A 57671-nucleotide genomic window follows, 5' to 3' on the forward strand; every position below is an offset into this window, starting at 1 on the left:
TAGTTGCCGGACCATTAGTCGCAGCATTTGCTGCTGGTGGCGCAGGCGCCGCAGTTGGTGGTACTTTAGGTGCTGCAATTGGTGCGTTTATTCCTGAGCACGAAATTAAATATTATGAAGATGCCATTGAAAAGGGCTCTATATTAATTGGTGTTAAGTACGATAGTGACAACAAAAACGCTATTGAAGAAATACTTAACAATGCAGGCGCAAGTAACGTTTCTACGGCTTAACGCTAACTAATTAGTTTCAAAATTAATTAAAAGGTGAAACTTAGTTTCACCTTTTTTTTCGTTTTTAACGGCGGAGCAATCATAAATATTAACGTAATTTTTTGTCATTAAATAAACTCCATATATAAGTAAATTGTTTTTAAATATGCTTTGATTATAAAAAAGACTTATTTAGATAGGCGCTTTTTATTACATGTCGTAAGGCCCCCTAACAACACCAACTCTCGAAACTACCGCCTATATAATAGCTGCCTTTTAACTTGGCTTGTCTTTTTGGACTGGATCGTTGGTAATCTTCTTTTATGAGTTTTGTAAAGTTGCCATTCTGTTTGTAAATATGCCTTGGTTTTTGTTTAACTTTTGGGTGAAAGTCAGTTTTTTTAATTAATTAGCTATTTATTTAAAATTATTAAAAATTATAAATTTACTTTTTAATCAATAAATTAAAAATAAATCATACATAAATTCATGTTTACGCGCAGGGCTGGTATATACATTGAAACTACTTGTTTAATAGTCGCTTAATTTAGCGTTATTGTTTTATTAATTTGATACTAAACGAGGAGATGATGATGAATTGTTTGCAGTTTGATTCAAACGCTAAAAGATCTTTAACCCGCGTTTTAAAACCAACTTTTGCGATACTACTTACCGGTGTGTTACTACAAAATAGCGCACTGGCTAATGTAAAAGTTCAAATGCACCAAGTAACTAAGTCAGGCCAAGGGCAATCACTAGGTACTATTACACTAACAGAAAATGATAACGGTGTTGTTTTTTCACCAAGTTTAAAAGGTTTAACACCGGGGCAGCATGGTTTTCATGTTCATCAATTTGCTAGTTGTGAACCCAAGAAAAAAGGCGATAAGGTCGTGCCTGGTGGTGGCGCTGGTGGGCATTTCGATCCAAAAGCTAGCGAGCATCATGATTATCCTTGGGCTAACGGTCATTTAGGTGATTTACCGGCGTTGTATGTAAATGAAAGTGGCCAAGCTAAATCGCCTGTTTTAGCGCCAAGGCTCACGCTTGAACAACTTAAACAACACGCAGTGATGATTCACGCAGGAAGTGACAACTATGCAGATGAGCCAAAGCCATTAGGTGGCGGTGGTAGCCGTGTTGCTTGTGGCGTAATTGAGTAAATATAGGGAGAAAGCTATGCCATATAAAAACCGTGATGAATTACCTGAGTCGGTAAAAAGTAACTTACCTAAACATGCTCAAGACATATATCAAGAGGCGTTTAATAGTGCGTGGGATACCTACAAGGACCCAAGCGATAGAAAAAACGATGATGACCGCGAAACAACAGCGCACAAAGTAGCTTGGTCGGCGGTTAAAAATAGTTATAGCAAAAATGATAATGGAAATTGGGTAAAGTCGAGTAACTAAACTAACAACAAAGCTTAAGCATTTAAAAGCCGCCATAGCTGATATAGCGGCTTTTTATATAGACGTTTTATAGTTGCGCTGTTTATACAATACTTTGCAGTCTGTTTGAGTAAAAACTGATAAGCAAAACCATAAGTACTGCTTTAAACACGAATGTGAGTTTGGTTTAAATTTGCGTTATTATTTATTTGTATTAGCCAATCAGAGAACACTTTGAATTATTTAGCTCATCTTTATTTAGCGCAGCCCACAGCCGATTCTCACTTTGGGAACCTGTTGGGTGACTTTGGTGGAAAAAGACATGTAAAGCACTTACCAAACACAGTTAAGAATGGCCTCGATAACCATTATTTAGTTGATAAATTTACCGACTCTCACCGCGCAGTTAAACACGCTAAACAATACTTTTCACCCGAGCGTACACGCTTTGCTGGTGTGGCTATTGATGTGGTGTTTGATCACTTTTTAATTGTGCATTGGCAACGATTTAGCAAGCAACCTTTAAGTGATTTTAAGTACACCAGCTATCAGCTTTTAAATAACCGTATACCCGTTATGCCACCGCGAATGCAGCATGTTGTAACAAGTATGACTAAAAACGATTGGTTTAAAGAGTACGAAACCGTTGAGGGGGTAGGGCTTGCGCTCGATAACATAGCCAAACGCATTCGTTTTACGAACACTTTTGCGGGCGCGGCTGATGACATAGCACAGAATTACGATGAATTAGAAGCCGTGTTTCTAGCGTTCTTCCCGGAGCTAATTAAGCATGTAAGTGAGTTTGACCTTGAAAGCCCCTCAAAAAATGGCATAAAGCGCATTATTTAAAGTTTTCATCAATTGTTAATCTTTTGTGATAAGTTAAGGTGAAAAAAACGCTACTCTAATACAAATTAATTTTTGAGTGTTTTTAATGAATCGCAATTACTTGGTTATTGTGGGCTTTGCTGTTTTAGCGGCATTTCTATCTGGTTCTGTATTAGCTTTTGACTTCGACTTAAAATCGGTACGCACAACTATTTCAAATCCAAATACTAGCCATGTGTTAATATACGATGACTTGGCGCAGAGTAATCAAAAAATACTGTTTTCGTTAGATCCCATAAATAACCAGCGTGTGGGTGTGTTTTTTGATATTAACGACATTGAAATTGGCTACTCAGCCGATATTTTTGAAGATGATGTTGAAACAAAAACACTAGATATACTGCTCTCGTATAGAAAATTTAAAAATTCTAAAATCACATTTAACTATCAAACGCTTGAAGGGCTGCAAAGCACGGCTAGCAATTTAAGCGGCAATCAAACAGATCAAATTTTCTCGCAAAATACACGTTCAACCAAGTTTGAGCTATCTGGCCAACACAACTTTTATACCTTCAATAATAAAGAGTCTTTGTTTGAGCATTTTTTTCTTAATAGGCCAAAGCTAAGTAACAAATTTGATATGTCGTTAAGTATTGTTGGCGCGTGGTCTTTCAAGCATGTATCTCTTGAGAATAAAGATAATATTGTGTTTCAGGCTGATTTTTTAAATTCACCTGTGCCACAGGTCACTAAATTAATTTCTAATTCTTATGGGGCGAGTATTGGCTCGCTTTTATCATTTTCGTTACCGCATAATGTTCACGTATTTGCTGAATACAAAGTAGGTAAAGGGCATATTCAAAACACAAACCCTGGGCTGGGGTTAAAAGATTCGGGCGCCGAAAAAGTCGAGGCATTCGGTGGTGGAATTTCTTGGACTTCCGACAATAAAAAACTTATGGTCGTACTACGTGCGTGGGAGCAAACAGGCCGGCATATAGATACTTCTTTGGGTGATTTGTCAGTAATTAAGTTTTTTTAGTATTGATCACCGAAATAGTAAATTTACCAGGAATACTATGAGTAAGAATAACGCAGTACCTCAGGCTTATGTGAAGCAAGAGGAAGGTTACCGAATTAAAGCCTTAAGATTATACCCTTGGGTATGTGGGCGTTGTGCCCGTGAGTTTGAGTACTCTAATTTACGTGAGTTAACGGTGCATCATATAGATCATAACCACAGTAATAATCCAGAGGATGGCAGTAACTGGGAGTTATTGTGTATTTATTGCCACGACAATGAGCACAATAAATACCACGAACATATTATGTATGGCGGGTCGACTACAGAGCGAAAAGTTGAGGCTGCAACGCATTCTCCATTTGCCGATTTAAAAGCGATGCTTAATAAATCAAAGTAGCTACTATGATTTCAACTGTTTGGATAAAAACAAGGTTGTTACATCAGCTACTTTAATAAGTGACAGTTTATCTGCATGGCTCCATGAAATTTTTGAGCCAACACTTTCACAACAAATAACACCTAGTGGTTTGTTATCAATAAAGTAGATGTAATCAAGCAAGGAGTAAATGTTTGATGGTTCAAAATAAACCTTGGTTAAGTTTTTAGTGATTTCGTGGTTTCTCGCATCTGATGCGTCTAATACTTTATGCTCTAAAATATAGTCAAAGTATGCAGGAAAGTCTTCAGCTTTTAAAACTGCATTACTTACTATCTCATTTTTTTCATCAAGGCAAATTAAGCTATTAATGGCAGTATAGTCGTGATTAAACAACCATAGACTGACTCTGTCGGCATTTGAAATTAACTTTTTTAGCTCATTGCATATCTGTTTTAGCTTACGTTCACTCGTAATGTTTGGGTTACTAACTTTAACTGCTAAATTTTTGAGATTTGAGTTTTTTGGATTATAAACATTGAGCAAGCTATTTAAATGATCTTTATTAAATGGCTTCGTTAAATAGCCATCCATACCAATGTCTAAATAGTGTTCAATATCTGGTTTCATGGTGTTGGCTGTCATGGCAATAATTGGCGTTGTTTTACCTGTTTGTTGCTCTCTAATTATCTTAGTGGCTTGCACTCCATCCATCACTGGCATTTGAATGTCCATAAAAATTAAATCAACATGGTTGGCAAAAAAGTAATCAACGCATTCTTTGCCATTTTCGGTAAATATTACTTTTGCATTATGAGCTTGTAGCATTTTACTTACGACAACTTGATTTACTTTATTGTCTTCGGCAACCAAAATAGTGCACCCTTGTAAATCGGTTATTTCTTGATTTGGTTTTAATAATTCATCGAGTTCTGATGTTTCAAAGCTTTGTTGGTAAGTAAATACAGAACCTTTATCTTCTTTACTCGTGAAGTTTATTTTGCCATTCATTAAATCACTTAGCTTGGTGCAAATGGAGAGGCCAAGGCCCGTGCCTCCGTACTTTCTAGATGTAGATGAATCAGCCTGATGAAACTCTTGAAATAAATTTTGCTGTGCAGCTTTACTAATACCAATACCTGTATCGATTATTTCAAATACAATATTTTGCGTGTTTAAGAGGTTCTCCTTTACAGTGACTTTAAACTCTACCTGGCCTTGTTGTGTAAATTTAATCGCATTTGAGCATAAGTTATTTAAAATTTGAGAAACTCTGACAGGGTCGCCTTTTAGGGTTGTAGCGATATTTTTATCTATAGATGGAATAAATTTTATGCCTTTATCTGTGGCTTGTTTCATTAGTGGATTAATTACATTGTTAATGACTTCGCTCAGGTTAAAGTTAATATTCTCAATATTTAATTTACCCGCTTCAATTTTTGAAAAGTCTAAAATGTCATTTACAATATTTGAGAGTATATTCGCGGAGCTTAAAATACTCTTTAAGGCGTTATCTTTTTGTATATTTGAAGTCTCTGCTAGTCCAAACTCAGCTAAATTTAAAATGCCGTGCAGCGGAGTTCTTAGCTCATGCGACATATTTGCTAAAAATCGACCTTTTAGAGTGTTAGCTGTATCAGCTTCTTTTTTTAGTTCTTCAAGATTTTTATTATGTATTTGTTGTTGTTTTAATGCAGTCGCCAGCTTTCTGTTGTTTAACCTGAGCTCAAGTTGTGCGATAACTTCTTTGCCAAGTATTTTCAGTGCGTTAATTTGTGTTTGAGTTAGCTTTTTTGGTTGGTCGCTGATAACACATAATGTACCAATTGTGCTGCCACTAGGCGTAACTAGCGGTGTGCCCGCATAAAACCGAATGTTTGGATCGCTGGTTACTAGAGGGTTATCATAAAAACGTTCATCAAGTAGAGCGTTTTGTATTTCAAATACTTGGTCTTGCAGTATTGTATGAGAGCAAAATGCGATATCTCTTTCGGTGGAGTCTACATCGATACCATACTTTGATTTAAACCATTGCCTTTGTGGATCAACTAAGCTTATAAGTGATATGGGGGCTTCACAAATATCAGAAGCAAGTTGAGTTAAATCATCAAATACTTTTTCGGCTTCAGTATCTAATATTTCATACTCGTAAAGGGCCTTTAATCTAGATTCTTCGTCAGCTGGTATTTGTGCTTTTATCATAGTAATGCTCAATATTTATATAGATTCACTATAAGAGTAATTTAGTGATAATGACAACTTTAACATGTAGAACCGGCTAAAAAAAAGACATTGCATTTTGCTACTCTATTATTACTTTTTTGAAATGTTTTTTCTATTGTGACTAATATTGGTTTTTAAACTCGTATTTTAAAATCTGCTCTAAATACTTAAAAGTAACTTTGCTAAGCTTTTTAGTTGAGTAAGCTGTTATTAAAAAGGCCGAATCCCGTTTAATGGTTCGGCCTTTTAAAGCTTTAGGTTAATAACAATAAGAGTTATTTTTTCTTTTCGCTTGGTGCTGGTTGGCCATAATTAGGTGAACGAGGTCCATATAATAAGCCGTTGTAAACATCTGAAGAAAGTAAGCGTGTTGAAGTCATTGCTGCGATTTCAAAGCCTTTATCGGTTACCGTTTCAGCAATTTGATTGATTGCTGCAATAACAAGCATACCTACAAGGCCACCACCGCCATTACTTTGTTGTTCAGCTGAAGAGGCTCTTGCTTTACCTTGCCATAATTGCTCGCCAGTGCGTAAATCAACTAGTGAGGCTGACACAGTTACAGCTGTTTCGCTAGAAATTACAACATAGCTAGTACCGTATTCTTCAATAGTGATGTAAAGCGCAGAGTCTGCACCAAAAATTTCATGTAATTTATTCACCGGTACTTGGTGTACGTCGCTTGCAACAGTGAGGCCATTACCTTTAAAGGTTTGATCAACTAAAGCAACAGGAAAAACATAAAAACCGGACTCAGCTATAGGCGCGACCATTTGAGTCATCACACTGTATGGTGCAATTACTTCAGGTGTATTATTTAGCGGAGGTAAAATAATAACTGAGTGAGGGTCTGCTTGTTTAAATGCTGTGTAGTCATGTGCTGGTGGAGGTGAAACACAACCAGCGAGTAATGCGACTAATACGATCGCTGTGTATGATTTTAAATTAAGCATATTAAGCGCCTTTCGCAGATTTTAGAAGGAAGTCGATGTAATGAACTGATTCTGGGAAAAGTGATTTCTCAGTTTCGAAGTGAGTAGTGCCTAATGAAGGATTACCCGTTTCAAAGTACAGCATACCTAGGTGAGCATGTAAGCCAGGTGCAACATTCTTACTTTTGTTTGCGGCATCGGCAATAATTTGCTCAAGCATACTAATTTGCTCTTCGGCTGTTACGTCATCTGCTTTTAAATAGGCGTATACGGCAGTGCTATAGTCGCCGTAATAGTAAATAGGTTCTTTCGTTGAGTTACAACCCGTTAGGGCTATACAAACAAATGCTAAGGTAATTAGCTTTTTCATTATTTATTGCCCCATTGGCCAGCTTCAAGACCAGTAACTAACTTGTTAACGACTTCGCGAATAGCTAGGTCAAGTACTTTGCCATTTAATGTGGCATCGTATGAAGCTGTGCTACCAAAACCAATAACTTCACGTTCTGATAGGCTGTATTCACCAGCACCTTGCACTGAATAAATAACTTCTGATGTAGTAACATCAACAACATTAAGCGTTACTTTAGCATAAGCAATTTGCGATTTACCTTTACCCAATAAACCAAAAAGCTGGCGATCGCCAATGGCTTTACGGCCAAACTCTGTTACATCACCAGTTACAACAAATTTAGCACCGCTAAGAACTTGTTTTGTACCTGTTAACTTTGCCTCTTCCGCAAGGGCTGCCATATTGTCGCGATCAAGTACACTAAAGCGATTTGTTTGTTGTAAGTGGCTCATTAGTGTTGTTTTTGCTTGGCTACCTAAACGGTCTTGGCCTGATGCAAATATACCATTTTGAAAGCTCGAACGGTTTACAAACTGACCTACGACTAGTTTGCTTTTTGCACCTGAGTAGGTTGTGTTATAGCTAGCAACAGTTGGTGTTTCTATTACTTTTGATGATGTTGTAGCACACCCAGCTAAAGACGAAGCTGTAATTGCAGCGATTACAATTGTTTTAATGTGGCTTTGGTTAATTCGCATAAATTTTTGTCCATATAGATAATTGCAGAAGTTTTTATTGATAGGCGCTTGATTTTTATACTTATAAGTCAATTACTTATTTCAAGAGTCCATTCAACTTACTTTATAAACAAAAGTTGATGTAAATACAATGTTATTTATGTTTTATACAGATACACACAATGAAAAAGAATAAATTCTTTGTAATAACAATGCTAATTCATTAGTTTTTAAATTATTGAAAGCCTTTTTCTATAGTTGATATACAAGGAGATTTATTGCGCGCTGAGTTGTTAATTAGTAATTTTATTCAATTAACTGTAATTTTTAAAACCAATCGGCTGCAACTTGTAGTGGGGAAGGAGCGCCTTTTTTAGATACCTAAAACACTAAGGCTTGCTTTGTTGGCGATATTTTTTTAGCGCGAGGCAGGGTTAAGTCAGCTAATGATAATTGCTGCTTGGTCTGCATGTTATTTTGCTCGTAGCCAATAACAACAAAGTCGTGTTTTAACTTATGGCCTGCGTTTTCGCCGCTGTGTATTTGTGTTTCTATGCCAAAGCCTAACAGAGCTACATGGGCTATTAAGTTTTGGTCAGTATTATCTTCGATATTAACAGTATCGTATTCGAGATTAATTTTACTGTTGTTTGTAGTCGCTTTTAAATTACCTAAATAACGGGCTTTAGCTACAGGAATAGCTTGTTTATAAAACCAACCTTGCCACCCGTTGCCGTTAACCATAAATCCTGGAGTAGCTACAATCCTACTTTTACCGAGTGCCTTATACGTGCGTTGTCTTTTACTAAACACAGCAGAGGCAAACGGGTCTTTCCAACCCAAATAATCCCAATAAGTAACATGAAAATTAATAGGGATTAAATCAGTCCATAGTTTTTCATCATCTGTAAACGTTGAAATCCAGCGCTCTGCTGGTGGGCAGCTACTGCAACCTTGCGACGTGTAAAGCTCTAAAAAGGTAGTCGGATTAGCTGTACTGGAAATAGTTACTTGCTCAGCAGCTTGGCTTTGAAAGCAAAAAATTATTAACCCAACAAGTGAAATTAAAAATGGATGGGATAGAGCTTTAAAAGGCATGTTACTTCTCGCAAAGGCTGATATTGCATTCAGCCTAAATGATATTTACGAATGTAGTATCACGAAATACTCACAATTAAATCACGTTTTAACTGTGTATTTTACTTAGTTAAAACTTAATTTGAACACCCGCTCAAGTTGTGCTTTAATCGTTGCTCAATTATTGAGGAACTTTACATGATTAAATTTTATTTTCACCATACTCCTAACCCAATGAAGGTTGCACTCTTTTTAGAAGAAACAGGCTTACCGTTTGAACTTGTTCCTCTTGATACTTTAAAAGGTGAGCAACATACACCTGAATTTAAAGCAATTAATCCAAACGCTAAAGCGCCAGCAATTGTTGATGGTGAAACGCGTGTGTTCGATTCGAATGCTATTTTAATGTACCTTTCTGAAAAATATGGAAAGCTAGAAGGTAAGAGCGATGACCGCGCTGAAATGCTGTCGTGGTTAATGTTTATCGCATCTGGTTTAGGTCCGTATTCAGGGCAAAGTGTTCACTTTAGACATATGGCACCAGAAGGGCTTGATTACGCGGTTAACCGTTATTTACGTGAAGCGCAGCGCCACTACGAAGTACTTGATACACATCTTGAAGGTCGTGACTTTATTGTGGGTGATACATACACTATTGCTGATGTTTCTGCTTGGGGCTGGATCGATAAAGCACCGGTTGTATTAGGCGAAGAAGGTTTAGCACCGTATCCAAATCTTAAGCGTTGGTTTGAAAGCATTGATAGCCGCCCAGCGGTTGCACGTGCACGCGTAATTGGTACTGATGTAGCATTTAAAAAAGAGTTTGATGAAGACGCTAAAAAAGCGTTTTTCCCTTCAAATTATCCTAAAGTATAAAAAGTACTTAATACAAACAGCAGAGCCAGCTAGCTGATCTGCTGTTTAGTATTTTATGGATGTGTGAGCGCCTCTTTATTTTCATCTGCCACGAATAAATTAACTTCCTCTGTATGCTGGCTTACGCTATTTCTTTTTAGGGCGATGTATAGGTCTGAGTGAATGTATATGCCCTCTGTTCCTGACTTCATACCGGCAATTTCAAACCATGAGAGCAGCTGGCGTTTTCTGCCTGCAAGTTCAAGCCTTATATCGCGCTTTTTAAATATAAGTCGAGGTCGGCAATGATTGGTATTTTCTTTTATGTGATTAAAGTGATTGCTAAATTAACTGGCATGAGGTTGAACACATGGTTCATCCACAGTAATTTAAGCATAGATCCAAAGAAATAAAAAACGGGCCTTCATGAAGTTATAAGTATTCAAATACAAATTATTTAGGCTAACTTAAAGCCATATATCCTCAAACTTGACTCCGAGGGTATGCTATTAATTTAACACCTTGTTGATAGCTAGGCTTATCAACAAGGCGATACTGAATTATTACTTTTTAGTTGCTTCAAGGTTTGAAATATTTTTTGTATATTCTACACGGTGATTTATATGGACATTAATTATTGTAGTGCAGAGTTCGCAACAAAAATAATAAGGTTAGAATAATCGATGAATTTAAATAGGTACTAAAAGTATTAAAAAACAAAGGATAACCCCTCCACCTCTAATTTACACGTAAGCTTATTTACTTTGGGAGTTGAGTTATTACTCGTCAATCAAGTTGGTGTTAGTCTTGCAACTGCTTTTATGATGATAAAGTGAATTTATTAGTCGTATTTTCAATTATCAATAATTTTTATTAATTAGTGTTAGTAGTTTTACTAAACCACTATTTATTTAATGCGGAGATAATAGCCATGAAAGCGAATATAAGCAGTGGAGATAAAGCCACTAAAGTGGGTGGTATTTTTGACAGCGAACATAAAGCTAAAGCAACCTTTGATATTTTAAATAATGACGAGAATTTTGTAAAACAAAGCATAAGGCTAATTCCACCTCACGATCAACATTACGATGAAAAGGTTGAGCCTGAAGATAAAAAAATTGCTAAAACTATGTTGAAATCACACTTAGTATTTGCCGTAGTTGGTCTTGTTGTTGGTGTGATTATTGCCAGTATACTCTTTTTATTAGAGTTTGAATTTTTACAACAACACATCCTAGAAACATATGTTTCGATAGGTATTCTTTGTACTTTTGTTGGTTTACTAATTGCTGGAGCTTTTTCGTTAAGGCCAGATCACGATGATTTGATCAATAATATAAGAGAAGCAACTCGCTCGGGTCTGTGGGCGATTGTTGTACATACCGATTCCCACGAGAAAATGGAAAAAGCAAAAGATCTTATGCAGCCACACGCTGTATCAATATCGACGACTTTATAATGCTAATTGACATAATAATTTAACCAACAAGGTTGTATAGTAGTGTTGTTGGTTAAACCGTATTATAACTTAGCTGCTCTATTGATGTGATTTCAATATCAGAAGCCTGTTAAGAATTTAGTTATTTTAGCCCATTAAATAGCTTATGTAGTGAATTGAAAATAACTTACAGGGCAATCAGGGGGCTTAGCTGTTTAACTAATCATAAAATACAGTTACTCTTTTTTATTTTATTGCCGTTTATAATTTACAACACGGCTAATTCTTCCTAATTGGTATGAGCTTCAAATAAGGCAACTTCGTCGGTAGGCTGGCTTACACTATTTTTTTGTAGCGCAGCATATAGATCGGAGTGAATATATATACCTTCTTTTCCTGACTTCATTCCTGCAATATCAAACCACGAAAGTAACTGACGTTTTCTACCTGCAAGCTCAAGCCTTATATCACGCTTTTTAAATATAACGTCGAGATCTGCAAGCATGGCCATTACACTTAAATCTAAATGAGTAAAGCAGGGCACAGCGTCAATTATTACACATTGTGTATCGTCTTTTTGCCTTGCGTATTGCTCAAGTAATCTGCGTTTAAAGTAGCTGGCATTAAAGTAAGTTAAAGGTGAATTAAAGCGATAGATGAACACACCTTGCACTGCTTTTGCTTTATCTGTGGCGTCTAAACTTCTTACTACACCGTTAACATCTACGCCTAATATGTTGTCTGTTGGACGCATAACAGTGCGAATAAATTGAAATAACCCTAGTAATACAGCAAGTGTGATCCCTGGTATAACGCCAATAAATAACACAGCAAGTAAGGTGGCTGAGGCGAGATAAAATGCCTGTTTGTCTTTTCGTTTTAATTGCCAAACAGCTTTTAAATCGAGTAAATGGACAGAGGCAATAATAAGTACAATACCTAGCGCTGCGCTTGGAATAAATTCAAGTGGGGCTGTTAAAAATACAGCTATGAGCGCAATAATGGCCGCTGCAATTATTGATACTAACTGCGTTTTACCACCTGTTGCATCGTTAACAGCGGTGCGTGAGTCGGCGCCACTGACTGCAAAACCTTGCGAAAGAGCTGACGCTATATTGGCAATACCCAACGCTCTAAATTCTTTATCGGCGTCTATGTCGTAGCCATTTTTAGCAGCAAAGCTGCGGGCAGTTAGCATCATACTAACAAAGCTCACGATGGCTAAGTTAAGTGCGGGTACCACCAGCTCACGAATAATCCCTAAATCAAAAACAGGGGTATTAAAAACGGGAAGCCCGCCAGTTACGGTGCCAATGGTTTTTATATCAAATTGTTTTAAATCAAAAATCCATACCAAAAGCGCACCAAAGGTAATAGCAAACATAGATGCAGGCCACGTGGGCTTTATCCGTTTCATGGCAAAATAGACCGCCAGTGTAAACAAAGCCATTAATAAGGTGGGAACATGTGTTTTCGCTAGGTATGTGGGCACACCACCGAGGCGTTCAAGTAAGTAGCGCTCATCAAAAGTAAAACCAAATACTTTAGAAAATTGACCCACAATAATAGTGATAGCTACGCCGTTTAGTAAGCCCATTAAAATAGGTTTAGATAAAAAGTCAGCTAATACACCTAACTTAAATTTACTGGCTATAAAGCACCAAAAGCCGGTCATGGCGGTCATGGTGACAACAAGTTGCCAATGCTTAAAGCTGTCACCTGCAGCAAGAGGTGTTACTACAGCGGCAATAACGGCGCAGGTTGCGGCATCAGGGCCGACTATTAATTGTTTTGAAGTGCCGAAAAGTGCATATAGCATCATTGGCAGTATGCAAGAGTATAACCCTACGGCGGCGTTAACACCGGTTAGTTGTGCGTAAGCAATGGCAACAGGTAAAGCCACTGCAGCGACTGATAGCGCCGCCCTTACATCATCAGCAAACCATTGGCGTTCATAGTGCAGCAATGTATTTAAACCGGGCATAAAATTATATAAACGCGACAGCACCTTAGTTTTCCTGCTAATAGTTACAACGTTTTGATAGTAAATTTAATATTCAAATAAGTATAGCTAGGACGACGGTTATTTTAATAAATTGCAGGTGATTATTTATCAAGATATTAAATTTATAATTTGGCAAAAAAGTGAAAATTGAATTTTCCTGAGGTGTCTTTTAATCAGCTTATGTGCGTAGTATTAATGTACTGATATTGAGCACCTCAAGAAATCACTAAATCTAAAATCTAGTTTTAAATTTTTTAAGATTATTTAGCACCACATGCCGGATATAACTCAAGCACCTCTGTTACTACTTGTCCAAATAAGGCTTGTTCTTGCTGTGTTAAATCTATAGCAGGAATAAATGGCATTGTGTCTGTTAATTCCGAGGTAATGATTTGATAAAAGGTCATCGCTGTAAGGACATTCCCAGCATAGGATGCATGATTACCGTCGGCACTATGAAGGTTTATACTAGGCATTATTTCTAATACTCGATTCCACACGAAGCCAACTGGCGCTATGCAGCTAGGTTGTTTTTGACTGATTGCTAAATGGAGGTCGTAAACCTGCTTTGCTTCTGATGGATCCCCTTTTTGAGGATGCTCTGGAAATAAAATAGGTGTAATTTTATGCTCTTTTGCGTTCGAGATTAATCGCTCAGATGCGCTTGTAGGGTAGTCAGTCGAACCTGATTGTGAGTACTTTTGGCCTTGAAAAATTGCATGACTCCAGTTATCACTTTTTAATTTATCGACATTCGCATTTACTGCGACTATTTCATCTAAAAATCGTCCACTGACAGTCATTATTTTGACTGAAGTGCTAGGTAACTGGCTTGTAATAATTATTTCTAATAAGCCCCCTAACTGTGAACTATGGCTATTACCATAGATAATTATTTTGTAGTCACTTAAGGGACTGTTATTAATAACCGCTTTTGATTGTGGTATTTCAATGCTTTCAGCCTCTTTTGTTTTACTTCCCCCAGAGCCGCATGCTGTTAATAATAGTAATGATAATGTGATTGATATTGTTGTTATGTATTTTAGAAACATTGTTAATCCTTTTTTCGTACCAATTATAAGTACGGCTTTAGAATACTAGACATTTTATAACCAAGCTGCAAGGTTGCTGGTTTTTAGTGCAATGTATGGTGCTTAGTTTGTGCGCTAAAAGTGAAGTGCAGAAGGTTGATATTGTTTACGCGGTATCTAAATTTTAGTTTGGGGTATTATTCAATGATAATTTTATTGCTTTAAATAAATATTTAGTTATAAAAATTGTGCGATGTTTTAACACAAGTGCCACTTTTTTATAGACGTAAAAAAGCCTGCATAAAAGCAGGCTTTAGTTTTTAGGGAAAATTAAAATTTAGCGCGAATACCAAAGCTGTAACGGCGATCCGCTTCAGTGTACTTCCAAGCACCACCTAGTTCAGATAGGTAAATAGAAGGCTCACCCGTTAAGTTGGTCGCATTACCTACTAAGGTCACGTTTTCGTTAATATCCCAGCTTGCAGAGAAGTCTAACTGGCCTCTGTCGTCACGGTAGTTATTACCGTAAACAGTACCTTCTGCTGAAATACTGCCGTCTGAGTTAATATTTTCTACACGTTTCTCGTTTTCAGTATCTAAGAAACTGTCACGGTAGTTATAAGCTAGACGAGTAGAGAAACCTTCGTATTCCCAAAATACTTGTAAGTTATACGTATTTTTAGAAATATCTAATAACGGGTTACCGTTTGGTTGCTCGCTGTCTGCGTATGTGTAGTTTGCGTTAATGCCTAAGCCAGAAAATGCACCAGGTAGGTCTGTAAAGAACTGTTGATAACCAACTTCAAAGCCTTGTACTGAGCCGTTTTCACCGTTTACATTTTTAACAGTATCGATACCCGTTAGTCCTGCGTCACGTAAGCCTGCTACATGGTTAAAGCCATCAGCATCTACTGGGAAGTCAGTTGCATCCGAGTAAACTAGGTTATCTTGTGAAACACCTGCAACGTCAAGCTGACATACTTGGTTCCATTGAGTTACGTTTTGACCTGTTGAAGTGCTTGATGCAGCTACACAGCTACTTTCGTTACTTAAGAAAGATTCAACATCTTTATAAAATACTGCGAAAGAAATTACGTTACCTTGGTCAAAGTAATGCTCTACAGATAAGTCGTATTGCGTCGCACGATATGGTTCTAAATCAATAGAGCCTTGCGTTGCACCTGTAATGTCGTTATTAACATCAAATGCAGGGCTTAGTTCGCTAAAGTCAGCGCGGCGCATAACTTTTGCAGCAGCAAAGCGGAATAATGTTTCGTCTGAGTAGTTATACGTTACGTTTAAGCTTGGTAAAAAGTCGCTGTAGTCATTGTCGCCAGTTACTTTTTCGCCATTAAGAAATACGCTTGATTCTAAATCTGTAGCTACATAACGACCACCCACAATTGCAGTGATGTTATCAAAGTCTAAGTAGGCTGATATATACACGGCAGCAGTATCTTCAACTACGTTGCGGTATGCGCTTTCTTGGAACTCTTGGTTATCTGAAAGACTACCTGTTGACGCTAGGTTAGTACCTGCAAGTAACTGCTGAAGCTGAGCGTAAGTATTTGCAGGGTTAGATAAACCGTTGTAGCTTAAAAAGGTTAGTAGGTCGTTTTGTCCCGAATGACCTAATTGGTCAAATGAGTTGTCGTGGCTAACTGTTGTAAAGCTATTTGAAAAAGCAGCGTTGTAGTCATCAACCCATAAAGTGGCTAACGAACCGTCTGAGTCGTTAAATGCATTTTTATAAATGTCTTTAATTTCTACTTTGTATTGCTCATATTCGTAATCGCGGTTAGTAACACGTACACCCGCTTTTACTTTAGATACCCAGCTTAAGCTGCTGAGTGGCTCAAACATTTCAACATCAAAACGAATAGCTGTTTCGTCATTGTCTGTTCTTCTATCTTCACTTTTAAACGTACGAAGTGCTAAGTTTTGTGGGTCAGTAAATGCATTAGGATCTGAATGAATGATGCTTGGTAATTTATTACCGTCTTGAGAAAATGCACCATCATATAAATGATTTGTTAGCTGAGTTCCACCACTTGCTTCAAATGTTGATTTTTCGATTGGGCGAAGTGTAAATTCAGAATCAGGTCTTACGCTTTCTGATGATGCTACCGCAATTTCACCAGAGATTTTGATACTGTCAGTAAGGTTCCACTCTGCACCAAGTGCATTTGAAAACGAGTCAGTTTCACGAAAGTCACTGTATGTTTTAGGAATACCAAACTCGTTTGTTAACGTGTAATTATTTACGCCGTTAGCATCTTGAGTTGTATTTGCATCTGTTGATAGTGAACCTGCGACACCTAAAATAGAGTTACCAGCTTGTTCACCTGAGCGCTTTGTGCCGCTTAAATCAAGATACACCATGCCATTACCAGATTGTGGTGCCCATTGAAGAGATAAATTTACAGCAGTTCGTTTACGCTGCTCTACGTATTGTTCAACACTGTGCTCGTCTCTTACGATAGCGTTGCCACTAGGTGTATTACCTTCTTGGCCATTAATTTCGATATCTTGAGGTTTAACACGGCTAGATGTTTCATCTTGGCGAATTTCGCGATCTTGGAATGAAAACATAGCAATGGCACCAAAGGTACCCATTTCATCAAAGTCCCAGTTGTTACCAATTGAACCACTAAAAATAGGAGCTACATTTTCTGTTTTATCAGCGTATTCGCCATCTAATGAAACTGCGCCAGTTAGTTTATCTAACTCTAATGGGCGAACTGTCTTTAAACTAACTGTTCCGCCTAATGCACCCTCAATCATATCGGCAGTAGGAGACTTAACTACTTCTACTGTTTTTAAGAAGCTTGATGGGTAATCTTGCAAGCTAATGCCGTCACGAGAGTCACCAATAGTAGAGCGACCATTTAATTCAACACGGTTTTGAGGTAAGCCACGAATCGAAACACTGTCACCCACACCAAAATCGGTATTAATAGATACGCCAGTAATACGTTGCAACGCTTCTGCAATATTATTATCTGGTAACTTACCAATGTCTTCAGCAACAATTGCATCTACAATACGTCCGTCAGTACGCTTAAGCATAGCGGCGGCTTTCATACTGCCTAGCATGCCTTTTACTTCAATAACTTCAATGTCTGCAGCTGCCGTTTCTGAAGCTGCGGGAGCCTCTTGCGCTGCAATATTTGAAGAAGCCATTAATAAAAGGGCTGCGGCACTGATTGTTGTAGAGCTACTTCTTTTATGCTTATTAATTAATGTTGAAGTAATTTGATTGAGTTTCATGTATCTCTCCCGTTTGGGTACGACTTGCGTCATTGTGTGTGTGTTGTTACTTGGTTTGGTTAACCAATTTAACTGTTTCTTCCCTGTAGTGTGTCATACAGGTGGTATGGTTGAAATTAATCCAATTCAACTTTATTTACAACCTTTGTTTACCAAAATTTCACAATGTGTATTACAAAAACCTCTTTTATTTTGCTTATATTTAATAAATTTAATGGCTTATAGTGTGTTTTTATTTTTTGTATTTTGAATGAATTTTATTGAAGTATCTTTACCAAAGGCATTTTTATATATTATTTGTACTATTTAATACATTTTTTAGTACTATTTTGAAATTTTATGTCGTACTTTTATACGTGTTTAGTTTACTTTTTAAGTGATATTGAATTGGAAGAGCGACCATTAAAAGTTCTAAATGATTTATAAATTTGCGAAATAGTGGAGAGGTTAAAATAATTAAAAATCATTTTGGTAATACCAATTTTCTATTGTTTTTATATTGATTTTGTACTAGCTGGGGTGGGGGCGGTAAGCTAGGTAGCGATAAATAGATTTTTACGCAAAAAAAAGCCCAGCATAACAATGCTGGGCTTTCTTACTTTAGATGTATTAGCTTTGTAATTCGCCTGTAGATGATTCTAAATGTGCTCGTATGAACCACTGAAATTGCTCTAAATCGGCTAGTTGGCTGGTGATCATATCTTCAGAGACCGGATCTAGCTCAGAAAGAGTCTCAATTGCTTTGCGGTGATCGGCATTAACGCCATTATATACTTTATCAAGCGCAGCCAAATGTTCGGTTACTAGGCCTTTGCCTACTGAGTATTCGTCCCAAGTACGGCGATCTACAATTGATTTTGGTGTGCCAACAGGTACTGCACCAAGAGTCGCAATTCGCTCTGCAATTGTATCTGTCATTTCGCGCACACTGTCTACTTGTGGGTCTATCATTTCATGTACGCCAATAAAATTAGGTCCCACTACGTTCCAGTGAATATGCTTTAAAGTTAGTTGTAAGTCTATCAATGCAACCATGCGGTTATCGAGGGTAGCTATTGTTTTTTGGGCTGATTCGTCACTCATACCTGGCGCGGTAAATTTAGTTGTTTTGTTTGATTCGTTATTGTTACTCATAATTTCTCCTACATTAAGTAATGTGTTGCTCATATAATATGTTGCGTTATGAGCATGACTTAAACTTAATGAAGCAACTGTTATGCCGTAAGTTGCTTTATTTGAAAAGTGATTCAAAAACAATTGGTTATATTTTAAATTAAGGTTTCTAAGGCTGCAGAGGAGATTGGGTTTTTGAAAAGCCTGCATATATTTGTAAAATATGCAGACTTCGATTTAGTTACTCTTAGGTGTATTTAAACGTTGGCTATGTATTCGTGCGCTTTTAAAACATCGAGCGGCACTATTTCTAATGATTTTTTATTTGTAGCCTCAAGCACCACTGGTGGCGCAACGTTTGCTGAAATAGCATGAAGCCATCTTACTGCACACAAGCACCATTTATCACCGGCTTTTAAACCTTCGAAATCGTAAAGAGGGTTCGGGCTTATTAAATCGTTACCTTGTGATTTTGAAAATTGTAAAAATTCATCAGTCATAATTGCACACACACTGTGATTGCCAAGATCTGATTCTGGTACATAACAAAACCCTTCACGTGTGTAGCCACCATTACCGCAACATAGTTTTAAGCGTGTGCCGAGTACATTAAATTGATTCGCCATGAAATACCTTAATTTGTGGTGTTTAATAAATTTACTCTAACAGGAGTAACTCGCTTGAGATAGCTATAAAACTTAAAAGAGGGAAGGGCTACACAAACTTAAGCCCGCAGCAAATTGCGGGCTTAGTATTGTTTATTATTTAATACGCAGCGCCATACAATCGCTATGACCGTTTATGATCATGCTTTTATCAACACGCACGCCACCACCAGAGTATTTACCGGCGGCTGTAAAACTACATATTTGTACAAAGTAGTCGTCTACTTTAGGCAGTGCAAATAGTTGTTGGTATATTTGGTCTTGCTCTGCAAAGTGCCCCATTGTTTTTTCTATAACTTGCTGCTGCTCATCAATAAGTTGAATATTAGCGCCACAGCGTCCTACTATTGGTTTAACTACATAACCGGATTGTAATAACTCGTCGTTAAGCTCAAACGCGGTATTAAGTAAATATTTATGATTAGGGAATAAGCTCCACAGTATTGGCAAAATAGCCTTGTTACTTGGAATTAATGTCCACAGCGGTTCAAACACCATGACATTTTTACGCAGTAATACATCGACTAAGCGTGGCGTTTCACCAGCTTTGAATTGTGGTTCAAAGTTATCACCTAATGATTGGTCGGCTTCGCATTCTTCACGAATTTGATCAAGTGCGGTTTCCCACGACCAGGTTTTCCATACGTAACTCAGTTGTGCGCCATCAGTATCTACTATGTTGCCTGACTCATTCCAGCGAAGTGTGCTTAAGCCAATTACTAGCTTACATTCAAAGCCTGCGGCTTCAATAGCTTCTTTCATAAATAATGCGTGGTAATGTTCTTCTGGTTCATCATCTTGCAGAATATGAACAAGACCTTTTACCTCACTTTTACGCCATGCTTTTACGAGATCTTTAAATAAATTTTGGCCTGCATCTACACCTGTTTTAACACTAAAGTGTTTTGCCCACTTTCCCTGAACTTTGCCGCTTTCCATGTAACACGATGCCGAATCGCAATTGTATTCGTAAACTTTTAAACCTGCTGCTGTTAAGGCAAAGTCAAACCGGCTGGTAATTAATTGGTTTAAGCGGTTATCCCACGATTGGCGAATTTTATTAAGCACAACATCGGGTAAATTAAACTTTTTTAATAACTCAGGGTGCTGCAATACATAGTCGGTTGCATGCATAAATAAGCCATGCAGCTCATTTGTTGCATGCTCAATGCTTTGCTGCGCCGTTTGAGATATTGCAAAGTAATTATGTTGATCCTCATCTACTGATGTAAGTTTATGGCCTTGCATCATTTCTACGTAGGCAGCTTCATCGTCATTCGCAATATTTAACCATGACTTGTTTGCTTGGCCTGTATCTACTGCTTTATGGGCTTCTATAGTAAATAAGTCAGTGTTTAGCTCAAACGTTGGCTCAGCATATTCTGTTTCATCAGTTTGTGTCATCCAACCTAAAATAGTGGCGTCGCTGTAAGAGCACTCAATCCAATAGTCGCCATCTTTAGTTACTTTTGCTTTTAGTTCACGGCACCAGTTTTGATTTGTTGGCCATATTTGATGCCCTACATTTTGCTCAGCAAGACGTATTTTATCTTCATGCACTTCAACAATGACAGCAACATGACCTGTTTCTTCAAACTCGCCGCCTTCTTCCCATATAAGTAAACTACCTACTTGAGGGGGATGTTTAGCACCATTTTTAAACGCGTTTAGTGGCAATCTGTTTTGGCTATTTACATCGCGCACTGAACGCAGCTCAAAAATATCGTAAGCCATGGCTATGTCATCAAAAATATAACCATGATTGAGGTACATCCATCTACGGGCAAATTCAACGCATTGCCATTTATAGCCCATGTAAATACCGTCTAGGTAACTACGATAGGCGCTACGATTAGGATAAATGCTTTCATCAGCCGTATCATAATCAGATGAGTAAACAGCAACATTACCAGGTGCATAACCTAATAAAGTACCAAAATCACTAGCAGAAGATTTCATAAACAAAGATGTTCAAAATAAGGTGTGATAATTTGCTGACTATATGAGCCAAACTGCGTTATAGCAAGATATTACTGGGTATAATCTTTAATTAAATATTGGTGCTAAATAGGGCTTAAAATTATATTTTATTAATCCATAGTTTTAAAAGCAGTAGTTAAGAAATCCCTCCTTCAAAGTGTTTATACATGTAAAACTGAACCTATATTCGTACTTTAGTTAATTTTTTGTTAAACCATTGCGATTGGTATAGCAAAACTAGCTAAAATTAGTTAAAAGTTTTTAAAACAGGAAAAATAATGGAAGACATAATAAACAACATTGATATTAATCAATATTTACCCGCTGCAATTACGTGGGCAACCAACATATTACTAGCAATTGCAATTTTACTTGCAGGCTTATGGTTAGCGGGCAAAGTACGCAATTTAATTATTGGCTTGTGTCATAAATACACTCATCTTGACGATACGCTTTTTCGCTTTTTAGGCAGCATGGCTCGCTACATCATATTAGCGTTCGTTATTATTGCTGTGTTAAATCGCTTTGGTGTACAAACAGCCTCTATTATTGCTTTACTCGGTGCTGCGGGACTTGCTATAGGCTTGGCGTTACAAGGTGCAATGTCGAACCTTGCCGCAGGCGTTATGTTGCTAATATTTAGACCTTATAAAGTGAATGACTTTATTGAGGCTGCAGGGCGTTTTGGTAAAGTAACAGAAGTAGATATGTTTACTACTATTTTACAAACGTTCGATAACCAACAGGTTATTATACCAAATAGTCAAATTTGGGGCGCGCAAATTATAAACCATTCACATCATCCAATTCGTGGTGTGGATATGCATTTTGGTGTTGCTTACGGTGAAGATACAACGGCTGTACGTAAAGTTATAGATGGGGTACTTGCAGCGCACCCACATATACTAAAAGATCCAGCGCCTTTTGTTGAAGTAGAAACACTTAACAACAGCTCAGTAGACTTTTTAGTAAGGCCATTTTGTAAGGGCGAGCATTACTTCGATATTCTTTACACGGTGCCAGAGTTAATTAAAAAAGCACTTGATGAAAACAACATTGAAATACCTTTCCCACATCGTAAAGTTATTTTAGTTAACGAGAATAAAGATTAACTAAATTTAAAAATGCATAAACCTAAGAGCACTTTTAAGTGCTCTTTTTTTGTGTGAAAAAGTTACATACCTGTGTAACCTTTTCTTTTATAAATCATCTCAAATACTACATTGTTATCTGTACAGCCCTTTTTTACTAGGTTTGATGTCTGGTCTTTATTTTGCATTTGCATAGTCGCTTTTAGTTTTAAAGCTCATAAAAACTATCGACCCATTAAATCAAACTGTATGAAGGACTAAACATGGCTGAATCATTTAAATACTCAGGTAATAAAGGGCATGGCGGCGAATTGCATCAAAAAGCGTCGGATGAACACCCTACCATGACCACCGCGCAGGGCTGCCCTGTAAGTGACGATCAAAACTCATTACGTGCGGGCAAACGTGGCCCCGGATTATTAGAAGATCACATAATGCGCGAGAAGATCTTTCACTTTGATCATGAACGCATTCCTGAGCGTGTAGTGCACGCTAGAGGCTATGGTGCACACGGATATTTTGAAACTTACGACACGCTTGAAGATTTAACCTGTGCAGATATTTTTCAGCGAAAAGGTGAAAAAACGCCTGTGTTTACTCGCTTCTCTACGGTTGCAGGTAATAAAGGATCACCAGATTTAGCACGTGATGTACGCGGTTTTGCGGTAAAATTTTATACCCAAGAAGGAAACTGGGATTTAGTGGGTAACAATATACCGGTATTCTTTATTCAGGATGCAATGAAGTTTCCTGATTTAATTCATAGCGCTAAAGCCGAGCCTGATCGTGGTTTTCCGCAGGCGCAAACAGCACATGATAACTTTTGGGACTTTGTGAGTTTGTCACCTGAGTCAATGCACATGGTTATGTGGGCAATGTCTGATAGAGCTATTCCACGCTCTTTACGCTTTATGGAAGGTTTTGGTGTTCATACATTTAAATTTATTAATGCCAAAGGTGATGAAAAATTTGTTAAATTTCATTGGAAACCAAAAGGCGGAATGCAATCTGTAGTATGGAACGAAGCACTTAAACTAAACGGCGCGGACCCTGATTTTCATCGCAGAGACATGTGGGAATCTATTGGCAACGGCGACTTCCCTGAGTGGGAACTAGGTGTACAGGTGTTTGATCAGCAATTTGCTGATGAATTTGAATTTGATGTTTTTGATGCCACCAAGCTTATACCTGAAGAGCAAGTACCAGTGCAAATTGTTGGTCGTATGGTGCTTGACCGTGTTGTAGACAACTTTTTTGCAGAAACAGAGCAAGTAGCATTTTGTACTCAAAACATTGTACCGGGGCTCGACTTTACACCTGACCCGCTACTGCAAGGTCGTAACTTTTCATACTTAGATACTCAAACCAAGCGTTTAGGTGGCCCTAACTTTACGCATATTCCGGTCAATGCGCCTAAATGTCCAATGCGTCATTTTCAGCAAGATGGCCACATGGCAATGCACAATCCAAAAGGGCGTGTTAATTATGAGCCAAACTCATGGAGCGGCGACGAAAACAACCCGCGCGAATGCCCAGTACATGGCTTTAAAAGCTCAAGCGAACCTGAAGTAAATGGCGGTGATAAACTGCGTTATCGCTCAGAAACATTCAGCGATCATTACAGTCAAGCTCGTCAATTTTATTTAAGTCAAACAGAGGTAGAGCAGGCGCATATTCAATCTGCGTACGTGTTTGAGCTGTCTAAAGTTGAGCATTTGCCAATACGAGAACGTTTGGTATCGCACTTGTTAAATATTGACGAAACCCTCGCAAATAAAGTTGCCGAAGGACTTGGCTTGCAAGAAATGCCAGATCCGGCAGAAGCTGCTATGCCGACACGTAAAGACTTACCTGTATCTGATGCGTTAAGTATTTTGAAAAATGCGCCCAACACCTTCAAAGGCCGTAAATTAGGTATTTTAGTAAGTGATGGCTTTAATGCAGAAATTTTTGAATCGGTTACCAATGCACTTAAAAGTGAAGGTGCAAACTTTGAAATTATTGCCCCGCAAGTTGGCGGTGCTAAATGCAGTAAAGGTAAACACTTTAAAGCTGATCAGGTTATTAATGGTGGTCCATCGGTTTTATACGATGCGGTACTTGTACTCACCACCGAAGATGGAGCTAAAAAACTAGCTGCCGTAGCAGAAGCTAAAGACTTTGTAAGTGATGCGTACGCACATATGAAATTTATAGGCTTTACAAATGAGGCTAAGCCTTTATTTAAAGCGGCAGGCCTTGATGGAAAAGTAGATGATGGTTGGATAGATTTAGAGGCACATTCAGCCGATAAATTTATAAATACTTTGCGTAATTTAAGATATTGGGAGCGTTAGTAAGCTCAATAATTAAAAAACCACAGCATGTAATTGTTGTGGTTTTTTTTAGCTCACCTAGTTAAGGTATTAGTTCAAGCCAACAATAAATATTGGATATATTATGAAGCTTAATGGCGCTTGTCACTGTGGCAAAGTGGTATTTACGGTCAACTCAAAACACCCTTATCCTTACAATTTATGTTACTGCTCTATATGCCGTAAAACCGCAGGGAGCGGCGGGTTTGTTATTAATTTAAACGCGCAATACAGCACGCTTGAGGTTACAGGGCGTGAACACATAACTATTTATCATGCAAAAACAGGCGATAAAATAAGCCCTGCAGAGCGTCATTTTTGTAAGCATTGTAGTGCTAACTTATGGTTATACGATGCACGTTGGCCTGAGCAAGTTCATCCCTTTGCTGGTGCAATAGATAGTGAGTTACCCATACCGCCAGAGCGCACTCATTTAATGCTTGGTAGTAAAGCAAATTGGGTAAATGCGCCCATTAATGAAGGTGACAAGCAGTTTGAAGAATACCCTGATGAAAGTATTGCTGCTTGGCATAAGCGTTTAAACCTCGAAAAGTAACGCAATTTTTTGTATGAGCTAAGCTTAAATTTAGGGGCAATTAAACGCATATTTAGTTAATTAAATATTAAAAATCACAGCGTAAGTAAAGGAGAATATTATGGCAGTCTCAGCAATACCAAAAGGGTTTCATTCAGTTACACCTTATTTAATTATGAATGACGCACAAAAAGCGATAGATTTTTATTGTGATGCATTTAGTGCTGAACATGTAATGCAGATGCCTTTACCTGATGGTGGAATAGCCCATGCAGAAATAATAATTGGTGATTCGCATATTATGCTTTCAGATAATGGTTCTGAAGAGCATTTAAAAAACCCAAAAGAACTCGGTGGTACAGCGCTAAGCCTTATGCTTTATGTTGAAGATGTTGATACCGTGTTTAAAAAAGCAATTGAGCTTGGTGCAACAGAAATAAGACCCGTACATGATCAGTTTTATGGTGATAGGACCGGCACACTACAAGACCCATTTGGTCATATATGGATCATTGGTACACATAAAGAAGATGTTAGTGACGAAGAGTTAAATAATCGAATTGGGAATATAACAAATCAAGAGCAAGACGCATAACTCGCATGCTAATTAGATTTATGTACCTTTCTAATTACATTGATGGCTTTAATGGAAGGTTTGTGGCTTTTGCTTCAGCTTAACTAGGTTTTACCTTGTTATCGACACGGTTTTCTTATCTAAAAGTAGCTCACTTCGTAAAGCGAAGTGGTATAGATTACTAGTTAAATTTTAGGCATAAAAAAACCTCAGCCAATAATTAGCTGAGGTTCAAAAAGTGGTACCAGCGGCCGGACTCGAACCGGCACTCCTTTCGGAAGGGGATTTTGAATCCCCCATGTCTACCAATTTCATCACGCTGGCATAATTTTTCTTTAATCTTTTAAGCATAAAAAGATAAAGAAAAACCACTTAAAATAAAAAGGATACTTATATACCTCTTATTCTGTATCCGCATTATACAAACAAAAGAGGGGGCGGCAAGCCTTTTCTTTTATTTGCATAAACAACTGGTTGATAATTAATCGTTTATAGCAAGGAGACTCCATCGGTAAATTTTTTAAGTCTTTTTGGGCTGATATATAAAGCGAATATTTTGGGTTATGAGTGCTATTAAACTGTTATGCGATTGAATAAATAAGCAATTGAACTATTGATAATAGTGAATCGTATTATAATAATTATTCCTGCTTTATGCCGATTTTGCGCTTGGTTCAGGTATTATTTGTACAACAAGGTTTTTAAGACATTAATTATGACCCAATTAAGTGCCAAACAGAACATTCAATCGATTGTTAAAGCTATTAAGGCAGAAGAAGCATTACTTCGTCAAAAATACCCATTACTTGAACATCAAAATACCTTAGGGTTAATTATTTTATTGCTGTCGCTTAGCGCATTAATTGGTGTTGGTGTTTTATATTATTTAGCCCTAATACCTGCTTGGGTGTGTATAGTGCTTGCGGCTATTGCTGCGTCTATTTCCCATGAGTTAGAGCACGACCTTATACATAAACAATACTTTAGCAATCAGCCTTTCATGCATAACTTAATGATGTTAGCAGTATGGTTAATGCGGCCAAATACTATTAGCCCATGGTACCGACGTAAAATGCATTTACACCATCACAAAACCTCAGGCACACAACAAGACCTAGAAGAACGCTTGGTGGGAAACGGTATTAAAAATCCATTTTTACGTGCGCTAGTTATTGTAGATGGGTTATTAGGGCTAATTATTTCTACTAAACGTTTTAGAAAAGAAATTAATGGCTTTAGTTTTTCGAGTGTTTTTAATGCGGGATTTCCGATAGCGACTGCGTATTTTGCTGTTTTATATAGCGTTATTTTATTTCATATTGTTGATTTATTTATACCACTTTCGCTAAATTCACCTAGTTGGTTGTTAAGTACAATGGATGTGTTTGAATTTTTAATGGTTGTGCTCATTGTGCCTAATATTATTCGCTCAAGCTCGCTTAATTTTGTTACCTCAAGCATGCATTACTATGGCGGCGTTAATAACATGCTTGAACAAACTCATGTCCTAACGAGTCGTTTATTTATGCCGTTTCACTTATTTTGTTTTAACTTTGGTAAAACGCATACCATTCATCATTTTGTGCCAAATCAGCCGTTTTATTTACGCCAAATGCTAAGTAAAAAAATACTTAAAGTAATGGCGCAGCACAACGTGCGCTTTAATGATTTTGACAGCATTAAAAATGCGAATGCATATAAATAATTACCCCCAACATAAGGGGAGGTTCTGCATTGCTATTCTTATTTTATAGTTTGAATAGCGATTATGTGCCAAGCCCATTACCTGTAAATTTACTCTATCCATCGCAACGTTTATTAAGCCCAACTGTCCGCGCTTTGGTGGACTATTTAGTGCCATTTTTAAATCAACAAAAGCAAAAGTGGTAGGCTTAATTAGCGCTAAAACTTTAAACTAAAAATAGATAAAACCAGTGAAAAGTGAAGTGGCCCTTCATAGTTGAGCATCTAGCTTAAATGGGATTGATTATTGTAGAGCCTTCAGTAATAGTGGTTATAGAGCAAACTAATTATGTTCTCAATAATACATAAGGGCTCGTGCTCATCAATATTATAAAACCAATAAATATAATAAGGACAAACAGGATGAAAAAATCACTAATTTCAATAGCGTTGGGCTTTGCTGCCCTTAGTGCGTTTAATGCCAATGCAAACATTGATCAGCAAGTTAAAAAGATAGAGCAACAGGTTATTGATTGGCGACGTGATTTTCATCAAAACCCTGAGCTTGGAAATCGCGAAACCCGCACAGCAGGTATTGTCGCTAAGCACTTAAAGTCGCTGGGTATAGAAGTACAAACAGGGATTGCTTATACAGGTGTTGTGGGGCTATTAAAAGGTGCAAAGCCTGGCCCGACAGTAATGCTACGCGCAGATATGGACGCGCTGCCAGTTACTGAAAAAGCAGATGTTGATTTTAAATCAACTAAAACCACTAATTACCGTGGTGTAGATGTAGGCATAATGCATGCTTGTGGGCACGACACGCACGTGGCTATGCTAATGGGCGCTGCACAAGTGCTTGCAAACATGAAAGATGAGCTACACGGTAATATTATGTTTGTATTTCAGCCTGCAGAAGAAGGCGCACCAGAGGGGGAAGAGGGGGGCGCTGAGTTAATGCTTAAAGAAGGCATATTTAAACAATACAAACCAGAGGCTGCTTTTGGGTTACACATAACATCTAGTTTGCACAGCGGTAAAATTGGCTATAGAAGTGGCCCTGCAATGGCCAGTGCAGACCGGTTTGAAATAACAGTACATGGCAAGCAGGCACATGGCTCTGCACCGTGGACTGGGGTTGACCCCATTGCCGCAGCTGCGCAAATAGTAACAGGCGTAAATCATATTGTTAGTCGCCAAATCAACATTACCAAAGAGCCTGCTATTGTCTCGTTTGGTAAGATAGCGGGTGGGGTACGTAATAATATTATTCCTGAAGAAGTCGAAATGGTAGGTACAATTCGTAACTTTGATATGGATAACCGAGCACAAATATTTGAAAAAATAAAAACCACAGCCACGCACATTGCTAAATCGTCAGGTGCTACTGCAGATGTACATATTCACGAAGGTTATCCGGTAACGATTAATAACCCAAAGTTAACTGCGCAAATGTTACCTAGCCTTAAAAAAGCAGCAGGTAATGAAAACGTAGTTGAAATGGGAAAAATAACCGGCGCAGAAGACTTTTCGTTTTACGCATTAGAAGTGCCGAGTGTATTTGTATTTTTAGGCGGCACACCAAGTGAGCAAGATTTAAATACAGTGGCTAGTAATCACTCACCTTATTTTTATGCCGACGAATCATCGTTTAAAGTAGGCACTAAGGCGCTCAGCCTGTTAGCTGTTGATTATTTAAACGCACATAAAAGATAGCTTAAACACACCACGTTACGCTATTAGCTTAACGTGGTATTGCTGTTTTATTTAAAACATCGCATCATGTTTGTAGCACTTGCTCAATTTTGAAAAAATCACTCTCAAAAATTAAAAATCTAACCGAACATACAAATGAACCGGCGAGCAGTTTTTTTATATTTTAAAAATAATGAATCGATATTGCCGGTCTTATATCTCGATTCAATCTTCATAAGCATTAAGGATTTAAATAATGGAAATTACTGGAAGCTGTTACTGTGGTGAAATTAAATACCAAGCAAAGTCTCAAAATAACAACGCACTTGTTTGCCATTGTAGCGATTGCCAACGTATGTCGAGCGGCCCATTTAGAGCAGTCATAATTGCAGAGCCAAATTCGGTCGTGTTTACCCAAGGTGAGCCAAAAGAGTTTGTTAAAACAGCGCAAAGTGGTAACAAGCGTGCGCAAGGTTTTTGTGGCACATGTGGTACAACACTTTATGCAACTAACGAAGCTAAAGCTGACCGTGTATATGGCTTGCGTATTGGTGCGGTTGATCAGCGTGATCAGTTTACGCCAACAGCACAAATTTGGGCTAAATCAACATTGAGCTGGTTGAGCGGCTTACACGAAGTACCTGCGTTTGATACAACCCCACAAAACTAGTTAGTTGGGGTTATCAGTATTACTTTTTAGTAAGCGGTTTGAAATTTATTTAACCAAATGACTGTCTACTTATAAGTCAGTCATTTGGAGAATAATATGTGTAGTTCACCTAAAAGCAGCCGAGCAGTGAAAAAAACAGCCATTAGTTTTAATGATGAGCTTACTCAAGAGCAGCGCTTGCGTTTTGCTGCAAAAGCTAATTTAGCACAAGAGCGCCGTGAACAGCGCGAAGTAACGAATAAACGCTATGAGCAAAAGCACGCGAGTAGTAAACCTTCGTCTGGTTTATTTTCGTGGTTACAGCAGCTAGTTAGCTGATTTAGCTAAAGTGGTGTTTTTACCACTGCCCAAACCACATAAAGCACACAGTACTCCGGCAATAGCGCACAACCACAATGGCGCACTCCAACTTCCCGTAGTCGTGTGTAATGCACCAGCTAGCATAGGACCAATAGCCGCGAGCAAATAACCTACGCTTTGCGACATACCTGAAAGCGACGCTGCTTGTTGCGAATCGTCAGTTCGTAAACTAATAAACGACAGCCCCAATATAAAACATGCCCCAGAGCAAAAGCCCAGCATTAGGGTCCAAACAAAAGCAAAGCTAGGCATGTAAAGCAGCCCCAATGCACTGAGTGCACTCAACATGGCTAAAATAAAGCTAAGCGCGCTTTGATCTTTTAATTTGGCAAGTAACGGAATTAATATTAAACCCGGTAATGCAGTCGCTATTTGAAAAGCACCATGATAAGCACCTGCTTGGGTAGCTGAGTGACCAGTTTCGGTTAATATGCTTGGTAACCACGTAATAATTATATAATTTAAAAACGAGTTTAAGCCCAGCATTAGGGTAATTTGCCATGCTAGTAAATAACGCCATACACTTTTTGACGTGTCGGTGTGTTGAGCAATACTCGCGGGTTTTGTGTGCTTACTTAATTGCGACATCCATACAATAATACTCGCCAAAGTAATAAGAGCTGATGAGCCCAGCGCAAGTTGCCATCCTAATCCGTTTAACTGACTAAGCGGAAATACCAAAGTAGAAAACCCACCCGATACCACGCCCATAGTAAGCACGTAGGCTGAGGTCATTAACGCAACCTTTGCAGGGAAGTCGCGCTTAATTAAACTTGGTAATAATACGTTTGCGATGGCAATGCCCACACCAATAATAGCGGAGCCTACAAAAAGCATGGCTGAGGTATTTATTACCCGCGCTGCAACCCCTGCAAGTATAAATAACAAAGCCACAAACAAGGTGCGCTCTAACCCTTGCTTTTTAGCAAGAGTTGCCGCCATTGGCGATGCAACCGCAAAGGCTATGAGTGGCAGTGTTGTTAAAAAACCAGCTTGCGATGCGCTAAGCCCAAAGTGATTAATAATTTGTTCAAGCACAGGTGCAATACCTGTAAATGTGGCGCGTAAATTTGCGGCAATAAGTAATATGCCAAGCACAAGTAATATGCCAGCAAAGCGTGATTTAGGTGTGTTATTTAACAAAAGGGAAGACCATTAAAGCTAATACTTAATGGGCGCTAGTATAAAGGCTTAGTAAAAACTATAATTTAGAGATAATGACATTAAATAACTAAAAACAGACAAAACTATGTTTGATGCAATTGGTTGGGACGACATTAAAAATTTTGAAACTATGGCGCAGCCCATAATAGCCAAAATAGAGCATGCCCATGCAAGTCACGAAATACCACTACATACCCATCCAAAAGGGCAATTAATTTTAGCGCTACATGGTTATGTAACGTGTGAAGTATCGGCCAAAATGTGGATGGTGCCCACGCACAGTGCAATTTGGATCCCAGCACAAAAGGTGCATAGCAATAGGGCGTCTGATAACGCGCAGCTTTGTCATTTATTTATTGATAGTAGTAAAAACGGTATGCCGCTAAATACCTGTACGTTAGCTATTACGCCGTTGGTTAAAGAGCTAATGTGTGAGTTAGCTGGGCATAATCAGCACTATACTTTAAATAGTAAAACAGCGCGTTTAGCGCAGGTGTTATTTGATCAACTTATTGATATGCCCGTACAACCACTGGATTTTGTATTATCTAAAAACGAGGTAATTCAAACCATGAGCGATCAGCTTATAAACAAGCCAAACAACCGAAAAACACTACCACAATGGGCTAAGCAGTTTGCATTAACTGAGCGCACATTAGCGCGGTTAATTAAAAAAGAAACCGGTATGACATTTGGAAAATGGCGTACGCAATTGCATATAATTACAGCCTTAAAAGCGCTTTCTGATAAGCAAAGTGTGCAGCAGGTGTCGGAGTTATTAGGGTATGAGTCGGTGAGTGCATTTATTACTATGTTTAAAAAGGTAATGAAAAAGTCGCCCATGAAATACATGAGCGACTTAAATCAGCTTAGCCCTTAAATAAGCACTACCACGTGTAAGTTGCCGAAAGCATCGCGTTACGAGGCCTTCCCGGGAAGTATCTGTCACCGGTGAAACTGGTGTAATCGGCGCGCTCCGCATAAGCCTCATCAGTTAAGTTAATAATACGAGCAAGTAGCTCAAGATTACTAGTAACTTGCCACTGTGCGCGTAGGCTTAAAACATCATGCCCTTGGTATTTATTTAAGTTTTCTGGGTCGGTGTAGTAGTTACCAACGCGGTGCCACTGCAAAGCAAATTGCGCGTTGTTTAATGCCTGCCATGTTAAATCGAGATTAGCAATATTACGCGGCGCGGTATCTATGTCGTTGCCGTTTATATTTAAACCGTTAAGTATTTGGTTGTTAGTGTAAGTATGCTTTGCGTGAGTGCCAGCAAAGTTAAGCGCAAGCGACTTAGTGAGCTGGTAGTCAAGCTCAAGCTCAATACCACGATGGCGAGAGCTGCCATTATTTACCGTAAAAAAGTCACTATCGCGGTAAATCGTATTGTGTTTACTCATAGCGTAAACCGACACGCCATAACGTAGTTTTTCGTAAATTCCTTTAATACCCAGCTCTGCGTTATTTGCTATTTCGGCGCTTAAATTTGCAGTAGTTTGCTCGCGTTGTAATTGGTATAGTTCAGCCGCTTGTGGCGCTCTGTAACCGCGAGAAAAGTTTGCATAAAGCGTGTTATTTGTATTGTACTGATAACTAACCCCAAGCTTTGGCGATAGATTACTAAAACTATTTTTCCCACTCTCAGGGCGGCTGTATCGGCAGCCGCCAAAGCCGCATTCTGTGCCATCGTCTTTTGTTCTACCTGCTAGCATATTATTGGTGTAGTCGTACTGCATATGCTCGTAGCGCACACCTGCAGTAAGTAACCACTTATTTAATTGCCAATCAACCGATGCAAAAGGGGCATAAAGCGTGGCGTTTACATCGTAATCGTAATGCTTACCTTGGGGTACTGTAGCAACTAAAAATGCAGAACCTTGAGTGGGCTCGTTTTGGCTTTGAGTAAAATCGGCTTGCGTGTATTCGCCATCAAGCCCTAGGTTTATTTTTATATTACGTTGTAAATTATGTTGATAAAGCGATTGCACACCAAAGCCGGTTTGGCTGTTTGTTTCAAGCGGTGTGCCGGGTAAAAAGTGCTTAAAAAAGTCCATGCTTTGGTCGCGAAAATATAACGTAGTAGAGAGCACATCATCGTTATTTAATTGCCATGTTGCATTGCTCCATGCTCTAAATGCGCGTGCTTTTCTAAATGCGTCAGGGTCAAAGTTTTTTTGCGCGAGGTCTTCGTTTTTATAGCTTTCAAAGCCTGTAATAAATCCCGCAGTTTGCTGATCAAGATTTGTATAAGTAAGGCCTGAGGTAAGTAATAAATTATTATTTGAATAGCGATGGCGAATATTTACTTTTTGTTGCTCTACGCTTTCGTCGTCGCGGTAACCTCTATCGTCGGTAACACTTGCGTTAATGCCGATACCGCTGTTGCCGTAATCTTGCCCTGCGCGTAATTTGTAGCGAGTATAACCGTACGAGCCATAATCTAAACCAACTAAGCCACCGCCTTGTGTGGTGTCGGGCGTTATTACATTAATAACACCATGCACAGCGTTTGAGCCATAAAGTGCAGAGCCTGGGCCTTTTAGTACTTCAATTCGCTGCGCCATTTCGCTGTGCGCTTCAAATAACTCGTTTATGTTACAAAACCCAGCGGCTCTCAGTGGTATACCATCTTCTAAGGTTAATATGCCACCACAAGCGCCAGCGCCCGAAAGTACGGGGGAGCGTAGTGCGGGTAAATATTCTTGGCCATTTCCGCGTTGAATATTAGCTCCTGCTACACGTTGCAGGGCTTCTTCAATATGGGTAGGCGCTATGCTATTTAGCTGCGCTTCGCTGAGTGTACTTATTGATAAAGGGAGTGGGGTAGATAGTGCTTCAATACGTGATGCCGTAGTTGTTATGGTTTCTATTGCATCATTATTTTGATTATCGGCAAACGCAGTGTGGCTAAAGGGTAATATCAGCGGCAAAAAATAAGGTTTCATACATTCCTTGAAAGTAATCTATATTGCATTGCCTCTATAATATGCGGTTTTAATATGCATTTAAACTTGTTGCGTTAAAGCGTACGTAACCTATAAATCCGATACGTAATTGATAAAACAAAACAAGCCACAGCAGGAAATACCAAAGCCAGCACTAAGTAATGCTTAAATAAAACGTAGCCGGTTATACCGCCTAGTAAAAAGCCTGCAATAATGAGTAAAAACATAACGCCTTTACGGGTATCAAATTGCTCACCTTTAAGCGCTTTACCTAGCATTAAACCAAGGTCAGTAAAAATACCGGTTAAATGTGTCGTACGTATAACAGCACCACTGTAATTAGTTGCTAGCGCATTTTGTAACCCACACGCAGCAGACGTTAAAACAATGCCATAAACGAATGTGTTTTTGAGTAAATAAGCACTCGCAAGTAGCAGCAATCCTTCAATAAAAAGCAAAGTGTCGTAATGACGACCAAGTTTTAATGAGCCACCAGAGAGCAAAAAGCCCGACAGTGCCGAACCCAACATAAAGCTAATAATTATTGAAAGTAGCAATAAAGCAGCACTGGGATTAGTTATTGCTTTAATACCAAGTAAAGTAACAGAGCCAGATACATGCGAAATAGCCTGGTGCTCAAATCCCAATAAGCCTACAGCGTTTACTATGCCCGCTATAAATGCGAGCGTAAACGCGCCATATTCAACCCACTTTGGTAGTTTTGTAAACATTGGTTATCTCTTAACGTGTACAGTGTTAATTATTGAGTTTGTGCTTTAAAGCGCTTTATTTGCTCATCAACTAATTTTGTATCTATTACGCCACGCTTAAAAGCAATGTAAGTAGGAAACGTAAACTCATTGAACTGCCTAGCGTATACGTTTTGATATTCCTTTGAGTACCACAAACCTGCTTGATAGTTAGTTATTGCGTATTCAACGCGATTTTTTTCTAGCAGCTCAAAAGTGTCTTTAGTTGAAAGTGAGCGAAGCAGATTATTCTCATCAAGTTTATACTTTTTAGCAATAACCTCAGGCACAGCAACACCGCGTAGCATCGCTATTGGGGTATTTGATAAATCGTCAGTGAGTAGTTTATCTTTGTTTAAAGCAAATAAACCATACTTAGTAGTATGCAAGGGCACGCTTGTAAAATCTAAATACTTTGCTCGTTCCTCTGTATTGGCCAAAGAGAAATAGCAGTCGTAGTAGCCCAGCGCCATTTCTTTTTTAACGCGCGCCCATGGTAGATGAATTACGTCAATTTTAAGATTCAAATTACGCTCAATAAAGGTTAAGTATTCAATATCTAAACCTGTGAACGTATCGCTTTTCTCATCAAATATAGTAAAAGGCGGGTAGTGAGTTGTTACGCAGCGCAAAGTCTTACTTGGCGCTGCAAGTAATAATGAAGGTAAAGTTAAAGCTAAAAACAGAAATATTGCGCGCATAAATAAAAATTCGATATCTTTTAAAATACATAAATTGAACGCCAATTATACAGTTACTGAGCTTAATTGCATTGATCTAAGTATTTTTACCTAGCGTATAAGTTAAATTTTGTGAGATATACCATGTTTAACGCAGAGCAGCAGTCACGCATTATCGAAATGGCGTGGGAAGATAGAACCCCTTTTGAGGCAATAGAGCAGTTATACGGATTAAAATACCCGCAGCTGGTGGTATTTATGCGCGAACATATTTCAAAAGGCAGTTTTAAAGTGTGGCGTAAACGCCATGCTGGTCGTAAAACAAAACACTTAAAATTACGCGATCCCGCTATTATGCGAAGCCACTGTAAAACACAATATAAACAACGTTAAATAAGTGTAAGTTGTTTCATATGATGTTCAGCCGTGTTTGTTAACCTTTAGCTATTAATTACGCTAGAGATTATTTATGAGAGCACTAACATACACAGCACTAATAGCATTGGCTTTATGTTCAATAAGCGCAGTTGCGAAACCGCATAAAGATAAGCATGGTCATAAACACGGCCATAATAAGCATCATTCACATAAACACAACGACAATGACTACCTTTCTAAAAAAGAGGCAAACCAGTTAATTCGCGCAGGTTGGACGCCACCAGGGCTAAGTAAAAGCTACCACCGAGGCGACTATTTAGATCGTGATTTATACAAACGAGGTAGAGTGATTGAACGCTCTAGAGATAATGGTACAGTGAGTATTGAAATAGACCGTACAGTTATCCATATGGTGCACGACACCCGAGAAATACTTTCAATTTTAAGTCGCTAAATTAACTTTATAAGGATATTAAAATGCTTATTGCGCTGGCTATAATTATTGGCTTTTTTTTACTGGTTACCTTGTTGCCTATGTCGTACAGCCAGCATTACTTAGTGCGTAGCTGCGACTTTGTGCGCTTACAGGTATTTTATATTGCCAGTTTTGTAGCCGTTACATCGTTGTTTTTATTATGGCAAAGTAGCGCAATAGGTTATGTATTTATAGCCTTAACCTCATTATTTATAATGATTTTACAAGGTAAATGGATTTACCCGTATACGTGGCTTGCTAAAAAAGAAGTGCAAAGCGCACCAAAGCATATAGATCACAGCGTACGAATTATGTCGGCAAATGTACTGATGTCGAACCATAAAAGTGAGCAGCTAATTAGCCTTGTAGATGAGCACCAACCCGACCTACTTATTACACTTGAGAGTGATAGCTGGTGGGAAAATAAATTATCAGTCATTAAAAAAAATTACCCGTATTACATAGAATGCCCTAAAGACAATCGTTATGGCATGCACTTATACAGCAAGTTTAAAATACTCGATGCACAAATATGTGAGCTAATAGAAGAAGATATTCCCTCAATTCATATTTTGTTTGAAAACGATGAAGGCCTGCAAATGCAAGGTCACTTTATTCACCCCGCACCACCAAGCCCGACCGAAGAAGACTCATCGCGCCCGCGCGACTCTGAGCTAATAATGGTGGCTAAAGCACTTAAAAACCCAACACGACCTACCATAGTTGCCGGTGATTTAAACGACGTAGCATGGTCGCGTAGCACCCGTTTGTTTATGCAAATAAGTGGCTTTTTAGACCCTCGAAAAGGCCGTGGTTTTTATAACACCTTTCATGCAAGCTACTTTTTTATGCGTTGGCCGCTCGATCACTTATTTCACAGCGAAGGCTTTAAAGTAAAGCGTATTAAGCGCTTAGCTAAGTATGGCTCTGATCACTTTGCACTCCTTACTGAGCTTTCTTACGAAAACGCTAATCAGGAGTCACTAGAAGATAAACCCGATGAGCTTAAGCAAGAAGAAATTCAAGAGCTTGCTATGAATAAGGCAGATAAGCGAAAAGTGCCGAGGTTTGAGGAAAAGTTATAGCTATTAGGCAGTGTAGGTCGGATAAGCGAAGCGCCATCCGACACAGTAAAATACCTTGCCAGTTATAATCATTATTTATGTTGTCGAGTGGCAGGAGAGTGCCAATTGCAAACAGTGGTAACGCCTTACTAATAGGCGCATAAATGCTTGGCTAAAATTAGCGACGAAGGAGCGCAAGCCAAGTGTTTTGCGTCCTTTTGAGTAACTTGTTAGGTGTATGCTTGCCAAATTAACGTGCACAAAGTGAAAATTGAAAACGTTGCATAAATAAAAATACCAAACCAAAAACCACTTGGTGACTCACTACGTTTTACCGTAATTGATTTCACTTCTATTTCACCATTTTTTACAGCGTGAACACAATAAACAAGCAAGAATGGGCATAAGAATATAAAAACTATAGTAGCTACGAAATCACCGTACCCGTCGGTCTGTGGAGTAAAAACTAATCCCAGTAATGTTGCGAGGCAACCTAAGATAAAAATAATTTTCAAGAGTCTAGAAGTGTTCACTCTTAATACACCTAACGCCCCAATATGCCGACGAAACGAGCGCAGCGAGTTGAGGTCGGAATAATTGGTTTGTTATACGCGCTTTTCAACGTAGTGCATCCCCCACTTGTTTGCTGCTGCAAGCATAAAGCTGAAGTAAACAATTGAGAATACGCCACCAAGAAATGAGGCGCTACCTTGTTGAAAAAATATGGATTGAAAGACATTTATTAACAGATAGATTAGCGAAATAAACCAAACAGCTTTCATCGCGTTGTCGTAAACATTGTTTTTGAGAATGCCACTGTGTTGTTGAAAGCTAAAAAATAAACTCGCTAGCTTACAAGTTAGCCAAACCATGAAGAGTGAACCTATTGAAATAAATATCGCTGAGGAGACTTCCTGAGTAGCCGCACCAATAACAAGTGCAGCTATGCACCAAGCTAAAGGGAATTTAAACCCTAATTTTTCGGTAGCGATAAGGTAATTTGGTTTTTTAGGCAACATATCTATCCCTGAAACTCATAGCGTATAACGCTTTGCTAATGGGAAAATACTGCGTATTGGCCGGAACGGCCAGCAGTAATTTTCCCAGTGAGTTTACGAACGAAATTTAGCAACTTGCTATACCTTTACGATGAACTGCAAAAAACCAAAAAACGACAGCACCAATTGAACCTATGCTGCTACAAATTAATAGTTGAGTAAATAAATCTGATTGAGTGTCATTACCAAATGGCTTAAAGCCATAAATAAATACTGAAGCACAGATTAAAGCTGAAATAATGTACCAAGTTACATTTTTATAGTTGTAATGGCTCAACAACAAATGAATTGGTATGGCAAACAAAATTACCGAAATGGATGCAACAACCGTTGCGACGAAGGCTGCGGAAAGGGCTAATAGAAAACCGGAATACGCGCCTCCAGCAAAGCTAACTAAGAACAGAAGTAGTGAAATGAAAAAGACCACAACAATGGATGTTAGGCTAGCAATCAATATATGCTTCATTATTTCCTAGGTATAACGCTTACATAAGCGGAAAATTATAGTTGGCTATAATGTTTGAGGAACGAAAAACAGCCAACTGTAATTTTTCCGTTTAATGTTCTTGTTATATTACAACTTACGCCGATGTTTAAAATACTTAAATAGTTCGTAGCACAAAATAATTAGGTAACCACCTAAACAAATTTGACCAATTAAAACCATACCAGGACGACCACAAGCACCAGCTGGACCAATAATTCCGTAACTATCAAGATTGAATAAAATAAAAGGGAAATAACCAAAACCTAAGACTAAAAGTGCAGGAACCCATAATCTAGACCTCTGATGAGACAACCTAATTAGCAGTGAAATAACCGCAACTAAAAGGGAAAATAGAACTAATAAATCAAATAGATTATTGTGCTCCTCAATCAATCCTTTAGGCGGAAACATACAAGCTTGAGTAGTGAAAGATAAGACAGACAACGATAGAAAACTAAGAAACTTCACCACAACTCCTTTTGTAATATAACAATTTAATAGTGCGCTCATCGCGCATATTTCTGCCGACGTCACGCTCATTTTTCTGAATGATATAGTTTTAACAAATAGTTTAAGGTATTACTATTACTAAGTTTCTGAAACTTTAAAGAAAAGATAAATAGAACAATATGCGCTCAGCGCTCATTTTCATGAATATATGCGCAAAGAGCAGCCTTACCAATCAATTCACGACGATATTTGGCCAATCTCAATGACCGCTTATCGCTCATTGTTGCCTGTCAGGTTAAGTCTAGTGAAATAGATTGCATTGCATTGCATAGTTAAAGTTTTTATATTGTTCGGCAATATTTTATTTGGTGCTAATAAAGCACTGCGTGCAAAGGAAAGCATGTGAATTATAAAAAAATATACTACCCAGTTAAGGCGCTTGCTGTTTTATCTTTAGTTGCTGTTGCTATTAAGTACTGGATGCCAACTGAAATTGGCTTTGCGTTTATGCTGTTGCCTTATTTGCTTCTATATTTTTTAGCTAACGCTAAAAACTATAAAAATAAACGGCTCATTTTTATTAGAATTATAGCTGCATTACTTACTATTACTTTAGCGGCAGTACTTGTCTTTGGTATTGAACCTGACCCTCAAGCTGGGATTGGTATTATGTTTTTGCTGATAATGCAGCTAGCTGCAATTAGTGCCTCTGAATTTATTATATTATTCTTTTATGTTGATAATGATTAAAAAGCAAACTGCTCATTTACAGTTATTACTGTGTAGTTACTTTGCGGTTTGAACTTAGTAGAGACTAAGCTCTTCTTTAATCTAATTTTAAAGTTAAAAAACCTAAAAGCGGTTACCCACTTTTAGGTTTTCTAATGTATTAGTATTTAAAGCTAAATTAGCTATTGATCATAATACATTTGATATTCACAAATTCGCGCATACCAAAGCCGCCGTGCTCTCGGCCGTAGCCACTTTCCTTAACACCACCAAACGGTAGGTTAGGTTGTGCTAAACCGTAACCGTTAATGTTAATCATGCCGGTGTCGAAGTACTTTTTAGCAAGTTCAATGGCTTTTTTCTCATCTTTAGAGAAAATACCGCCGCCTAAACCGTAGCGAGAGTCGTTAGCGATGCGCATTGCATCGTCGTTGTCTTTGGCTTTAATAAGCGAAGCTACTGGGCCAAATAATTCGTCGTCATAGGCTGGCATACCAGGGGCTAAGTTATCTAGTAGAGTAGGTGGGTAGTAATAGCCTGTTTGCGAAGGTATTTCGCCGCCCGTTACTATGTTTGCACCTGCTTTAACTGATTCCATTACTTGGTCGTGAATGCCGTCGCGTAAATCTTCACGAGCCATTGGGCCTAAGTCTGTATCGTCAGCCATTGGGTCTCCCATTTTCATGGCTTCAAATTGCTCTTTAATTTGCGCTTTAAAGTCATCATATAGTGACTCTACAACAACAAAACGTTTAGCTGAAACACACGTTTCACCGTTATTGATCATGCGCCCGGTTACACAGGTTTTAACTGCAAGCTCTAGGTCTGCGTCATCAAGTACCAAGTAAGCGTCGTTACTACCAAGCTCTAACACTGTTTTCTTAACGTATTTACCTGCTTCTTCTGCTACTTTTTTACCTGTCGCATCACTACCGGTAAAGGTTACGCCGCTAATTGCTTTGTGCGAAATTAAAGAACTGGCTGTTTTGCCGTCGATAAGTAAATTGTTAAAGCAATACTCTGGGAAACCAGCTTGTTTAAATAGCTCTTCTATTTTTTCAGCCATGCCAAATACATTACCAGCATGCTTTAATACGGTTGTGTTACCCGCCATGATGTTAGCAGCACTGTAGCGAATTACCTGATAAAGCGGAAAGTTCCATGGTTGAATGCCTAATAGTACACCTGTTGGTTGGTAGCTGATAATTGCGCGGCCGCCGTCCATATCACGTTCTTCGTCAGCAAGTACTTGTGGGCCTTGTTCGGCTGTATAACGACAAATTCCTGCACATAGTTCAACTTCTTGAAAGCCTTGCTCGTAAACTTTACCCATTTCTTCGGTCATGAGTTTTGCAATAGCTTCTTTTTGATCTTCAAAGAGTGAGGCTAACTTATTAAGGTATTTTGCACGTTCAGTGAATGACGTTAATCGCCATTTTAAATATGTTTCGTGAGATTTTTCGATTACCTGTTCTGCTTCCTTTTGAGAAAGTAGTGTATAGGTTTCAATGGTTTGCTCAGTTGCGGGATTAATCGTTTTAACTGTGTTACTCATTTCTATCTCCTTACAAATTTAGTTATTTAAAAGGTGCAAGGCTAGAGCCAGTTTTTATAAAAAGTTGATTTTGTTTTTATCCATCTGATTTTATTAATTAAATTTATATTTTTGCTGAAGGAGGATTTTTTAAATATAAAAATTGAGGTGCTCGAGGTAGTAAAATATTCTGGGCGTTGCAAAATTTACAACACCCTCTGGGGCAAACACAGAGCTTTATATTAGCTCCTTTGCAATGCGCTTTAATAAGTAAGTTTCTCGTAAAATAGAAAGCCCTTGTTTTTCACTGTTAGCAATGGTGCGCTCGTTATGTGCAATTGCGTCGTTAATATCAACCCATTTGGCTGTCATGCCATTTTGCTGCTCGTAATGCTCTAACTGCGCTTTGCCAAACTTGTCGGCAATACTGCATACAAAGCAATACGATTTAATATGAATAATATCAAAATCGTCTTTATACCAAGGGCGATACTCTTCATAGAGTCCAAAAGCTTTAACTACACTTATTTGTTGTGCACCGGTTTCCTCGCTTAGTTCGCGAATTAAGCCTTGCTCAATACTTTCGCCGTCATCTACTCCACCGCCGGGCAGGCTGTAGTCTTCATAACGGTTTGTATACATTAAAAGTATTTTATTATTTTTAATTACAATAGCGCGAGCTGTTAAGCGTGTAAATTGAGTACCTTGGTCAATATTAATACCTGAATGTATTAAGGTTTTTAATTGCTGCATTTCGTCTCCTTTTTTAGGTTTTTAATAATAATAGTTGCTACCATTCTATAAATAGAAACGGTTTTAATTATTAATCATAATTTGTGATCGATTTTTTTCAGCATACGTAAATGTTAGGTTGGTAACATTAATAGCATTTAATCGCTTAAGTTTATTTTAAAAATTAGATTCTGGGCGCACCTTTAAATTAATATCTAGGATGCGTAGAATAAGAAAAAAGCATAGGGATTTATCATGTTAGACATACTTTTAGTAGATGACGACGTTGAATTTAGTGACGTTGTTTGCCACATAGTCGAATTCCTCGGCCACAATATAAGCACAGCTACCAGTTTAAAAGAAGCACATCAATGGTTTGAAAATAATGCCTTTGATCATGTGCTGCTTGATTTTATGCTGCCTGATGGTAGCGGTTTGCACTTACTTGATCACTTAAAAACGATTGGGCAATCTCCAAAAATTACACTTATTTCGGGCCATCCTTCAGTTAAAGGTATTTTAGCTGATATGTGTGAGCCAAATGTAGGGCATTTATTAAAACCATTACAACGTGAAGATTTAGAACTCGTTTTAAATGGCCCTAAAAAAGCAGTTAAAAAAGCAAAGTCGAGCGGTATTGTACGCCACTTTGGCGGTTTAATTGGTGAATCTGAGCCAATGCAAAAGCTTTACAACATGATTGAACGCGTAGCTAAAACAAATGCTAACGTGATGCTTATGGGTGAAAGTGGTGCAGGTAAAGAAGTAGTGGCTCAAGCTATTCATAACGCAAGCCAGTGCGAAGGGCCATTAGTTGCTAGCAACTGTGGCGCACTTTCAAAAGAGTTAATTGGTAGTGAGTTATTTGGCCACGAAAAAGGCGCATTTACAGGCGCAATTGCACGTAAAGAAGGTGTATTTGAGCAATCAAATAACGGTACTTTGTTTTTAGATGAAGTAACTGAAATGCCAATTGATATGCAGCCAAATTTACTGCGAGTGCTTGAAACTAAAAAGGTAACACGCGTAGGTGGTAACAGAGAAATACCAACCAATTGCCGTGTTATTTCAGCTACTAACCGCTCGCTTACCGATTTGGCACAAAATAATGTTATTCGTGAAGATATTTACTTTAGGTTGGCTGTTTTTCCTATTGATATACCGCCACTTCGCGATAGAAAAGAAGATGTACCTTTATTAGCGAAAGCCTTTTTAGATCAACTTAATGACGAAAACGGCACTGCCTTTAGTTGGACTGCCGCACAGCTCAAAGAGCTGCAAAGCTATGAATGGCCGGGTAATGTGCGAGAGCTCCGCCATGCTATACACCGTGCATTTATTATGAGCGACCCACAAACCAGCGACATTATTTTACCTGATAACTTAGAGTCACCCTTTTCGCGCGTTAATAATCAAGCTGCCGAAAAGCCTGTATCAGCAGGGCAAACAATTGAAGAAGTTGAAAAAGAACTTATTCATGCAACGCTTGATAAGGTGCAAGGTAATAAAACGCTTGCTGCACAAATGCTGGGTATTAGTACTAAAACACTTTATAACCGCCTTAATGCATATGGCGGTATTGGCGAATATAAATAGATTTGAGGAAGGGCATGACATCCGATAACCAAACAGAGCAACTCAATAAATTAGTACACGATGCAAGAGGGCCGCTAAATCGTATTTCGATGAATGCTGAGCTGATTAAATTGGTACTTGAAAACGATATGCCAAAAGAAAAAGCGTTAGATGCACTTGATAAAATTATTAATAATTGCCAACAGTGCAGCGAAAGTTTGCAAAAAATATCAGACTCTCAATAAATATTAAGTGTTGTATAAACTTTAATTCGGGAAGCTAAATGAGCAAGAAAAAACAGCAAGGTAAAGCGAATATCACTTGGGCAACATTTATGGTGGTTGTGCTAGGTATTATTGTGGGCAACGCATTTTTAGCATTGAATACGATTCAAGGCTTAACACAAACCCAAAAAAGTTTAGACAACACTAGCATGCTAACCACTGCAATTGAGAAGCTGCATCTATCCATAGTGCAGGCTGAGTCTGGGCAGCGTGGTTATTTATTGACAGAAGAGACTGACTATTTAACGCCGTACTACGATGCTGTAGGCCAAATTGAAGCGCAAACAGATCATGTCAAGTCGCTTCACTCTGAGATTGACGGTCAAGCTGAGCGTATAGCCCAGTTGTTAGTTCTTGTAGATAGTAAAATTAAAGAATTAAAACAAACTGTAAACCTTGCGCTAAATGACAAAGAAAGTCGTGCGTTGTATGTACTAAATACGCATAAAGGAAGAAAGCTTTATAAGCAAATTAGAGAGTATGTTAATGAAATTCAAGACCGTGAATTACTCTTTAAAGTAAGCCATTTTTCTAAATTAGCACAGATTAAAAATGAAGCTAAAATTACATTCGCTATAACAGCAATAACGAGTGCGTTACTGATTATTGGTATGTTTATTATGACGCGCCTTAATTTAAGAAATGCAGCACAATATCGTTTTGAGCTTGAAAAACAAAACGAAACATTAGCAATGAAGGTTTCTGAGCGGACACAAGAGCTAACATTATATTCAGATGAATTGAGCCGTAGTAACCGAGAGCTTGAAGAGTTTGCTTTTGTAGCAAGTCATGACTTACAAGAACCTCTTAGAAAAATCCAAGCCTTTAGCGACCGTCTTGAAACCATGTTTAAAGATGAATTGGGTGAAAAGGGGATGGATTACATTGGGCGCATGAAAAATGCAGCGCAGCGTATGTCTAATTTAATAAACGACTTATTAGAGTTTTCGCGAATTACAACGCGTGGTAAAGATTTTGATGACACGAATTTAAATGAAGTTGTAGCTGATATATTAAGTGATTTAGAGATAGCGATAAAAGAGTCTGAAGCACAAATTGATGTAGATGATTTGCCAGTTATTCAGGCAGATAAAAGCCAAATGCAGCAGCTGTTTTTAAATTTGTTGTCGAACGCTGTTAAATTTAGGTGTCCCGACGTAAACCCACACATAAAAATTAGTTATCAAGATGAAGATATTTTCAGCTCTGATCATAATACTCATTTAAGTTTTCAAGTTATTACCATAGAAGATAACGGTATTGGTTTTTCACAAGACTATGCCGATAAAATATTTGTACCGTTTCAGCGCTTGCATGGACGCTCACAATATAAAGGCACGGGTATTGGCCTTTCTGTATGTAGGCGTATTGTGGAGCGCCACGGCGGAACAATTACAGCCCAAAGTAAAGACGGTGAAGGTGCAACCTTTATTATAAAACTACCTGTGGAAGCTGAGCTTTTCACATTGCAAGGAGAGGCTTAAATGCCCTATTCAAAAGTAAAACCGATTACTATTTTAATGGCAGACGACGATGAAGATGATCGTTTGTTAACACAAGATGCCCTTGCTGAAAGTCGTGTACTTAACGAGCTTCATTTTGTTGAAGATGGCGTTGAGTTGCTTGAGTATTTAGAGCGTAAAGGTAAGTTTGAAGACAAAGCAGTTTCGCCGCGTCCTGGACTTATATTACTTGATTTAAATATGCCTAGAATGGATGGCCGTGAAGCGCTTGAAGCTATAAAAGGAAACCCTAACTTAAAGGGAATTCCGGTTGTTATATTAACTACGTCTAAACAAGAAGAAGACATGGTTAAAGGGTATAACTTAGGTGCTGCATCTTACATTACAAAACCAGTAACGTTTGATGGTTTGGTTGATTTGATGAAAACGCTAGGAAAATACTGGGTAGAATTTGTAGAGCTACCGACAACATTTAACGATTAATGGAGATTGTATGTTAGATAAAGTGACTCAGTTGCTGCTTGTAGAAGACGATGAAGATGATTACATACTCACCTGCGACTATCTGGACCAATTGGATTCACACACGTTTAACATTCAATGGATAAGCTCTCCAGAGCAGGCAATTGCAACGCTTAGTAAAAATGAGCACGACATTTGCCTGCTTGATTACCGCTTGGGTGCATCGAATGGTTTAGATGTATTAAAAGAAGCAATTGCCAATGGCTTTAGCGGTCCCATTATTATGCTTACCGGGCAGTCAAACGACGAGTTAGACTCGGCGGCGCTTGATGCCGGTGCAGTAGATTACTTAATTAAAACAGAAATGAGTTCGAGCCGCTTTGCGCGTGCTATTCGTTATGCTTTGGCACGTAAAGATGTTGAAGGCGAGAGAGTAGAACGCTTAAAAGCTGAAGCCGAAAACCGTTCAAAAGATCGATTTTTAGCTCATTTGAGTCATGAGTTACGTACTCCTCTATCGTCTATTTTAGGCTACACCGAACTGTTAATGCAGAGCGATTTTAGTCAGCAAGCTGAAAATGAATTGGGTGTTATTTATCGAAACGGTAAACACTTATTGAGCTTGTTAAACGACGTGCTCGACTTATCTAAAATAGCAGCCGATAAACTGGAACTGACCCTAAGCGAAGTTAACCTTGATAGCATGCTTGCCGATGTATACACGCTAATGCGCGTATCGGTGCTTGATAAGGGCCTTACGCTGCGCTTTGAATCACATCAGCCATTACCTTTGGTTGCACGACTGGATGCAACAAGAGTTCGTCAAATTTTAATAAATCTAATAAACAATGCGGTTAAATTTACCGATAAAGGCGAAATTGTTGTTAATGCGTGGATGCAATGGGTTGATGATCGCGAAATGCTATTTTTTAGCATTAAAGATTCAGGTATGGGCATTGCCCCTGAAAAACAAGAACTCATATTTAAGCCATTTGAACAAATAGCCGATGTAGAATCACGCTCTGTAGGTGGCGCAGGCTTAGGTTTGGCAATATGTGCTGAATTGTTAGCGCGTATGCACGGTGATATTAGTTTGCACTCTGAAATAGGCAAAGGTTCTACATTTACGATTTCGGTATATCCAGGTGATATTAGCGAAGTAGAACGACAAGTACTTAATTTTAGTAGTGCCCCACAATTACAAAGTAAATCGGCTCCATGCAAAGTGCATGGGCGAGTGTTAGTGGTTGATGATTTACGTGATTTACGCATGCTAGTTGGTCATATGATCAGTACCTGTGGTGCGCGCGTAGATTATGCCGAACATGGCCAACAAGCACTTGAAAAAGTACGCATAGCAGATGCGTATAAAGCGCCTTACGATATTATTTTTATTGATATTCATATGCCTGTAATGGGCGGCAAGGAAGCTACCATAGAGCTTAGAAAAATGGGCTACAAAGGCCCAATAATTGCGCTCACTGCCGCTACGATGAAAGGCATACATGAGGAGCTTGCTGCACTTGGTTTTAACGATGTAATACCAAAGCCTGTTGATAGCGCGGCTTTATATCAATGTTTGCAAGATTACTTGGTAGCGCCAGAGCATGCACCGCAAGCTAAAGATATAAATTGTAGTAATGGCTTAACCGAGAAAAAGCAGCGCTTTTTACTTGTGGAAGACGATCACGATGCAGCGCAAATTACGCAGCTACTTTTAGAAAGTTTAGGCGTTGAAACCGTCATTGCGTCTAGCTGCGCACAATGTTTGCAAATACTTAATCACGATCAGCAATTTAATAAGATATTATTAGATATGCATTTACCTGATGGTCGTGGCGTTGACTTAGGCCAGCAAATTAATGAACGATATCCTGAATTACGTTTAGTGATTGTAAGTGGCGCAGAGCCAGATCCAAGAGAAATAAAAGATTTAAATATTGACCGAGTTTTACTTAAACCTATTAATTTGAGCTTACTTGAAACGCTTATTAGCTAGGGCCTGTTTATCTTTCGAGGTTAAATTTGCAGCAGTTTGTTTGGTGTTTAGGCAAGGCAGAGTCTATGTAGTGTGGTTATTCCCCATAAATAGGCGATAACGTAGCACAAATGCCAAATATGCGCTGCCCGAAGGGTTCTGCCCAGGGGCTATTTACTCTTTGTTGCTCGGTTTTTACTTATTCGTACAGGGATGTAAGTCAGTAGAATAACGCAGGAGCAGTTATCGAGCCCACTAGGTTACAAATCTCGCGCCGCGATTAAATAGCCCCTAGATTGAACAAATTTTAATCCCGAAAGGTCAACAGGTCCAATAACTGAGACATTATTTATATGCATTCAATAAAGTTAGTATCTGAAGAATTAACACCATCAAAAGTAGTGTGTGTTGGTCGTAATTATACCGCACACATTGCAGAGCTAAATAACGAAACGCCAGATCAAATGGTTTTATTTAATAAGCCAAATAGCGCAATTACTAATACGTTATTTGCAGCTCACAACGGCGATACGCTGCATTATGAAACCGAGCTATGTTTTGTAGTTAAAGATAAAAAATTTGCAGGTGTTGGACTCGGCCTTGATTTAACTAAGCGTACTGTGCAAAGTAAATTAAAAAATAAAGGGCTTCCATGGGAGCGCGCTAAAGCGTTCGACGGCTCTGTGATTTTAACTGATTTTGTAGCGCTAACTGATGCAATGAAGCACTTTACCTTTGAACTTAAAATTAATAATGAAGTGATTCAGCGAGGTGATACTCATTTTATGCTGCACAACCCTGACTCAATTTTACAAGAAATTAGTGAATTTATGAGCTTAGAAGACGGTGATGTAATAATGACAGGTACACCGTCGGGCGTAGGTGAGGTAACAGCTAAAAGTATTTTTGCAGTGGCGCTTTATGCTAATGATCAGTGTTTGCTTGAGCATCAGTGGCAAGTAAGTAAAAATTAATGACTTGCTGTTGGTAGTGTTTATCAAAGTCAGTAAAGGTGGTTTTAAGCCAATTATGCTGACTTTGTTGATACTCAGGCGATTGAAGTACATTATTTTTTAATGCGCGGTTAATTTTTTTAAGGGCTTGCTCTGCAAAATTATTAGGTGCTTTAGCCGCACAGCCTATTGCTCCTCTTATAAATTGAATGTCATTTTCTGCAATTGGCACACTTTCTATATTCGTATACTCCCCTTGTTCATTAAAGTAATCAGCCATAAACGGGTAATCAATTGAGTAGTCTAAAAAGCCGTGACTCAAGCGTGCTATAACAGCCTGACTTTCATTTTCGCTACTCCAACTTAACGAAGACTCTTTATCTCGTTTTGTATTTTCAATAATTGTATTAATTTTAGTTGTAAATTTACGTGCAGCCGCTTGCCCGTATACATATTGCGGGTCGGTTAATAAATTAATAAGGTGAATAGGCGAGCCGTGCTTTTCTTCTAATTGCGGCTTTAGCTCTTTAGTCGTGATAATTGAAAATGGGGGATATACCGTTGTTGGATTTGAGTAGTTAAGTTGTTGGTTATTATTTTTTTTATAAATAACACACGGAAAACATACATTTTTTCCTTCATTTAAATATTTATTTATACGCTGCTGAGGAACAATTAAGCGAGTATGTTTTACATCAGTTATGGTTCTAATGAGTTGCTCGGTTAGGTTGTCGCAAATACCGCCTTGTGGTGCGCTTTCACTTTTAGCTATATGAAAAGGGGGCGTGTAACTTTGCAGCCAAATAATCTCTTCTAGAGGTTGTACTTTTTGCTCAACGGCGTGCGCGTTGAATACAATTAATAAGCAAAATGCATAGTATCCGTTTTTCAGCATTGATAAGTGTTCGTTGAATTAAGAAAACTTAATAAAAGTATAGTGTTGATTGTAGTAGGGTCAAATATTTTAGTTTAAAAGCAACCTCATTCAAGGCTGCTTTTAACTCATACATTCTTAATAAGGCATCGGATGGTTTCTAAATATGGTGTTAATCTCACTAAGAATTTCGTCGTTTAGCGTTATGCTAAATGCGTCTATATCTTCCTTTAGTTGAGCTATAGATGTTGCCCCAATAATTGAAGAAGTTACGCCATCTACTTGGTTACACCATGCTAAGGCTAGTTGTGCTGGAGTAATATTGTTTGCATGAGCCAGCTCAACATACTGCTTAGTTGCTTGCTCTGCATTGGGTGTATCTCTAAAAATGCCGTTGCGCTGCATGAAGGTCCAACGAGAACCTTCAGGGCGAGCACCGTTTAGGTATTTTCCCGTTAATAAACCGGCTGCTAAAGGCGACCACGGTAAGTAGGCAATATCTTCGTGTACACATTGTTCTATTAAATACGGCCAGTCTTTAGCGTGCGCTAAGCTAAACTCATTTTGAATAGATACCATACGCGGTAAGTTATGCTCTTTGGCCAAACTTAAAAACTGGCTTATACCCCATGGTGTATCGTCAGATAAACCGCAGTGTTTAATTTTACCTGCTTTAACACATTCATTAAGGCCTTCTAGAATATCAAGCATACTAGCTTGCTGCTCTTGTGTATTTACGTCGGTAAATTTAAGAGTGCCGGGCCATTGTCTGCCAAAGTGAGGGGTAGAGCGGTTTGGCCAATGTAGTTGATATAAATCAATGTAGTCTGTTTGAAGTCGCTTAAGTGAATCATCCACGGCTTCTATTACTGTTTGGCGAGTAATATTGCCGCCATCACGTACCCACGATAATCCATTGCCTGCAATTTTTGTAGCTAGTACCACATCGCTGCGCTTTTGCTGATTACGCGATAGCCAATTGCCAATAATTTCCTCGGTTTTACCATAGGTCTCTGGCGAAGGAGGTACAGCATACATTTCGGCTGTATCAATAAAGTTTACGCCTTGCTCTAGCGCGTAGGCTATTTGTTCATCAGCGTCGCTTTGAGTATTTTGTTTACCCCAAGTCATACTCCCTAGGCACACTCGAGATACGTTTACGCCACTGCTACCTAGTGGGTTGTATTGCATAAAAATTCCTTAACTAAATTAGTTTTGAGCATGGCTGATTAAAGCCGATAAAAGAGGCTCGGAGATTGGGGCTTTTTGCCCTGTAGTAAAATCAAACATTACAACTTTAGATGCACCCGTAGTCGTTATTGCTTTTTGTGCATGGCTGTAAACGGTGTAGTTCATGGTAAAGCGATCTGTTTTAAGATCTGTAATTGTAACGCCTACAGTGAGTGTGTCGGGAAAAGTTACTGGGCGTTTATAGCGAACGTTATTTTCGCTTATTACTGGGCCCACACCGTTTGGGCTTATTGTATCGAACAGATTTATTTTATTTAAAAAGTCGATTCGGGCTATTTCAAAGTAACGTAAATACACTACATTATTTACGTGCTGTAGCGCATCCATATCAGCCCATGCTACGGTGATATCGGTATGAATAGGGTGCTGATCTTTAAACGTTTGCATTATTTATTGGCCCTTGATTTTCAAAGTACTTAGATTATCAACATGGTGTTACGAGCTCAAGGTAATTAATGGCATGTTTTTTTTATAAGATGATTGTACCTGTTTAATTTTAGGTCTACAGTTAAATTACACAGACACACACAAAAACACACAAAGGTAATAATATGCAGAATATAATTAATTGGTCCTTAGCTTGTTTGGTTTTTATAGCCTCTTTTACCTGTTACGCGATGGGGAATGAATCTGGCGCTATCATTTTAATGTTGGCAGGATTTTTATTTGAGGTTATGTATTGGCTACGAGGTTATAAGAGATCGGAGGACAATAAACACTTTTTTTAATCGTTAACTAGGGCCTGTTGACCTTTCAGGATTAAAATTTGTTCAATCTAGGGGCTATTTAATCGCGGCGCGAGGTTTGTGACCTAGTGGGCTAAGTAAAAACCGAGCAACAAAGAGTAAATTGCCCCTAGGCAGAACCCTTGGGGCAGCATATGTTTGGCATTTGTGCTACGTTATCGCCTATTTATGGGGAATAACCACACTACATAGGCTCTGCCTTGCCTAAATACCAAACATACTGCTGCAAATTTAACCTCGAAAGATAAACAGGCCCTAGGCTTGCATATCACATTTTATTCTATAATAATGACTGTATAAATAACCAGTTATTATTGTGGTGATGAAGAAGTTTATTCACATAGACATGGATTGCTTTTATGCAGCAGTAGAGATGCGAGATAATCCAAAACTTGCATGTGTACCGCTTGCTATTGGAGGCAATAGCCGACGAGGCGTGCTCTCAACCGCTAACTATATAGCTAGAGAGTATGGCGTACGATCGGCTATGTCGAACTATCATGCTAAACAATTATGCCCCGATTTAGTTATTGTCCCAGGGCGCATGGCTGTATACAAAGAAGCTTCAAACCAAATACGTGAAGTATTTAGCCGCTATACAGACTTAATTGAACCCCTTTCTTTAGACGAAGCCTACCTAGATGTAACAGACAGCACCGCTTGTAAAGGCAGTGCCACACTTATTGCACAGCAAATAAGAGCCGATATTTACAATGCTACAGGGCTCACTGCATCAGCAGGTATTGCACCGATTAAATTTATTGCCAAAATAGCCAGTGACGAAAACAAACCGAATGGTCAATTTGTCGTTTTGCCTGATGAGGTTGATGACTTTTTAGCGCAATTACCGCTGGGGAAAATTCCAGGAGTGGGCAAAGTAACGCTCGAAAAGCTAAATTTAAAAGGCTTATATACCGGCAAGGATGTACGTGATAAAGGCGTTAACTGGATGCAGCAACATGTGGGTAATTTTGGTGTGTCGCTTTATCAAAAATGTGCAGGTGAGTATGTTGGTAAAGTATCTACGGATCGTATAAGAAAATCGCTGAGTGTCGAACATACCTACGAGTACAACAAAACAAGTTTGCAAGAGTGCTTAGATGAGCTGCCAAGATTGTTAGACGAATTAGTTTTAAGGCTAAATAAACAGCAGTTACAAAACCGTATTAATAAACTGAGTGTTAAGGTGAAGTTCGCAAATTTTGTAGTGACCTCAGCCGATCAGGTATATCACGAGCTCAACACAGAAATATTTATCCAACTATTTACTAAGGCCTACCAGCGTGGGCTACAACAGCCTGTAAGATTACTTGGCATAGGCGTTGGCATTAAAAACGAGCCAGAGCAAAACTTCCAACTTAGTATTCTCGATTAAGCTGTAAAGCCTGTAACTCCAAGTTGCCATTTATTGATAGGTTATGTGATTAGCTCATCGCTCCTTGCTGGTCTTCAATATTTAAATCGACGATAATAGGGGCTTATGTTTTCTAACAGGACCTTATTTATGGCATACCCTCAAGCGGTTAGTGCAAGCCTTGAATGCACATCTCATGATGCGCTTATTATTATTAGTAATGACTTTTCTCAGTTACCAAATAACTCATTACGTGATGCTATTTTAGCTCAAGCAAACGTAGATTCTCGCATCGGTAAGCAAGTTACTTTATTAGTAATTGAAAACAAGCGCGTTGTACTTGCGCCAACCGGTCCGTTAAATAGAGATTACGACGACGTGCGTCGTTATTTTGATGCTGCTAAATTAGCAATTAACGAAGCAAAAGCGTCGGGCAGTATTAACCCTGCATTATTTTTACCAAATTTAAATGGCGATAGCCGTTATCAGCATGCTTTAGAAGTTGCTTATTTAGGCGCTTGCCAAGCCTTATGGCAGCCATTAGAAGCGCGTGAATATCACGGTGAAAGCATTGAACCAATTACACAGATTGGTTTAGTTGGCGCAAGCGAGCAAACTATTAAAGCTGTTAATGCAATTGCAGCAGGCCAATATGCAGCGCGTGACCTGTGTGGCACTGAACCTGAGCGTATGGCTCCCCCACGTTTTGCTGATTACTGCGTTGAATTGTTTAAAGGCTCAAACATTGCAGTTGACGTAATTGATGATATTGCAGCTATTGATAAAAACTACCCAATGCTAAGTACAGTTGCTCGCGCATCGTATGCAGTTGAGCGCCATCACCCACGTGTTGTTAAGCTTGAATATGTACCAGAGGGCGAAATTACTCGCACACTTATGTTTGTAGGTAAGGGCCTTGTATACGATACAGGCGGTGCAGATTTAAAAGTAGGCGGCCATATGGCAGGCATGAGCCGTGATAAAGGCGGCGCAGCTTCTGTTGCGGGCTTTATGAAAGCCGTTGCTGATTATCAGCCTAAAGGCGTTAAAGTGGTATCGTACTTAGCTGTTGTTCGCAACTCTATTGGCTCAGATTGTTTTGTGCCAGATGAAATTATTACTAGCCGTGAAGGTGTTCGTGTACGTATTGGTAATACCGATGCAGAAGGGCGTTTAGCAATGGGCGACCTGCTTAGCGAAATGAAAGATTTAGCTAAAGGTGAGATTAATCCAACGTTATTTACTGTAGCTACATTAACGGGTCATGCAGCTCGCGCAATGGGTCCTTACGGTGCGTATGTTGAAAATGGTCCAGCTCGTAGTGCTGGTGTTTCACGTCAAATAGCTGACCTTGGAGATTTGTGGGCCGATGGCGCTGAAGTATCGCGTTCACGACGTGAAGACTACGACTTTATTAAACCACGTACGCTAGCTGACGATGTTTTATCTAGCAATAACGCAGCATCTGCCGTTACTGCTCGTGGACATCAGTTCCCTATGGCGTTTATGGCTATTGTTGGTGGGCTTGATAAGCACGGTAACGACTCTGCACAGCCTCTACCTTATGTTCATATGGATATAGCAGGTAGCGGTGTTGAAGGCGGTGATTGGCAGCATGGTAAGCCAACAGCTGCATCAGTAACGAGCTTGTTTGCACGTTATTGTTTGTAAGCTAAAAACTTACATGTAATAAAAAAGCCCTGTTAATTCAGGGCTTTTGCATTTTATGAGAACGCTATCGATTAATCTAATTTAAAACGATTAACTACGCTCGAAAGACCTTCGCTACTTTGTTTGAGGTTATCACTGGCATCGGTAAGCTGCTTAGTATTATTTAATGATTGCTCAGTTGATTGAGATAGCTCATTTATACGCAAATTAACCTCGTCGGCAGCTTGCGTTTGTTGTTCTGTGGCACGTGCTATTTGGCTGTTCATTTCGGTAATAATTGAAACAAGTCGTTCTATTTCATTAAGTGAAGTATTGGCTGATGACGCCTGCTCTACGGTAGAAACTGAAAGTGCTTGGCTTGATTTAACTGCTTCTACTGCTGCTTTTGCACCTTCTTGTAGTTTAGTGATCATGGTTTGAATTTCGTCAGTACTTTGCCCTGTACGACTGGCCAGTGTTCTTACTTCATCTGCAACAACAGCAAATCCTCGACCATGCTCTCCTGCGCGAGCAGCCTCAATGGCAGCGTTTAATGCCAGTAAGTTTGTCTGCTCCGATATACTTCTTATTACATCAAGCACAGAGCCTATATTATGGCTCTCGTTGGCTAAATCTTCTGTTACACGGCTGACTGTTTCAATGTTGCTTGAGAGCGTTTCTATTGCTGTAATTGTTTGCGCAACCACATTTTTACCCGTTGATGCGTTTTGTGCTGCATCCTTAGCTGCTTGCTCTGCGGCTTCAGCGTTACGGCTCACATCGTGTATTTGGTGAGTCATTTGCTCCATGGCAGCTGCAACTTGGGTTGAACTATCGTTTTGAAGCTCAATAAATGAGTGGCTTGTTCTACTTGAGTCGTCAACTGTATGCGCATGTTCGCTTACATCGTTTGCACTTTGTGCTACATGAACAAGTGACTCTCGCATTTTTAGAGCAAATAAATTAAATGAACGTGATAGTTCAGATATTTCATCATTACCGGATTCATTTAATTTACGGGTTAAATCGCCTTCGCCTTGAGAAATGTCTTTCATCATATCGGCTGCTAAGCGAGTCGGTATTAAAATACTCTTACCTATAAAGTAACTAAGTAAAATAACAGCAATAATCATAATTATTGCACTGATGACTATAAGGTTACGTTGCTCGCTAAATGCTTCGTCAATTGAATCAAGGTAAACACCCGAGCCAATAATCCACTGCCATTGATTAAAACCTTTAACAAATGCGATTTTTTCAACCGGTTTATCTTTACCTGGTTTTGGCCATTTATAAGGGATAAATCCCTCGCCAGAGCGTTTAACTATATTTACCATATCAACAAACAATGCTTTGCCGTCAGGGTCCTTGTTATTAGTTAAATCTTTTCCATCAAGCGCAGGTTTTATAGGGTGCATAACCATTGTTGGCTGGTAATTGTTAATCCAAAAGTAATTGGTTTTGTCGTAGCGCAGTGCTTTTATTGCATTAAGTGCTTGTGATTGAGCTTGTTGTTGAGTGAGAGTGTTATCTTGTTCAAGCGCATAATAGTGCTCGATTATACTGTACGCCGTTTCTACTACATTTTGTGTTTTTATGTATTGCTCGTCTTTTAGCGAACTATATTGATGAGTTAGGCTCGATATACTAAGTATTATTAGTCCAAATACAACGATGGCTATTAACAGTGAAAAACGCTGGGATATACTAAAACTTCGTAGATTAGGCATACATTTATCCTCAAAAAGTGTGCGCTTTAGCGCATAGAATAAGCGTAGCTAAAAAAAGAGTTTAATCTAGGCTTAACGCCTATTAATGCAAAAAAAAGGCTGATTTATCAATCAGCCTTTAGTCTGTTATTACTTTACTTGCTTATTTAACGTCAAAATGGCGATTAAAGAAGTTTGTAATTGTTTGATGTAAGTGTGTTTGCACTTGTTTACCGCGTAGGCTGTGCTTAGAGCCTGGGTAGGTCATCATTTCAAACTGCTTTTCGTTATCTTGCAGTTGTTTAAACAACTTAGTTGAATGCGTAAACAATACGTTGTCATCAGCCATTCCATGGTAAATCATTAATGGGCCTTTTAAGCCATCAGCATATGGAAATACTGCGCTGTCTTCATAGCCTTTAGCATTTGTATCGGGGTGACCTAAATAACGCTCTGTGTAATGTGTATCGTATAGAGCCCAATCGGTTACTGGAGCACCTGATACGCCGGCT

General features: G+C 38.7%; 54 protein-coding genes, 1 tRNA gene and 1 pseudogene (2 of these 56 cut by a window edge). 29 read left to right on the forward strand and 27 right to left on the reverse strand.

Translation table 11 applies throughout. From position 1 onward, the window contains the following. From H5088_RS06075 to H5088_RS06100, 6 genes are all read left to right on the forward strand, one after another. Window positions 1-233: the final stretch of a general stress protein gene (locus tag H5088_RS06075; RefSeq protein WP_002958042.1), read on the forward strand. Its footprint begins 262 nt before the window's first position; 233 of the gene's 495 nt are visible here — the last part of the coding sequence; its start codon lies off the left edge, out of view; it ends in the stop codon at window positions 231-233. Between the two features lie 572 nt (window positions 234-805). Further along, window positions 806-1375 carry a superoxide dismutase family protein gene (sodC, locus tag H5088_RS06080; protein WP_182752441.1) on the forward strand — a complete coding sequence of 190 codons (570 nt, stop codon included), beginning with the start codon at window positions 806-808 and terminating at the stop codon, window positions 1373-1375. Between the two features lie 16 nt (window positions 1376-1391). Then, window positions 1392-1625, forward strand: a complete 234-nt coding sequence (locus H5088_RS06085) for a ChaB family protein (RefSeq protein WP_024590240.1) — start codon at window positions 1392-1394, stop codon at window positions 1623-1625. A 213-nt stretch (window positions 1626-1838) separates the two neighbouring features. Next, window positions 1839-2453 carry an ACP phosphodiesterase gene (locus H5088_RS06090; RefSeq protein WP_182752442.1) on the forward strand — a complete coding sequence of 205 codons (615 nt, stop codon included), beginning with the start codon at window positions 1839-1841 and terminating at the stop codon, window positions 2451-2453. An 85-nt stretch (window positions 2454-2538) separates the two neighbouring features. Continuing rightward, window positions 2539-3474, forward strand: a complete 936-nt coding sequence (locus H5088_RS06095; protein WP_182752443.1) for a hypothetical protein — start codon at window positions 2539-2541, stop codon at window positions 3472-3474. 37 nt (window positions 3475-3511) lie between these two features. After that, window positions 3512-3853: a YajD family HNH nuclease gene (locus H5088_RS06100; RefSeq protein WP_024604747.1), complete on the forward strand. Its 342-nt coding sequence runs from the start codon at window positions 3512-3514 to the stop codon at window positions 3851-3853. 3 nt (window positions 3854-3856) lie between these two features. Here H5088_RS06100 and H5088_RS06105 read toward each other — a convergent pair whose 3' ends face one another. From H5088_RS06105 to H5088_RS06125, 5 genes are all read right to left on the reverse strand, one after another. Next, window positions 3857-6034 carry a response regulator gene (locus H5088_RS06105; protein WP_154903449.1) on the reverse strand — a complete coding sequence of 726 codons (2178 nt, stop codon included), beginning with the start codon at window positions 6032-6034 and terminating at the stop codon, window positions 3857-3859. A 296-nt stretch (window positions 6035-6330) separates the two neighbouring features. Continuing rightward, window positions 6331-7008, reverse strand: a complete 678-nt coding sequence (locus H5088_RS06110) for a DUF799 domain-containing protein (RefSeq protein WP_138488585.1) — start codon at window positions 7006-7008, stop codon at window positions 6331-6333. A 1-nt stretch (window position 7009) separates the two neighbouring features. Then, window positions 7010-7357, reverse strand: a complete 348-nt coding sequence (locus H5088_RS06115; protein ID WP_008165258.1) for a DUF4810 domain-containing protein — start codon at window positions 7355-7357, stop codon at window positions 7010-7012. Next, a complete protein-coding gene (locus H5088_RS06120) occupies window positions 7357-8037 on the reverse strand; it encodes a CsgG/HfaB family protein (protein WP_076923668.1) in 681 nt (226 codons plus the stop codon). The genes H5088_RS06115 and H5088_RS06120 overlap by 1 nt, the downstream gene beginning before the upstream one ends. Before the next feature lie 360 nt (window positions 8038-8397). Beyond that, window positions 8398-9114, reverse strand: a complete 717-nt coding sequence (locus H5088_RS06125; protein WP_182752444.1) for a DUF1223 domain-containing protein — start codon at window positions 9112-9114, stop codon at window positions 8398-8400. 177 nt (window positions 9115-9291) lie between these two features. On the opposite strand from H5088_RS06125, the gene H5088_RS06130 reads away from it, so the two are divergent. Next, window positions 9292-9969, forward strand: coding sequence for a glutathione S-transferase family protein (locus H5088_RS06130; RefSeq protein ID WP_024590248.1), 678 nt, complete (start codon window positions 9292-9294; stop codon window positions 9967-9969). 53 nt (window positions 9970-10022) lie between these two features. On the opposite strand, the pseudogene H5088_RS20280 reads toward H5088_RS06130, so the two are convergent. Next, window positions 10023-10241 (reverse strand): annotated as a pseudogene (locus tag H5088_RS20280) (sodium-independent anion transporter); the annotation flags it as partial. Window positions 10242-10879: 638 nt separating this feature from the next. Here H5088_RS20280 and H5088_RS06135 point away from each other — a divergent pair. Continuing rightward, the gene (locus H5088_RS06135) at window positions 10880-11407 is read left to right on the forward strand and encodes a hypothetical protein (RefSeq protein WP_182693385.1); all 528 of its coding nucleotides are present in this window, start codon (window positions 10880-10882) and stop codon (window positions 11405-11407) included. Between the two features lie 268 nt (window positions 11408-11675). Here the strand turns inward: H5088_RS06135 and H5088_RS06140 are convergent, their stop codons facing one another. The 6 genes from H5088_RS06140 to gss all read right to left on the reverse strand — a co-directional run bounded on the left by H5088_RS06140 (window position 11676) and on the right by gss (window position 21429). Further along, a complete protein-coding gene (locus tag H5088_RS06140; RefSeq protein WP_182752445.1) occupies window positions 11676-13394 on the reverse strand; it encodes a SulP family inorganic anion transporter in 1719 nt (572 codons plus the stop codon). Window positions 13395-13651: 257 nt separating this feature from the next. Then, a complete protein-coding gene (locus tag H5088_RS06145) occupies window positions 13652-14443 on the reverse strand; it encodes a hypothetical protein (RefSeq protein WP_182752446.1) in 792 nt (263 codons plus the stop codon). Window positions 14444-14752: 309 nt separating this feature from the next. After that, entirely contained in the window at window positions 14753-17692 is a 2940-nt protein-coding gene (locus H5088_RS06150; protein ID WP_182752447.1) for a TonB-dependent receptor, read from the reverse strand. 609 nt (window positions 17693-18301) lie between these two features. Continuing rightward, the gene (gene dps / locus H5088_RS06155; protein ID WP_182752448.1) at window positions 18302-18826 is read right to left on the reverse strand and encodes a DNA starvation/stationary phase protection protein Dps; all 525 of its coding nucleotides are present in this window, start codon (window positions 18824-18826) and stop codon (window positions 18302-18304) included. Window positions 18827-19062: 236 nt separating this feature from the next. Continuing rightward, the gene (locus H5088_RS06160) at window positions 19063-19431 is read right to left on the reverse strand and encodes a DUF2237 family protein (protein WP_024605487.1); all 369 of its coding nucleotides are present in this window, start codon (window positions 19429-19431) and stop codon (window positions 19063-19065) included. Between the two features lie 135 nt (window positions 19432-19566). Next, window positions 19567-21429, reverse strand: a complete 1863-nt coding sequence (gene gss, locus H5088_RS06165; RefSeq protein WP_182738729.1) for a bifunctional glutathionylspermidine amidase/synthase — start codon at window positions 21427-21429, stop codon at window positions 19567-19569. 299 nt (window positions 21430-21728) lie between these two features. Between gss and H5088_RS06170 the strand changes: the two genes are divergently transcribed. The 4 genes from H5088_RS06170 to H5088_RS06185 all read left to right on the forward strand — a co-directional run bounded on the left by H5088_RS06170 (window position 21729) and on the right by H5088_RS06185 (window position 26025). Beyond that, window positions 21729-22562, forward strand: a complete 834-nt coding sequence (locus H5088_RS06170; RefSeq protein ID WP_182723942.1) for a mechanosensitive ion channel family protein — start codon at window positions 21729-21731, stop codon at window positions 22560-22562. A 242-nt stretch (window positions 22563-22804) separates the two neighbouring features. Continuing rightward, window positions 22805-24877, forward strand: a complete 2073-nt coding sequence (locus H5088_RS06175; protein ID WP_182711467.1) for a catalase — start codon at window positions 22805-22807, stop codon at window positions 24875-24877. Window positions 24878-24980: 103 nt separating this feature from the next. Continuing rightward, window positions 24981-25451, forward strand: coding sequence for a GFA family protein (locus tag H5088_RS06180; RefSeq protein WP_182711468.1), 471 nt, complete (start codon window positions 24981-24983; stop codon window positions 25449-25451). A gap of 100 nt (window positions 25452-25551) precedes the next feature. Continuing rightward, window positions 25552-26025, forward strand: a complete 474-nt coding sequence (locus tag H5088_RS06185) for a VOC family protein (protein ID WP_182673298.1) — start codon at window positions 25552-25554, stop codon at window positions 26023-26025. Between the two features lie 218 nt (window positions 26026-26243). Here H5088_RS06185 and H5088_RS06190 read toward each other — a convergent pair. Further along, a tRNA-Leu gene (locus H5088_RS06190) sits at window positions 26244-26328 on the reverse strand. Window positions 26329-26719: 391 nt separating this feature from the next. On the opposite strand from H5088_RS06190, the gene H5088_RS06195 reads away from it, so the two are divergent. The 4 genes from H5088_RS06195 to H5088_RS06210 all read left to right on the forward strand — a co-directional run bounded on the left by H5088_RS06195 (window position 26720) and on the right by H5088_RS06210 (window position 30370). Further along, on the forward strand, window positions 26720-27709 hold the full coding sequence (locus tag H5088_RS06195) for a fatty acid desaturase (RefSeq protein ID WP_182752449.1): 990 nt from the start codon (window positions 26720-26722) through the stop codon (window positions 27707-27709). Window positions 27710-28110: 401 nt separating this feature from the next. Then, window positions 28111-29403: an amidohydrolase gene (locus H5088_RS06200; RefSeq protein ID WP_182752450.1), complete on the forward strand. Its 1293-nt coding sequence runs from the start codon at window positions 28111-28113 to the stop codon at window positions 29401-29403. 235 nt (window positions 29404-29638) lie between these two features. Beyond that, window positions 29639-30052, forward strand: coding sequence for a GFA family protein (locus H5088_RS06205; RefSeq protein WP_007377055.1), 414 nt, complete (start codon window positions 29639-29641; stop codon window positions 30050-30052). 96 nt (window positions 30053-30148) lie between these two features. Further along, the gene (locus H5088_RS06210; protein WP_033020540.1) at window positions 30149-30370 is read left to right on the forward strand and encodes a hypothetical protein; all 222 of its coding nucleotides are present in this window, start codon (window positions 30149-30151) and stop codon (window positions 30368-30370) included. On the opposite strand, the gene H5088_RS06215 is transcribed toward H5088_RS06210, so the two are convergent. Next, window positions 30359-31555, reverse strand: a complete 1197-nt coding sequence (locus tag H5088_RS06215) for an MFS transporter (RefSeq protein WP_182752451.1) — start codon at window positions 31553-31555, stop codon at window positions 30359-30361. The two genes, H5088_RS06210 and H5088_RS06215, sit on opposite strands and share 12 nt — an antisense overlap. Before the next feature lie 106 nt (window positions 31556-31661). On the opposite strand from H5088_RS06215, the gene H5088_RS06220 reads away from it, so the two are divergent. Continuing rightward, window positions 31662-32456, forward strand: coding sequence for a helix-turn-helix domain-containing protein (locus H5088_RS06220; RefSeq protein ID WP_182692930.1), 795 nt, complete (start codon window positions 31662-31664; stop codon window positions 32454-32456). 7 nt (window positions 32457-32463) lie between these two features. On the opposite strand, the gene H5088_RS06225 is transcribed toward H5088_RS06220, so the two are convergent. The 3 genes from H5088_RS06225 to H5088_RS06235 form a co-directional block, all read right to left on the reverse strand. Continuing rightward, complete coding sequence (locus H5088_RS06225; protein WP_182752452.1) at window positions 32464-34524, reverse strand: TonB-dependent receptor; 2061 nt, start codon at window positions 34522-34524, stop codon at window positions 32464-32466. Window positions 34525-34598: 74 nt separating this feature from the next. Next, on the reverse strand, window positions 34599-35255 hold the full coding sequence (locus tag H5088_RS06230) for a YoaK family protein (RefSeq protein WP_182752453.1): 657 nt from the start codon (window positions 35253-35255) through the stop codon (window positions 34599-34601). A gap of 29 nt (window positions 35256-35284) precedes the next feature. Next, a complete protein-coding gene (locus H5088_RS06235) occupies window positions 35285-35974 on the reverse strand; it encodes an ABC transporter substrate-binding protein (protein ID WP_182715748.1) in 690 nt (229 codons plus the stop codon). 123 nt (window positions 35975-36097) lie between these two features. Between H5088_RS06235 and H5088_RS06240 the strand changes: the two genes are divergently transcribed. The 3 genes from H5088_RS06240 (at window position 36098) to H5088_RS06250 (ending at window position 37891) form a co-directional block, all read left to right on the forward strand. Beyond that, window positions 36098-36346 (forward strand): TIGR03643 family protein, encoded by a 249-nt coding sequence (locus H5088_RS06240; RefSeq protein ID WP_024595124.1) that lies wholly within the window; start codon window positions 36098-36100, stop codon window positions 36344-36346. Window positions 36347-36422: 76 nt separating this feature from the next. After that, on the forward strand, window positions 36423-36785 hold the full coding sequence (locus H5088_RS06245; RefSeq protein WP_182752454.1) for a hypothetical protein: 363 nt from the start codon (window positions 36423-36425) through the stop codon (window positions 36783-36785). A 23-nt stretch (window positions 36786-36808) separates the two neighbouring features. Continuing rightward, window positions 36809-37891: an endonuclease/exonuclease/phosphatase family protein gene (locus H5088_RS06250; RefSeq protein ID WP_182752455.1), complete on the forward strand. Its 1083-nt coding sequence runs from the start codon at window positions 36809-36811 to the stop codon at window positions 37889-37891. Between the two features lie 584 nt (window positions 37892-38475). On the opposite strand, the gene H5088_RS06255 is transcribed toward H5088_RS06250, so the two are convergent. From H5088_RS06255 to H5088_RS06265, 3 genes are all read right to left on the reverse strand, one after another. After that, on the reverse strand, window positions 38476-38889 hold the full coding sequence (locus tag H5088_RS06255; protein ID WP_182752456.1) for a hypothetical protein: 414 nt from the start codon (window positions 38887-38889) through the stop codon (window positions 38476-38478). A 106-nt stretch (window positions 38890-38995) separates the two neighbouring features. Continuing rightward, complete coding sequence (locus H5088_RS06260; RefSeq protein WP_182752457.1) at window positions 38996-39394, reverse strand: hypothetical protein; 399 nt, start codon at window positions 39392-39394, stop codon at window positions 38996-38998. A 108-nt stretch (window positions 39395-39502) separates the two neighbouring features. Beyond that, entirely contained in the window at window positions 39503-39883 is a 381-nt protein-coding gene (locus H5088_RS06265; protein WP_182736794.1) for a hypothetical protein, read from the reverse strand. Between the two features lie 384 nt (window positions 39884-40267). Between H5088_RS06265 and H5088_RS06270 the strand changes: the two genes are divergently transcribed. After that, the gene (locus H5088_RS06270; RefSeq protein WP_182752458.1) at window positions 40268-40615 is read left to right on the forward strand and encodes a hypothetical protein; all 348 of its coding nucleotides are present in this window, start codon (window positions 40268-40270) and stop codon (window positions 40613-40615) included. Between the two features lie 157 nt (window positions 40616-40772). On the opposite strand, the gene H5088_RS06275 is transcribed toward H5088_RS06270, so the two are convergent. Together H5088_RS06275 and H5088_RS06280 are read right to left on the reverse strand one after the other, a co-directional pair. Continuing rightward, the gene (locus H5088_RS06275; RefSeq protein ID WP_182732771.1) at window positions 40773-42149 is read right to left on the reverse strand and encodes an NAD-dependent succinate-semialdehyde dehydrogenase; all 1377 of its coding nucleotides are present in this window, start codon (window positions 42147-42149) and stop codon (window positions 40773-40775) included. 216 nt (window positions 42150-42365) lie between these two features. Further along, window positions 42366-42881 carry an NUDIX hydrolase gene (locus tag H5088_RS06280; RefSeq protein ID WP_182711478.1) on the reverse strand — a complete coding sequence of 172 codons (516 nt, stop codon included), beginning with the start codon at window positions 42879-42881 and terminating at the stop codon, window positions 42366-42368. 234 nt (window positions 42882-43115) lie between these two features. Here H5088_RS06280 and H5088_RS06285 point away from each other — a divergent pair, with 234 nt between their 5' ends. The 6 genes from H5088_RS06285 (at window position 43116) to H5088_RS06310 (ending at window position 49596) form a co-directional block, all read left to right on the forward strand. After that, window positions 43116-44456 (forward strand): sigma-54 dependent transcriptional regulator, encoded by a 1341-nt coding sequence (locus tag H5088_RS06285; RefSeq protein WP_039485084.1) that lies wholly within the window; start codon window positions 43116-43118, stop codon window positions 44454-44456. Window positions 44457-44470: 14 nt separating this feature from the next. Beyond that, window positions 44471-44680: a histidine kinase gene (locus tag H5088_RS06290; protein WP_039485081.1), complete on the forward strand. Its 210-nt coding sequence runs from the start codon at window positions 44471-44473 to the stop codon at window positions 44678-44680. Between the two features lie 38 nt (window positions 44681-44718). Then, window positions 44719-46203 carry an ATP-binding protein gene (locus tag H5088_RS06295; protein WP_182752459.1) on the forward strand — a complete coding sequence of 495 codons (1485 nt, stop codon included), beginning with the start codon at window positions 44719-44721 and terminating at the stop codon, window positions 46201-46203. Continuing rightward, window positions 46204-46665: a response regulator gene (locus H5088_RS06300; protein WP_039485075.1), complete on the forward strand. Its 462-nt coding sequence runs from the start codon at window positions 46204-46206 to the stop codon at window positions 46663-46665. It begins immediately after the preceding gene. Window positions 46666-46675: 10 nt separating this feature from the next. Next, entirely contained in the window at window positions 46676-48643 is a 1968-nt protein-coding gene (locus H5088_RS06305) for a hybrid sensor histidine kinase/response regulator (protein WP_182752460.1), read from the forward strand. A gap of 332 nt (window positions 48644-48975) precedes the next feature. Next, window positions 48976-49596, forward strand: a complete 621-nt coding sequence (locus H5088_RS06310) for a fumarylacetoacetate hydrolase family protein (protein WP_149602190.1) — start codon at window positions 48976-48978, stop codon at window positions 49594-49596. Here H5088_RS06310 and H5088_RS06315 read toward each other — a convergent pair. The 3 genes from H5088_RS06315 to H5088_RS06325 all read right to left on the reverse strand — a co-directional run bounded on the left by H5088_RS06315 (window position 49547) and on the right by H5088_RS06325 (window position 52087). Next, a complete protein-coding gene (locus H5088_RS06315; RefSeq protein ID WP_182752461.1) occupies window positions 49547-50470 on the reverse strand; it encodes an ABC transporter substrate-binding protein in 924 nt (307 codons plus the stop codon). The two genes, H5088_RS06310 and H5088_RS06315, sit on opposite strands and share 50 nt — an antisense overlap. A 117-nt stretch (window positions 50471-50587) precedes the next feature. Continuing rightward, complete coding sequence (locus H5088_RS06320; RefSeq protein WP_154903473.1) at window positions 50588-51640, reverse strand: aldo/keto reductase; 1053 nt, start codon at window positions 51638-51640, stop codon at window positions 50588-50590. An 18-nt stretch (window positions 51641-51658) separates the two neighbouring features. After that, the gene (locus tag H5088_RS06325; RefSeq protein ID WP_002958095.1) at window positions 51659-52087 is read right to left on the reverse strand and encodes a thioesterase family protein; all 429 of its coding nucleotides are present in this window, start codon (window positions 52085-52087) and stop codon (window positions 51659-51661) included. A 681-nt stretch (window positions 52088-52768) separates the two neighbouring features. Here H5088_RS06325 and dinB point away from each other — a divergent pair. Both dinB and H5088_RS06335 read left to right on the forward strand, forming a co-directional pair. Further along, window positions 52769-53821: a DNA polymerase IV gene (dinB, locus tag H5088_RS06330; protein WP_182752462.1), complete on the forward strand. Its 1053-nt coding sequence runs from the start codon at window positions 52769-52771 to the stop codon at window positions 53819-53821. 129 nt (window positions 53822-53950) lie between these two features. Further along, a complete protein-coding gene (locus tag H5088_RS06335) occupies window positions 53951-55471 on the forward strand; it encodes a leucyl aminopeptidase family protein (protein ID WP_182693404.1) in 1521 nt (506 codons plus the stop codon). A gap of 71 nt (window positions 55472-55542) precedes the next feature. Here the strand turns inward: H5088_RS06335 and H5088_RS06340 are convergent, their stop codons facing one another. Both H5088_RS06340 and H5088_RS06345 read right to left on the reverse strand, forming a co-directional pair. Next, a complete protein-coding gene (locus H5088_RS06340) occupies window positions 55543-57180 on the reverse strand; it encodes a methyl-accepting chemotaxis protein (protein WP_154903475.1) in 1638 nt (545 codons plus the stop codon). Window positions 57181-57322: 142 nt separating this feature from the next. Beyond that, window positions 57323-57671, reverse strand: partial view of a S9 family peptidase gene (locus H5088_RS06345; RefSeq protein WP_182752463.1) — the end only. The gene runs 1877 nt beyond the window's last position; only the last 349 of its 2226 coding nucleotides appear in the window; its start codon lies beyond the right edge, outside the window; the stop codon is at window positions 57323-57325.

The sequence above is a fragment of the Pseudoalteromonas sp. SR43-3 genome, from assembly GCF_014163875.1.
In the GTDB taxonomy this organism is placed as follows: Bacteria; Pseudomonadota; Gammaproteobacteria; order Enterobacterales; family Alteromonadaceae; genus Pseudoalteromonas; species Pseudoalteromonas distincta.

What these genes read in the sequence shown, in the direction of transcription:
- H5088_RS06340 (WP_154903475.1), bottom strand. Translation starts at nt 57,180, where the DNA reads ATGCCTAATCTACGAAGTTTTAGTATATCCCAGCGTTTTTCACTGTTA.
- H5088_RS06150 (WP_182752447.1), bottom strand. Translation starts at nt 17,692, where the DNA reads ATGAAACTCAATCAAATTACTTCAACATTAATTAATAAGCATAAAAGA.
- H5088_RS06170 (WP_182723942.1), top strand. Translation starts at nt 21,729, where the DNA reads ATGGAAGACATAATAAACAACATTGATATTAATCAATATTTACCCGCT.
- H5088_RS06200 (WP_182752450.1), top strand. Translation starts at nt 28,111, where the DNA reads ATGAAAAAATCACTAATTTCAATAGCGTTGGGCTTTGCTGCCCTTAGT.
- H5088_RS06085 (WP_024590240.1), top strand. Translation starts at nt 1,392, where the DNA reads ATGCCATATAAAAACCGTGATGAATTACCTGAGTCGGTAAAAAGTAAC.
- H5088_RS06125 (WP_182752444.1), bottom strand. Translation starts at nt 9,114, where the DNA reads ATGCCTTTTAAAGCTCTATCCCATCCATTTTTAATTTCACTTGTTGGG.
- H5088_RS06100 (WP_024604747.1), top strand. Translation starts at nt 3,512, where the DNA reads ATGAGTAAGAATAACGCAGTACCTCAGGCTTATGTGAAGCAAGAGGAA.
- H5088_RS06175 (WP_182711467.1), top strand. Translation starts at nt 22,805, where the DNA reads ATGGCTGAATCATTTAAATACTCAGGTAATAAAGGGCATGGCGGCGAA.
- H5088_RS06295 (WP_182752459.1), top strand. Translation starts at nt 44,719, where the DNA reads ATGAGCAAGAAAAAACAGCAAGGTAAAGCGAATATCACTTGGGCAACA.
- H5088_RS06195 (WP_182752449.1), top strand. Translation starts at nt 26,720, where the DNA reads ATGACCCAATTAAGTGCCAAACAGAACATTCAATCGATTGTTAAAGCT.
- H5088_RS06205 (WP_007377055.1), top strand. Translation starts at nt 29,639, where the DNA reads ATGGAAATTACTGGAAGCTGTTACTGTGGTGAAATTAAATACCAAGCA.
- dinB (WP_182752462.1), top strand. Translation starts at nt 52,769, where the DNA reads ATGAAGAAGTTTATTCACATAGACATGGATTGCTTTTATGCAGCAGTA.
- H5088_RS06275 (WP_182732771.1), bottom strand. Translation starts at nt 42,149, where the DNA reads ATGAGTAACACAGTTAAAACGATTAATCCCGCAACTGAGCAAACCATT.
- gss (WP_182738729.1), bottom strand. Translation starts at nt 21,429, where the DNA reads ATGAAATCTTCTGCTAGTGATTTTGGTACTTTATTAGGTTATGCACCT.
- H5088_RS06135 (WP_182693385.1), top strand. Translation starts at nt 10,880, where the DNA reads ATGAAAGCGAATATAAGCAGTGGAGATAAAGCCACTAAAGTGGGTGGT.
- H5088_RS06230 (WP_182752453.1), bottom strand. Translation starts at nt 35,255, where the DNA reads ATGTTTACAAAACTACCAAAGTGGGTTGAATATGGCGCGTTTACGCTC.
- H5088_RS06250 (WP_182752455.1), top strand. Translation starts at nt 36,809, where the DNA reads ATGCTTATTGCGCTGGCTATAATTATTGGCTTTTTTTTACTGGTTACC.
- H5088_RS06325 (WP_002958095.1), bottom strand. Translation starts at nt 52,087, where the DNA reads ATGCAAACGTTTAAAGATCAGCACCCTATTCATACCGATATCACCGTA.
- H5088_RS06290 (WP_039485081.1), top strand. Translation starts at nt 44,471, where the DNA reads ATGACATCCGATAACCAAACAGAGCAACTCAATAAATTAGTACACGAT.
- H5088_RS06130 (WP_024590248.1), top strand. Translation starts at nt 9,292, where the DNA reads ATGATTAAATTTTATTTTCACCATACTCCTAACCCAATGAAGGTTGCA.
- H5088_RS06180 (WP_182711468.1), top strand. Translation starts at nt 24,981, where the DNA reads ATGAAGCTTAATGGCGCTTGTCACTGTGGCAAAGTGGTATTTACGGTC.
- H5088_RS06210 (WP_033020540.1), top strand. Translation starts at nt 30,149, where the DNA reads ATGTGTAGTTCACCTAAAAGCAGCCGAGCAGTGAAAAAAACAGCCATT.
- H5088_RS06110 (WP_138488585.1), bottom strand. Translation starts at nt 7,008, where the DNA reads ATGCTTAATTTAAAATCATACACAGCGATCGTATTAGTCGCATTACTC.
- H5088_RS06255 (WP_182752456.1), bottom strand. Translation starts at nt 38,889, where the DNA reads ATGTTGCCTAAAAAACCAAATTACCTTATCGCTACCGAAAAATTAGGG.
- H5088_RS06300 (WP_039485075.1), top strand. Translation starts at nt 46,204, where the DNA reads ATGCCCTATTCAAAAGTAAAACCGATTACTATTTTAATGGCAGACGAC.
- H5088_RS06105 (WP_154903449.1), bottom strand. Translation starts at nt 6,034, where the DNA reads ATGATAAAAGCACAAATACCAGCTGACGAAGAATCTAGATTAAAGGCC.
- H5088_RS06160 (WP_024605487.1), bottom strand. Translation starts at nt 19,431, where the DNA reads ATGGCGAATCAATTTAATGTACTCGGCACACGCTTAAAACTATGTTGC.
- H5088_RS06220 (WP_182692930.1), top strand. Translation starts at nt 31,662, where the DNA reads ATGTTTGATGCAATTGGTTGGGACGACATTAAAAATTTTGAAACTATG.
- H5088_RS06260 (WP_182752457.1), bottom strand. Translation starts at nt 39,394, where the DNA reads ATGAAGCATATATTGATTGCTAGCCTAACATCCATTGTTGTGGTCTTT.
- sodC (WP_182752441.1), top strand. Translation starts at nt 806, where the DNA reads ATGAATTGTTTGCAGTTTGATTCAAACGCTAAAAGATCTTTAACCCGC.
- H5088_RS06120 (WP_076923668.1), bottom strand. Translation starts at nt 8,037, where the DNA reads ATGCGAATTAACCAAAGCCACATTAAAACAATTGTAATCGCTGCAATT.
- H5088_RS06335 (WP_182693404.1), top strand. Translation starts at nt 53,951, where the DNA reads ATGGCATACCCTCAAGCGGTTAGTGCAAGCCTTGAATGCACATCTCAT.
- H5088_RS06235 (WP_182715748.1), bottom strand. Translation starts at nt 35,974, where the DNA reads ATGCGCGCAATATTTCTGTTTTTAGCTTTAACTTTACCTTCATTATTA.
- H5088_RS06115 (WP_008165258.1), bottom strand. Translation starts at nt 7,357, where the DNA reads ATGAAAAAGCTAATTACCTTAGCATTTGTTTGTATAGCCCTAACGGGT.
- H5088_RS06185 (WP_182673298.1), top strand. Translation starts at nt 25,552, where the DNA reads ATGGCAGTCTCAGCAATACCAAAAGGGTTTCATTCAGTTACACCTTAT.
- dps (WP_182752448.1), bottom strand. Translation starts at nt 18,826, where the DNA reads ATGAGTAACAATAACGAATCAAACAAAACAACTAAATTTACCGCGCCA.
- H5088_RS06315 (WP_182752461.1), bottom strand. Translation starts at nt 50,470, where the DNA reads ATGCTGAAAAACGGATACTATGCATTTTGCTTATTAATTGTATTCAAC.
- H5088_RS06240 (WP_024595124.1), top strand. Translation starts at nt 36,098, where the DNA reads ATGTTTAACGCAGAGCAGCAGTCACGCATTATCGAAATGGCGTGGGAA.
- H5088_RS06310 (WP_149602190.1), top strand. Translation starts at nt 48,976, where the DNA reads ATGCATTCAATAAAGTTAGTATCTGAAGAATTAACACCATCAAAAGTA.
- H5088_RS06280 (WP_182711478.1), bottom strand. Translation starts at nt 42,881, where the DNA reads ATGCAGCAATTAAAAACCTTAATACATTCAGGTATTAATATTGACCAA.
- H5088_RS06095 (WP_182752443.1), top strand. Translation starts at nt 2,539, where the DNA reads ATGAATCGCAATTACTTGGTTATTGTGGGCTTTGCTGTTTTAGCGGCA.
- H5088_RS06145 (WP_182752446.1), bottom strand. Translation starts at nt 14,443, where the DNA reads ATGTTTCTAAAATACATAACAACAATATCAATCACATTATCATTACTA.
- H5088_RS06225 (WP_182752452.1), bottom strand. Translation starts at nt 34,524, where the DNA reads ATGAAACCTTATTTTTTGCCGCTGATATTACCCTTTAGCCACACTGCG.
- H5088_RS06285 (WP_039485084.1), top strand. Translation starts at nt 43,116, where the DNA reads ATGTTAGACATACTTTTAGTAGATGACGACGTTGAATTTAGTGACGTT.
- H5088_RS06305 (WP_182752460.1), top strand. Translation starts at nt 46,676, where the DNA reads ATGTTAGATAAAGTGACTCAGTTGCTGCTTGTAGAAGACGATGAAGAT.
- H5088_RS06245 (WP_182752454.1), top strand. Translation starts at nt 36,423, where the DNA reads ATGAGAGCACTAACATACACAGCACTAATAGCATTGGCTTTATGTTCA.
- H5088_RS06320 (WP_154903473.1), bottom strand. Translation starts at nt 51,640, where the DNA reads ATGCAATACAACCCACTAGGTAGCAGTGGCGTAAACGTATCTCGAGTG.